Below are 57,062 nucleotides of genomic sequence, written 5' to 3'. Positions count from 1 at the left end.
CCTCACTGCTGGTCGAGTAGCCGCGGAGCGGCGGATCGAGACCCGCCGGAGACGAGGTCGAAGCGGATCGCGGGAGCAGGGCCTTTCGGGCGGGTCAGAGGCCCCGGGCGGAGACGACGGAGACCATGCGCTCGAGGGCGTACACGGGGTCGCGGGTGGCGCCCTTCACGTTCGCGTCGGCATCGGCGATCGTCAGGATCGCGGTGCCGAGGCCCTCGCCGGTCCAGCCCTGAAGGTCGCGCCGGGCCCGGTCCACCTGCCACGGAGCGAGGCCCAGACGCGAGGCGACCTGGCCCGAGCCCTCGCGCGAGCCGGCGACCTTCGCCATGGTCCGCAGCTTGCTCGCGAACGCGGCGACGATCGGTACCGGGTCGGCACCGGAGGCGAGGGCGTGGCGGAGCCCGAGCAGCGCCTCGCCGTGACGGCCCGCGATCGCCGAGTCGGCGACGGTGAAGGCCGTGGTCTCGACGCGGCCGCCGTAGTACTTCGCCACGGTCGCCTCGGTGATCTCTCCGGTGACGTCGGACAGCAGCTGCTGGCACGCCGACGCGAGCTCGTCGAGGTCGTCGGAGAACGCCGACACCAGGGCTCGGACGGCACCGGTGGTCGCCGTGCGGCCGGCGGTGCGGAACTCGGCGATCGCGAAGTCGACCTTGTCGCTCTCGCGCTTGAGCTCGGCGCAGACGATCTCGATGCCGCCGCCCGTACCCGAGCGGATGGCGTCGAGGAGCTTCTTGCCCCGGTTGCCGCCGCCGTGGCGGAGCACCAGGGTCGCCCCGTCCGCGGGCGCCGAGAGGTAGTCGAGGGTCTCGAGGAGGAACGCGTCCGTGCACTTCTCGACGTTCGAGACGCGGATGAGGCGGGGCTCGTCGAAGAGGGACGGGCTCGCGAGCGTCAGCAGCTCCCCCGGCGCGTAGCCGCCGGCGTCGATGTCGCTGACCTCGAGGCTCGGATCCTCGGCCCGGAGGAACTCACGGAGGAAGCGCAGCGCGCGGTCGGCGAGGAACTGCTCCGGGCCGGTGATCAGCACGATCGGCGCCGGCCGGGTCTGGTTCCAGGCGAGCTGCGGGATCGCCGCCTTCGAGGGCGCTGCCTTCGCGCGCGCCGGGGCCCTGCCTGCCATGCCGTGTCCTTCCGTGCCGCGCCCGTCCGAGCGCCCTCCACCCTACGGCCCGCTCACGGCGCCCCGAGGCCGCCGCGGGAGCCGTCGCGCCGCTCACCCAGACCGCGATCCCGTCGCTGCGGGACGCGAGCACGACCGTACCCTCGACATCCGACCTCAGCGCCTCGACCCCGCGCTCGGCCAGCAGAGCGAGGAGCGACGGATTCGGATGTCCGTAGTCGTTCTCCGCCCCGACGGAGATCAGCCCGACGCTCGCGCCGAGCGCGTCGTAGAGGGCGGGCGACTGGTCGGCGGAGCCGTGATGCGCGACCTTGACGACGTCGACCCGGCCGACCGGCAGCCGGGAGACGCGTCCCTGCTCCTGCTCGCCGAGGTCGCCCAGGAGCGCGACGGAGAGCGGGCCGCCGCGGGCGTCCGCGCCGATGTCGACCCGGAGGGTCACGCTCGCCTCGTTGCCCCGCAGCGCGCTCCGCCGCTCCGGCCACTCGACCCGCCAGCGCAGCGAGCCGAGCGCGCCGCTGTCGCCGCGGACCGCCTCCTGCACGGCGACCCCCGCGCCGGTGAGCGCCGCCCGGTCGCGCTCGTCGTCGCGGCCCGCGGCGGGCCCGACGAGCGCGGCGTCGGTCCGTCCGAGGACGGCCTGGAGCCCGCCGACGTGGTCGAGGTCGTAGTGCGTGAGCACCAGCAGCGGGATCCGGTCCACTCCCATCAGGCGGAGGCAGGCCTCGAGCGGTGCGGGCTCGGGCCCCGTGTCGACGAGCAGCACGCCCGCGTCTCCGCGGAGGAGGACCGCGTCGCCCTGCCCGACGTCGCACATCGCGACACGCCAGTCCTCGGGAACCGAGGCGGCGCGGAGGAGCGGCGTGGCGACGGTGGTGCCGCCGGCGGCCGCGATCGCGCACGCCAGCCCGACGGCGGCGATCCGGCGCACCCGCGCGAGCCGCGGCGACTGCGTGACGAGCACGAGGGCGAGCAGGGTCAGCACGGTGAGCGCGAGCGCTCCTCCCACGCCGGGCCACCAGGCGATCCTCGGAGCGGGCCACGAGTCGACGGCGCGGGCGATCGAGGCGATCCACCAGGCGGGAACGGCGGCGAGACGGATCGCCGCGTCGGCGGCTCCGGGCCACCAGGGAGCGAGCAGGCAGCCGACGAGCCCGAGCCCGGTCGCGGCGGGTGCCGCGGGCTCGGCGAGCAGGTTGGCGAGCACCCCGTACACCGGCACCGACGGGTCCACGAGCAGCAGCACGGGCTGGCAGGCGAGCTGCGCCGCGGTCGGCACCGCGAGCAGCAGGGCGAGAGGCCGGGGCAGCACCCGCCCGAGAGCGCCCGCGATCGGCTCGGCGAGAAGCAGGAGTCCGGCGGTGGCGAGGACGGACAGCACGAAGCCGAGCCTCCCCGCGATCGAGGGGTCGGCGGCCACGAGGAGGACGACGGTCGCGAGCAGAGCGGGCACGGCCGCTCCGGAGCGGCGCCCGAGCCGCGCGAGGAGGACCACCGTCGCCATCACGGCGGCCCGCACCACGCTCGGCTCGGGGGTCACCAGCACGACGAAGCCGGCGAGCAGGGCGAGGGCGGCGACGGTCCGGAGGCGGCGCCCTGCGCCGAGGAGCGCCGCGATCGTCCAGCCGGCGACCACCACCACGGCGCAGTTGGCGCCCGAGACGGCGGTCAGGTGGGTGAGCGACGCGGTGCGCATCGCCTCCTCGAGCCCCACGTCGAGCGCGGACGTGTCGCCGGTCGCGAGGCCCGGCAGCAGACCCGCCACATCGCCGCCGACCAGCGCCGCGCGTTCGAGGAAGCGCGAGCGCAGCACCTCCGCGACGGCCGCCGCTCCCCCGGGACCGCGCCGGTCCTCAACGGACGCCGCTCTCAGCATCGTCGCCTCGCCGACGGGCCCCTCCTGCGCCGCAGCACGCGCCTCCAGGTCGAGCTCGGCGCCCACGGGCAGACGACCGCCGGGATCGGCGAGCAGCACGCGGACGGGGGCCGCGGTCGACGCGTCTCCCACCCGCAGCGCCGTCGCGTCGAACCACACTCCCCCGGTCGCGAGCGGTCGGGCACCCGTATCGACGCGCACGGTGACCGGGGTGAGGGCGCGATCCTCCTGCGCCTCCCGCATCGACGCCGGGTGGTCACCGGGCGCCGCGGCGACGACGGAGGTGAGGGCGAGGGCGGCACCCGCGCCCGCGACGAGCACCGCTCCGACCAGCCGCTCGCCGAGGCCGCGCCGGAGCAGGACGCACGCCGCCCCGAGGAGCACCCAGCCCGCGGCGCACCACGAGAGGCCCCCGTCGAGCACCGCCGCGACCGGCAGCATCCCGGCCGCCCACGCCGTGGTCCAGGCGAACACCGCTGCCGGCAGGAGCCGCAGGTCCGCCGCCCGCACGCTCCTCACGGCGCGACCTGGTCGCGGAACGCGGCGAGCGTCTTCTCCCCGATCCCGGGGACCTCGAGCAGCTGGTCGACAGAGGAGAACGGGCCGTTCGCCTCCCGGTGGGCGACGATCTTCTTCGCGGTCGCCGGGCCGATCTCGGGCAGCTCCTCCAGCTGGGCCGCCGTCGCCGTGCTCAGGCTCAGCACGGATCCGGCGGCGGAGGCCCCTCCTGGAGCGGCCCCGCCCGGAGCGGCTCCCGCCGCGGCCGGCGCCGCTCCCACGGCCGGCACGACGATCTGCTCGCCGTCCACGAGCCTCCGGGCCAGGTTGACCGCCGCGCGCTCCGCCGACTCCTGGAACCCTCCGGCGGCGGCGACCGCGTCCGCCACCCGCGCCTCCGGCGACAGGACGTACAGCCCCGGAGAGGCGACCTCCCCGGCCACGTGCACGTACAGCGACTCGACCGCCGCAGCAGCGGGCGCACTCGTCGACACGGCGGGCTCCAGGACCCGCTCATGACCGCTCGACCGCGCTCCCGCGAGCAGCACCGCGACCACCGCGGCGCCGATGACGAGCACGACCGCCGCTCCCACTCCCACGCGCCAGCGCGGGCGGGCGCGGCGGGGCCGCAGCAGCGCCGTCAGCTGCTCGTCGTCCGTCCCGCTGGTCTCTGGCATCCGCCGACGGTAGGACCCGTGTCCCCGCCCGGAGCGGCCGCCGACACCGATCCGGGGAGAGCCCGCCGGATCGCCTCCCTGTGGAGGAGAGGGCAGCACCGGCGCAGGACGCACGACGGGGCCCCTCCCGCGAGAGGAGGAGCCCCGTCGGGACGGATCGGCGGCTAGACCGCCTTCGTCACCAGGTTCACCAGGCGCGGGGCCCGCACGATCGCCTTCACGACCTCGCGGCCGACGAGAGCCCGGGCGACGCCGGCCGTGGCCCGCGCCTTCTCCTCGAGCTCGTCGGAGGAGATCTTCGGCGAGACCTCGAGCCGGTCGCGGACCTTGCCGTCGACCTGCAGGATCGCCGTGACCTTCTCCTCGACCAGCAGCGACGGGTCGGCCTTGCGCCACAGCGCGTGCGCGACGGTGCCCTCGTAGCCCAGACGGTGCCACATGTCCTCGGCCGTGTACGGCGCGAACAGGTTGAGAGCCATCGCGACCACCTCGACCGCCTCGCGAACCGCGGGGTCCCCGGCCCCGGCGCCCGAGTCGACGACCTTGCGGGTCGCGTTGACGAGCTCCATCAGCCGCGCGACCACGACGTTGAACTTGAACGCCTCGATCAGCGACGGGGACTCCGCGAGGAAGCGGTGGGTCTGGCGGCGCAGAGCCGCGTCGCCCGACTTCCACTCGACGTCGGGCCTCGAGGTGACGTCCTTCGCCAGGCGCCAGGCGCGGGCGAGGAACTTCGCGCTGCCGCCGGGCGAGACGTCGGCCCAGTCGATGTCGTCCTCGGGCGGGCCGGCGAACGCCATCGTCAGGCGCACGGCGTCGACGCCGAACTCGTCCAGCTGGTCCGAGAGGCGGACGATGTTGCCCTTCGACTTCGACATCGCCGCGCCGTCCATCTGCACCATGCCCTGGTTGAGCAGCGCCGTGAACGGCTCCGTGAACGACACGTAGCCCAGGTCGAACAGCACCTTGGTGATGAAGCGCGCGTACAGCAGGTGCAGGATCGCGTGCGTCACGCCTCCGACGTACTGGTCGACGGGCGCCCACTTCTCGGCGAGCTTCGGATCGAAGGCCTGCGTGTCGTCCTTCGGCGAGAGGAAGCGGAGGAAGTACCACGAGGAGTCGACGAAGGTGTCCATCGTGTCCGGGTCGCGGCGCGCGGGCGAGCCGTCCACCGGGTGCGGCACGTTCACCCAGTCCTCCGCCGCTCCGAGCGGCGACGAGCCCTTCGGCTGCAGATCGAGGCCGTCGGTGGAGGGCAGGACGACGGGCAGCTGGTCCTCGGGAACCGGCACGAGCTCGCCGTCGGCTCCGTGGATGATCGGGATGGGGGTGCCCCAGTAGCGCTGGCGCGAGATCAGCCAGTCGCGCAGGCGGTAGTTCTTGGCCGAGCGGCCGCGGCCGCGCTCCTCGAGCATCCTGATGACGCGCTCGATGGCGGTGCGCTTGGAGAGCCCGTCGAGCGGCCCGGAGTTGATCAGGCGGCCGTCGCCGGTCAGCGCCTCGCCGGTCGTGGCGGGGTCGAGCGAGTACTCCTTCTCGAGCGCGGCCAGCTCCTCCGGGTCCTCCGGGATGACCGGGATCGCCCCGGTGACGGAGGCGTTGGTGTCGACGACCACGCGCACGGGCAGGTCGAAGGCGCGGGCGAAGTCGAGGTCGCGCTGGTCGTGCGCCGGCACGGCCATGACGGCTCCGTGGCCGTAGTCGGAGAGGACGTAGTCGGCGGCCCAGATCGGCAGCCGCTCGCCGTTCACGGGGTTCACCGCGTAGCGGCCGAGGAACACGCCGGTCTTGGGGCGGTCGGCGGTCAGGCGCTCGATCTCGCTCGACTTCTGCACCGTCTCGAGGTAGCTGCGGAACGCGTCGCGGATCGCGGGCTCGGAGCCCTCGACCAGCTCGGAGGCGAGGTCGGAGTCGGGCGCGACGACCATGAAGGTCGCCCCGTAGAGCGTGTCGGGGCGCGTGGTGAAGACGGTGACGCGCTCGTCGCGGCCCTCGATCTCGAACTCGACGTCGGCGCCGATGGAGCGGCCGATCCAGTTGCGCTGCATGGCGATGACCTTCGACGGCCAGGATCCCTCGAGCTGGTTCAGGTCGTCGAGCAGGCGGTCGGCGTAGTCGGTGATCTTGAAGTACCACTGCGTGAGCTTCTTCTTGACCACGACCGCGCCGGAGCGCTCGGAGGTGCCGTCCGCGAGGACCTGCTCGTTCGCCAGAACCGTCTGGTCCACCGGGTCCCAGTTGACCCAGCTGTCCTTGCGGTAGGCGAGGCCCTTCTCGTACATCTTGAGGAACAGCCACTGGTTCCACTTGTAGTACTCAGGGTCGGAGGTGTGCAGCACGCGGTCCCAGTCGAAGGACGCGGCGTAGCGCTTCATCGAGCGCTTCTGCTGCTCGATGTTGTCGTAGGTCCAGGTGACCGGGTTCAGCCCGCGCTTGATCGCGGCGTTCTCGGCGGGCAGGCCGAAGCTGTCCCAGCCGATCGGGTGGAGGACGTTGAAGCCCTGCTGGCGCCAGTAGCGCGCGATCACGTCTCCGAGCGCGTACGCCTCGGCGTGGCCCATGTGCAGGTCGCCCGAGGGGTACGGGAACATGTCGAGCACGTACTTGCGGGGGCGCTTGTCGTCGGGGTCGTCCGTCGCGAACGGGCGCGTCTCCTCCCAGATCGGGAGCCACTTCTCCTGGAGCGCTCGGAAGTCGTAGCGCTCCTCGTCGCTCGCGCCGGTCTGCCGGGAGGTGTCTTCTGCCACAGGTGCTTCTCACTTCTGAAGGAGGGGGAGAACGCGCACGCGTGGGCGGCTGCGTTCGACCATCAACCCTACTGGCCCTGCGCGCACGGCAGACGAACGCGGCGCCCGCTCACTCCTCGGCGGCGCCCAGCACCGCGAGGAGCGCCCGCGCCTTCAGCCGCGTCTCCTCGACCTCCTCCTCCGGCACCGAGAGCGCGGTGATGCCGCCGCCGGTCCCCAGGCGGGCGCGCTCGCCGTCGAGCACGAGGGTGCGGATGGTCATCGCGAGGTCCAGTGAGCCGTCCGAGCCCAGGCGGCCGAAGGCGCCGGAGTAGACGCCGCGGGGACCGCCCTCCCACTCCCGCAGCAGCTCCACCGCCCGGCGCTTGGGCGCTCCCGTCATCGAGCCGGCCGGGAAGAGGGCCGCGATCAGCTCGGCGATCCCGACGCCCGGCGCGCGGCGGGCCGAGACCTCGCTGACCAGCTGGTGGACGTGCGGGTAGCTCTCCACCTCGAGCAGGCGGTCGACGACGACGGAGCCGGGGGCGGCGATCCGGGCGAGGTCGTTGCGGACGAGGTCCACGATCATCACGTTCTCGGCCCGCTCCTTCACGCTCGACACGAGCTCGTCCCGGAGCGCGCGGTCCTCGTCGGCGTCCCGGCCCCGGGGACGCGTGCCCTTGATGGGATGCGTGGCGACGCGTCCGTCGGCCCCGCCGGTGAGGAACCGCTCGGGCGAGGCGCTGACGAGCGCGAGCGGGCCGAGGCGGATCAGCCCGCCGTGATGGCTCGGGCTGGAGCGGCGGAGGCGACGGTACGCCTCGACCGGATCGAACCGGCCCTCGACGACGATCTCGTCGGTGAGGCAGAGCTGGTAGGCGTCCCCCGCGCGGATGGCCTCCTGGCAGCGGCCGATCAGCGCCGTGTACTCGGCGGCGGAGTGACGGCGGACCGGGACGCCGGCGGGCTCGGGATCCGCGGGGTCCGCGGGTGCGGGCGCCCCGACGAGCTCGAGCAGGCGCGCGGTGAGCTCCTGCACGTCTCCCGTGGCGACCAGGCGGACGGTCCGGGCCCCGTGGTCGAACTCGAGCACGGGGTCGCCCCGGAGCAGGGCGAGAGCGGGCGGATCCGCGGGGCCGGTCGGCGCCGAGGGCAGGGAGACGGAGGCGGCTCCCGCCTCGTAGGAGATCCAGCCGTAGCGGCCGAGCGCGCGGTCGCCCGCGGGGGCCTCGTCGTCGATCGCGGCGAGCGCCGCCGCCACGTCGCCGCCGGCCTCGACGAGGAGCACGTCCTCGCGGGCGCACGCCCCGAGGTAGGAGCGGCCGCTCGTCGCTCCGAGGCCCGAGTCGAGCCAGAACGACGCCTCGGCCGTGGCGAACAGGGCGTGGTGCGCGAGCTCCGGATCGACCCAGGGCAGCTCGACCGAGCGGACGTGCCGATCCTCCGAGACCACTGGGCTAGCGTAGGCGGTCGTGGACGGCGAGCAGGTTCGGGAGTGGGACGGGCGGGCCCTGACGAGCGTTCCCGAGCCACCCGGCACCTCCCTGGACGCGGCCGACTCCTGGCTGGTGGACGAGGGCCGGGTCCGCGGACTCGACCTGCACCGCGAGCGGTTCGCCGCCTCCGTCGCCTCGGCGGGAGGACACCCGGACGTCGAGGCGTTCCTCGACGCAGCGATCGCCGCCCTGCCCCGCGAGGGCCGGTCCTTCCCGCGCGTCGAGCTCTCGGGAGGCGCCCTGCGGCTCCGGCTGCGACCCGCCCCGCCGACGACCCGCTCCGTGGTGCTGTGGACGAGCCCGGTGGATCCGCGCCGGACACCCTCCTGGAAGGGGCCGGACATCGCACGTCTTGCCCTCCTCCGCACGCGCGCGCACGCCGCGGGAGCGGACGAGGCCGTGCTGCTCGACGCCGACGGCGCCGTCATCGACGGAGCGAGCAGCGCGATCCTGTGGTGGCTGGGCGATGCGCTGGTCGTCCCTCCGGCGACGAGTACGCGCGTGCGCAGCGTGACGGCCCGCACGGTCTCAGTGCTCGCCGGCGCGCTCGGCGTGGACGTGATCGAGGCCCCGGCCGAGCCGGAGTCGCTGGAGGGCCGTGAGGTCTGGACGGCCAACGCCCTGCACGGTCTCCGGCTGGTGACCGCCTGGGTGGACGGACCGGCGCTCGCCGCGGAGCCGGGCCGCCTGGACGCCTGGCGGAAGCGGCTGGACGCTCTCAGGCGGCCCCTCCCGGCGCTCTGACCCCGCGGAGGACCTCAGCTCCCGCGCGTCCCCCAGACGGAGGGCCCCCGTTCCGGTCGCACTCGGGCGTCGGCCGTGCGAGCATCGAGTACCCCCTCTCCCGGCCCCCGCCGGCCACTCGAGAAAGTCCTGCGATGACGCGTTCCCCCTCCCCCCGCCCTCTCGCCTCCGGGCTGATCGCGCTCGTCGCGACCGGTGCCCTGCTCTTCGGCGCGACCCCGGCCCTCGCCGCGGAGAACCCGCAGAAGCCCCTGTCCTCCTCCGAGGAGGCGCCGACCGGCCTCGCTCCCGCGAGCGAGTCGCCCGAGGCCGCCCAGCAGACCGCCCGCGCGGCCGTCAGCTACTACAACGCCCTTGTCGGCGGCGAGGAGCTGGCCGCCGGACAGCGGATCGTCTCGGGCACGAACGGCTACTCGTTCCGGATGCAGACCGACGGCAACGCCGTGGTCTACGACCCGCAGGGCCGCCCCACCTTCGCCACGAACACCCAGGGCCGCGGCGACCACCTGGTCATGCAGACCGACGGCAACATGGTCGTCTACTCCGCCAAGGGCGGCCCCGTGTGGAGCACGAACACGATCAACGAGGCGGGAGCCTCGGTGATCATGCAGCCCGACGGCAACCTCGTCGTCTACCGCGAGAACGGCTCGCCCGCCTGGGCGAGCAGCGTCCGCCGCGTCATCGCCGAGCCGGTGACCGACACGCTGTTCACGGAGCAGACCCTCCGCCCCGTCCACCAGCTCACCTCCGCCGACGGCCGCTTCAGCGCCGTCATGCAGAACGACGGCAACTTCGTCGGCTACGGCCCCCAGGGCGCCGTCTGGGGCACCGGCACCGGCGGCTCCGGCAACCGCATCACCATGCAGAAGGACGGCAACGCCGTCATCTACGGCTCCGACGGCTTTGTCAAGTGGTTCTCGGGCACGCGCGGCAAGGACCTCCGCCTGGGCATCAACAACGCCGGCTCGCTGATCATCGTGAACCCGTCCGACGACGTGATCTGGACCAGCCAGGCCGCCTTCCCCTCGACCACCCTCTACGCGGCGAACTCGCTCGAGGCGGGCAGCTTCCTCCGCTCCGCGAACGGCGTCTACCGAGCGGTGATGCAGGCGGACGGCAACTTCGTCGTCTACGGCAAGAACGGCCCGATCTGGGCGTCGAAGACCACCCGCGCCGGCGGCTTCTTCGCCCTCGACACCAGCGGGCAGATCGCCGTGGGCACCGAGACGACGAGCGGATGGTCGGTCGTCCCGCCCGCCGCGTCGGTCGGCCCCTACAAGCTCGTCATGCAGGACGACGGCAACCTCGTCGAGTACGACAGCCGCCGCGCGGTCTGGGCCAGCCGCGGCTGACGCCCCTCCGCCACGACGCCCCCTGGTCCCCGGACCGGGGGGCGTCGTCGTCTCCCCCGCCGTGGGACGATTCCCCCGACCCCGCCGCCCTCCCCGACAGGACCCCTGCGATGACGCACCTCCCCTCCGGCCGCTCCCTGACCGCCTCCCTCGCGGCGCTCGCCGCCACGGGCGCGCTCCTGCTGGGCTCGCTGCCCGCCTCCGCGGTCGAGGCCCCGCCCTCGGCGTCCTCCGCCGTCGCCTCCGCCGCGGTCCTCCGTGCCGGCGAGCAGCTCGCGCGCGGCGAGCGCCTGGTGTCCCCCGACGGCGCCTCCTCCCTCGTGATGCAGACCGACGGCAACGCCGTGGTCTACGCCGCCGGCGGCCGTCCCACCTGGGCCTCGGGCACGCAGGGGCGCGGCGACAGCCTGCGGATGCAGGACGACGGCAACCTCGTCGTGTACGCCGCGGACGGGCGCCCGGTCTGGGCGAGCGGCACGGTGGCCGACCCGGGCGGCGAGCTGCGGATGCAGGACGACGGCAATCTCGTGATCTACCGCCGCAGCGGCTCGGCCGCCTGGGCCAGCAGCATCGGCGGCCGGATCGACGAGCCGCGCACCGACACCCTCCGCCGCGGCAGCACCCTCTACGCGGGGAACCGGCTCGCCACCCAGGGAGGCACCACGGCGGTGATGCAGGCGGACGGCAACCTCGTGGTCTACGGGCAGGGCGGGGCTCTCTGGGCGAGCGGCACCCGCGGCCGGGGCAACGTCCTCCGGATGCAGGACGACGGGAACGCCGTGGTCTACACCGCGGACGGCGCGCCCCTGTGGGCCTCGGACACGTCCGGCGAGCCGGGCGCCACGATGGTCCTCCGCGAGGGCGATCTCCGGATCGCGGACGACTCCGGTGTGCTCTGGAGCAGTGCCGCGCTCGTCGTGCGCGACTCGCTCTCCCCGAGCGGCCTCGTCGTCGCGGGCACGCGGCTGACCTCGGCGAGCGGGCAGTGGCGGGCCGAGATGCAGCGCGACGGCAACTTCGTCGTCTACGGGCCGAACGGCGCGGACTGGGCGACGAACACCTCCTCCGCCTCCGGTGCCGCCTTCTCGATGAGCTCCGAGGGCCGGCTCGACGTGGCCGACTCCCGGATCCTCTGGCTGCGGTTCCCGAGGATCTCCTTCGGCATCGGCCAGAGCGGCGTCGTCGCGCCCTACCGCCTCGTGCTGCAGGACGACGGCCGCCTCGTCGAGTACGACGGCATCGGACGGGCCGTCTGGGCCAGCCGGGGCTGACGCGCGACGCATGATGGAGGGGTGAGCGACCCCGGCGACTTCATCCGCTCGGCCCTGGAGTACGAGGGCGACGTCTGGCGCGCGCAGGACGTGCGCGAGCGCCTGGGAGCAGGGCTCGACTCGACGGGCGCCTCGGTCGGGGCGGTCCGCGGCACCGTCCGCGACGCGCTGAGGAAGTTCCGCTCGCTCGAGCACGACGACGTGACAGCCCTCTCCTCCGAGCTGTGGGAGCCGGCGGTGTTCGAGCCGCGGCTGGCGGCCGTCGTGCTGCTGCAGTCCCGAGCCGAGTGGCTGCGCGGCTCCGACCTCACCCGGCTCGAGGGCTTCGTCCGCGACTCCCGCGTGGACGAGCTGAGCGACCCGCTGGCCCGCGACGTCGTCGCTCCGCTCCTGGCCGGGCTGCTTGGAGCGGCGCGGACCCGGGCGGACGCGGTCCTCGACCGCTGGGAGGCGGAGGGCGGGCGCCTGGCGCGCGCGGCCTCCCTGGCGCGGGCCTCGGTCCCCACAGAGCACGGCTGAACAGCCGCTCGGACCGGCCGCCCCGCGGAGCCGGGCGCCTGCTCAGGCGGCCCGGTGCTCCTGAGCCGCCGTGCCGTCCGCCACCCGGATCCGCGTGTCGAACTCCAGGCCGGGATCGACCCGGTGCGCGATCAGGACCACCGTCCGCCCCTCGGCGGCGCGGAGCAGATCCCCGAGCAGAGCGTCGGCCACGGGAGCGTCCACCGACGCCGTCGGCTCGTCCAGCACCAGGACGCGGAAATCGGCCAGGAGTGCGCGTGCGAGGGCGATCCGCTGAGCCTGGCCGCCCGAGACGAGCGAGCCCCGCTCCCCCACCCGCGCGTCGAGCCCGCCGCGTGCAGCGACCCAGGGCCCGAGCCCGACCCGCTCGAGCACCGCCTCGAGCACGGCGGCATGGGCCTCGGGCCGCGCGAAGAGGAGGTTCTGCCGGATCGTGTCGTCGAAGAGGTACGGCTGCTGCTCCACGAGTCCGACCCGCTTCCGCACCTCCGCCTGCGGCAGCGTCCGCGCCTCGACCCCACCCAGGAGGTAGCTGCCGGAGTGGTCGAGGAAGCGCACCAGGGCGTGCGCGAGCGTCGTCTTCCCGGAGCCGCTGCCGCCGGTGACGAGGACGCGCGCACCCTCCGGCAGGTCGAGCGAGACGCCCCGCAGCGCGGGCGTGTGCGCGCCGGGCCAGCTCACCGACAGGTCGCGCAGGACGATGCCGGCGCCCCGGGGAGCCGGTGCGTCCGGGTCCACGTCCGCGTCGGTCGCGAGCGCCGGCGACGCCGCCTCGGCGTCCAGATCGGCCAGGCGCTGAGCGCTCGAGAGCGCGGTGCGCGCCGCCTGCACGGCGAGCGGCGCGGCGGCGGCGACCTCGAACACCGCGAGCGGCACGAGCGCGACGACTCCCAGCGCCGGACCGCCGAGGTCGCCGATCGCCGGGATCCCGAGCGCGAGGCCCGCCCAGACCGCACCACCCGAGCAGAGGGCGAGGACGGCCGCGGCCAGTCCGGCGGAGGCCGCCCGCCGACGCGCCGCTCGGGCGAGCGACTCCTCCGCGCGTGCCACGTCCGCCAGAGCGTCACCCGCCGCATCGAAGGCGATGAGCACGTCGAGGCGGGTGACCAGCAGGTTGAGGCGCTCGGCGAGCTCCCCGCGCAGCGGCGCCAGCTCGCGATCCGCCTGCGCGGAGAGCCGGCCGGCGCCCAGGGCCCCACCGGCGAAGGCGAGGACCAGCAGCGCCAGCAGCACGGCGCCCATCGCCGGCAGGAGCAGCCAGACGCCGACCACGGAGACCGCAGCGACCAGCGCCGCGACGACCAGCGGCTGCACGACGCGCAGCGGCACGTCCTGCTGGGCGTCGACGTCCGCCACCACCCGGGAGACCAGGTCGCCACGGCGCACGCGGCCCAGCCCGTCCGGCGCGACCGGCACCAGGCGCTCGTAGACGCCCGCCCGGAGCTCCGCGAGCGCGCGGAAGGCGGCGTCGTGGCCGGTCAGCCGCTCGAGGTAGCGGAAGAAGGCCCGCGCCAGCGCGAACGCCCGCACGCCCACGACGGCCATGGAGAGGAAGAGGATCGGCGGCTGCTCGGCCGCGCGGACGATCAGCCAGGCCGAGCAGGCCAGCAGCGCCACGACGGCGGAGGAGGAGAGCAGCCCGAAGGACAGCCCCGGCAGGAAGCGGCGCGGCCCGGGCATCGCGGCGCGGAGGACGTCGGAGCGGTTCACCTCGCGACCGCCCCCGCCGGCGCCAGGGCGACCACGGCGTCGGCCGCCGCGACGGTCGCGGGCCGGTGGCTGGCGACGACGACGATCGTCCCGCTCTCCGCCAGCGACCTGAGTCCGGCGAGCAGCGCCCGCTCGGACTCGTCGTCGAGGGCGGCGGTCGGCTCGTCCAGGGCCAGCACCGCGCACCCGCGCTCGAGCAGGCGGTGCACGGCGCGGGCGACGGCGACACGGGCGCTCTGCCCGCCCGAGAGGCCTGTCCCCTCGGCGTCGAGCCGACGCTCGGGGTCCACGTCGACCGCGGCGATCGCCAGGGCACGCCGCACGCGCTCGGGGTCCGGCGAGAGTGCTCCGAGCCCGACGGCGGAGGCGACGCTCCCCGGGAGCAGGTCGGGCCGCTGGCCCGCCCAGGCGAGCGTCGACCGCAGATCCGCGACCGGCGACCCGCCGAGCAGCAGCGTGCCCGAGAAGGGCACGAAGCCCGCGAGCGCGGCGAGCAGCGTCGACTTCCCGGACCCGCTGGGCCCGGTCACCACGGTGATCGACCCGACGGGGAGCACCGCGTCGACAGGAGCGAGCGTCCGCCCGCGTCCGTCGTCGACCGCGAGACCCCGCAGCTCGAGCGCCCCCGTCGCCGCCGGAGCCTTCCCGCGAGGGGGCAGGGCCGCCGCGCGCTCGAGGACGGCGAAGGCGCGGTCCGCCGCCTGCACCCCGTCGGCCGCCGCATGGAACTCGGCACCGACCTGGCGCACCGGCAGGAACACGTCCGGCGCCAGCACCAGGACGAACAGCCCGACGGCCAGCCCCAGCGAGCCGTCGACGAGCCGCAGCCCGATCGAGACGGCGACCAGCGCGACCGAGAGCGAGCCGGCGAGCTCCAGCACGAAGCCGCTGACGAAGGTCACCCGCAGCACCTTCATCGTGTGCACGCGGTAGTCCTCGGTCAGCGCGCGGATCCGCGTCGCCTGCCGCTCGGCCCGCCCGAAGATCTTGAGCGTCGCGAGGCCGCCGACGGTGTCGACGAAGCCGGACGCGAGGGCCTGCAGCCGCTCCCACTGCCGTGCCTGCACGGCCTGGGTCGCCCAGCCGATCAGCACCATGAACACCGGGATGAGCGGCAGGGTCACCACCAGGAACACCGCGCTGAGCGGATCGGCGAGGAAGACCACGAGTGTCAGGAGCGGCGTCGCGACCGCGGTGGCGATCAGCTGCGGGAGGTAGCGGGCGAAGTAGCCGTCGAGGGAGTCCAGTCCGCCGCCCAGCAGCGCGACGACCCCGCCCGAGCCCCCTTCGGAGCGGCCCGCCGGGCCGAGCTCGACCAGTGCGGCGAGGACCGCCTGCCGCAGCTGCGCCTTCGCTCCTGCTCCTCCGCGCACCGCGTTCACCTCGGTCGCCCAGGCGAGAGCCGCCCGCGCCGCGACGACCGCGAGCAGGGCGGCCAGCAGCGGCGCGAGGTCGTCGGCGCTCCTCCCGTCGACCGCACCGGCCACCAGCTGCGCCACCAGCCACGCGAAAGCGACGATCGCCAGGGTCCTCGCCAGCGCGAGCACCCCGCCGAGCAGGAGGAACACACGGGCCGCCCGGGCGCAGCGGAGCAGGCGCGGATCGAGGGGCTTCACGTCAGTGGGCGTCGACCGGGATGTGCGCGCGGCTGATGCGCTTGCGGAAGATCCAGTAGGTCCAGGCCTGGTAGCCGACGATGAGCGGCACGAACACCAGGGCGGTCCAACTCATGACCGTCAGCGTATAGGGCGTGCTGGAGGCGTTCTCGATCGTCAGCCCGTAGGCGGGGACGTTCGAGGCCGGCATCACCGCGGGGAACAGCGTCGCGAAGAGGGCGAGCACGGCGAGCGCGATGGTGCCGGCCAGCAGCGCGAAGGCGCGTCCCTCCCGGCCCCGCGTGATCGCGAGCCAGCCGCCGACGAGGGTCGCGGCCGCGCCCGCCGAGAGCGCCCAGGAGGCGGTGCTCCCCTGGCCGAGGTTGGTCCAGGCCAGGAAGACCGCGGCGACGACCACGGTGAGCAGCCCCGCGCGGGTCGCCAGGCGGCGCGCACGCTCGCGGATCTCCCCCTCCGTCTTCAGGGCGACGAAGACGACTCCGTGCGTGAAGAAGAGCAGGAGGGTCGTCGCTCCGCCCAGCAGGGCGTAGGGGTTCAGCAGGTCCAGGACGGTGCCGGTGAAGTTGTGGTCGGCGTCCATCGGGACGCCCTGCACGATGTTCGCGAAGGCCACGCCCCAGAGGAAGGCGGGCACCGCGGAGCCGACGACGATCATCGCGTCGAAGCGCCGCTTCCACTGCGCCTCCGGACGCTGGTGCCGGTACTCGAACGAGACGCCGCGGGCGATCAGCGCGAGCAGGATGAGCAGAAGCGGCAGGTAGAACCCGCTGAAGAGCGTGGCGTACCACTCCGGGAACGCGGCGAACAGGGCTGCGCCGGCGACGATCACCCACGTCTCGTTGAGGTCCCACACCGGGCCGATCGTGTTGATCAGCACGCGGCGGTCGGTGTCGTCGCGCCCGAGGAACGGGAGCGACATGCCGACGCCGAAGTCGAACCCGTCGAGGACGAAGTAGCCGATGAAGAAGAAGGCGACGATCCAGAACCAGAGAACGGCGAGATCCATGAGGGGTGCCTCCTAGTAGACGGTGCCGACGAGCTGCGGGCGACCGCTCTCCTCGTCGACCTCGGGAGCGTCGTCGGGGCCGGCCTGCGCGGCCCGCTTGATCAGGCGGAACTCGACCACGGCGAGCGTGCCGTAGATCGCGGTGAAGGCGAGCAGCGAGATCAGGACCTCGAGGCCGCTCACTCCGGGCGAGACTCCGTCGGCGGTCTTCAGCAGTCCGAACACGAGCCACGGCTGGCGGCCCATCTCGGTGAAGACCCAGCCCACGATCATCGCCATCAACGGCAGCGGGGCGGCCCAGATCGCGACCTTCCACATCCACTGCTTCGGCTCGCGGCCCTTCCGGGTGAACCAGAGGCCGGCCGCGGCCACGCCGATGGCCAGGACGCCGAGGGCCATCATCCAGCGGAACGACCAGTAGGTGACCCAGATGATCGGCGTGTAGTCGCCGGGTCCGTAGACCTGGGTGTACTGCGCCTGGAGGTCGTTGATGCCCTCGACCGTGCCGGTGAAGGTGTGCGTCGAGAGGAAGGAGAGCAGGTAGGGGATGCGGATCGAGAACAGCTCGCTCGAACCGTCCGGCGTGCCCCAGGTGAAGACGGAGAAGGAGGCGTCGACGCCCGTGGAGGTCCTGTAGAGCGCCTCCGCGGCCGCCATCTTCATCGGCTGCGTGTCGACCATCGCGAGGCCGAGCGAGTCGCCGGTGAACAGGGTCAGGCCGCCGCTGACGAGCATCATCCAGGCGCCGAACCTCAGCGCGGGGCGCATGGTCTCGAGGTGCTGGTTCCGCGAGAGGTGGTAGGCCGCGACGCTGATGATGACGGCGGCCGAGACCATGAAGCAGGCGAAGATCGTGTGCGGGAACGCGGCGAGCGCGACCTTGTTGGTGAGGAGCGCCCAGATGTCGGTGAGCTCCGCGCGGCCCTTGGTCTCGTTGATGCGGAAGCCGACCGGGTTCTGCATGAACGCGTTCGCGGCGATGATGAAGTAGGCCGAGAGCGTGGTGCCCAGCGTGGTCAGCCAGATGGTGGCCAGGTGCAGCTTCTCGGGCAGCTTGTCCCAGCCGAAGATCCAGAGACCGATGAAGGTCGCCTCGAGGAAGAAGGCGAGCAGGCCCTCGAACGCCAGCGGTGCCCCGAAGACGTCGCCGACGAAGCGGGAGTAGTCGCTCCAGTTCATCCCGAACTGGAACTCCTGGACGATCCCGGTCACGACGCCCATCGCGAAGTTGATCAGGAAGAGCTTCCCGAAGAACTTCGTCAGCTGCAGGTAGTGCACCTTCCCGGTGCGCACCCAGCAGGTCTGGAAGATCGCGACGGTGAGCGCCATGCCGATCGTGAGCGGCACGAACAGGAAGTGGTAGATCGTCGTCAGACCGAACTGCCATCTCGACAGCAGGAGCGGGTCCAGGAGTTCGTTCACAGCTCCGAGAGTAGGTGGACAGGAGGGGTCCGACGGCCCCCGATCCCAGTACTGGGGCGGATGTGCTGCCTTCCGCGAGCTCCTGGCGGCACCCTTTCCGGGGTGGCCCCGGACGCCCCTCCGAGCACTCCCGCCGACCGGTCGCTCGACGTCGAGACAGTCCCTCTCGACGTCGAGGGAGTCCCCCGCGCGGCGACTGCCGAGCGGGGCTCGCCTCCGTCGGACCCGCCGCCGCCGGCCTCTCGACGCCGAGCGATCAGGCCGGAGGCGGAACGCTGAGACTTCCTCCCACGGACCTTCAGTGAATTCCCAGGCGCACATCCGCGAGATCGGCCGTGGGAATCCGTTCACTGCGCGACGCCTCGACGGACTCGCCCGGTGAAGAGACTCCCGGAGCCGATGCCGAGGCGCCGCCGGCGGGCGCCCCGCGGTCAGCCGGCGTCGACGCGAGAGCGGGAGCCGGAGAACCAGGCGGGCGCCTGGAAGCCGTACTTCAGCACGGGCAGGTCGCGGGTGAGGCGCCAGTAGCCCAGTGCCGCCGCGACGCCGATCCCGCAGACCAGGAGCGGCACGACCGGCCCGATGACGTCGAGCCAGCGCTCTCCGTCGAAGAGCAGCAGGGCGCTCGTGGCGAGCGAGACGAAGAGGACGTGCACCACGTACACCGGGAGCGTGTTGCGGCCGATGAAGGTGATCCAGCCCGCGCCGCGCCGGTTCGAGAGGAAGCGGGCGACCACGAGCCCGGCGAGGACCGCCAGCACGCTCACCAGGACCAGCCCGATCGTCAGCAGCGGGAAGCGGGCGCGGACGGCGAGGATCACGCCGGCGAGCGCGAGGAACAGCACGCCGAAGCCGACTCCGCTGAGGATCCCGCGGCGCTCCACGAACGCGATCACCGCGTTCCGCAGGTAGAGGCCGAGCAGGAAGAACATCAAGTAGCGGGCCATGCCGTCCCAGGCGATGTTCCCGGTGCCCTCGGAGGTGCTGGAGCGGACGGCGTACCAGACCACGGCGATCGCGGTCGCGATGCCGATCTGCACCCGCCAGTCGATCCGGCCCTGCGCGAGCTTGGCGGCCACGAAGAAGATCGTGAGCGCGTAGAGGAACCAGAGCCCGTTGTGCGGCATCACCGGCTGGAGGAGCAGCGCGAGCGGGTCCGACTCGTCGGTGCCGCCCGGGTTGGGCACCACCAGGAAGAAGAGGAACCGCACCACGGACCAGAGCAGGAAGGCCCAGACCAGCAGGCTCAGCCGCGAACGCCAGAGCTCCGGCCACGACCGGGTGAGCACGGAGCCGGCGAACAGCCCCGAGGCGAGGAAGAACAGCGGCATCCGGAAGGTGATGAGGAGGAGGTTGATCTCGTTCCACGAGTCGGGGGCGATCCCGGCCGTCGTGGTCCACTGCACGGAGTGGGCCAGGGCGACCAGGATGATCGCGATGCCCTTCGCCGTGTCCACCCAGGTGATGCGTGCGCGTGCCATGAGTCCTCGTCGTGATCGTCCATCGGAAGTCGGCCGGCGGCGACGATGACGATGGCGATGTGCAAGTGTCGCACGGCTGTGCATCCTCTGTGATGTTCTGCGCGGATCCGATCACGGCGATCCGGTGACGGAGAGACGGCCACCGGGTGCGCGGGTCCTCGGACGGCCTCCTCGTGGACGACGCGCCCCCGCCGATGCCCGAGGATCGAGCCATGACTCGAGCGACGCCCTCCGGCTCCGCCCCCGGCCCCCGCCGCATCCGCCTCCGCCTCCTGGTCGCGCTGCTGGTGCTCGCGCTGGTCCTCGCCGGCGCGGGCATCGCCCTCTCGCTCGCCTCTCGGAGCGGAGGCGCGGGCGCTCCGGCCGCGAGCTCCCCCGACCCCGGCCCGACCTCCTCCGTCGACATGGCCGAGCGCGTCGCCGGTCTCGAGAAGCGCTTCGCCGCCGGGTTCCCGCAGCACAGCATCGTCCTCACGGGCAGCTCCACGATCGGCCGCTGGACGACCTCCAAGGAGGACCTGCGTCCGCTCGAGACCTACAACATCGGGATCGGCGGCACGACCGTCGCCGATCACCTCGCGTGGCTGGACCGCATGGTCGCCCCCTTCGATCCCCGCGCCGTGATCGTGTACGTGGGAGCGAACGACATCAGCGGCGAGGAGGGCTCGCGCACCGGCGCCCAGACCGCCGGCGCCGTCGTCGAGTACCTCCAGCGCGTGGAGGAGGTCGCCCCCGACGCCGAGCTGTTCTACGTCGAGATCGCGGAGACGCCCGCCCGCGCCTCCGTCGGCGCCGAGGTCCGCGCCGCCAACACCGCGGTCAGCGCCTACGCCGAGACGGACGACCGCGTCACCTTCGTCCCCACCGCCGACGCGCTCGTCACCTCCGACGGCTCTGTCGACCCCTCCCTCTTCGTCGACGACGGCCTGCACTTCGACGAGGCCGGCTACGCCCGGTTCTCGGAGGCGGTCCGCGCGGTGGTCCTGCCCGCTCTGGAGTGAACCGGCGGGCCGGCGCACTGCAGCCCCGCTCGACGTGAGCGGCCCGGGGACACCGCGCCCGGAGCCCCCAGTGTTGACCCTGAAGGGGGACACGGCCCCTCCATCGCGCGCGCCTATCCTGGCCCCGCGTCATCGCCGACAGCGCCCTCTGCACCGCCGCAGACCGCCGCTCGCTCAGCAGCGCCGACCGTCTCGGAGTCACCGATGCCCCGCTCGAGGATCCGCCCCCGCGGTCTCGCCCTGCTCACCGTCCTGGCGATCACGGCCGCCGCGCTCGTCGCCGGGCCCGCGGGTCCGGCGTCCGCCGCTCCCGTCGTGCCCGCCGGCTTCACCGACTCGCGGGTGGCGGCCGTCCCCGCGCCGACCGCCCTCGCCTTCACGACCGACGGGCGCACCCTCGTCTCCTCGCAGACCGGAGCGATCCGGGTGATCCGCGGAGGCAGCCTTGTCGCCACCCCGGCCCTCGACCTGCGCTCGAAGGTCTGCGCCAACGGCGAGCGCGGTGTGCTCGGCCTCGCGGTCGACCCGGCACCGGGCTCGCGCACCGTCGTCGTCTACTACACCGCGAAGGGCTCCGACTCCTCCTGCCCGACCAACGCCGGCGGCACGGTGAACCCCGCGGGAGCCCCGCGCAACCGCGTCTCCTCGTTCCAGCTCGGCACCGACGACCGCATCGACCCGGCCTCCGAGCGCGTCCTCCTCGACGGCATCTACTCCCCCGCGAGCAACCACAACGGCGGCGACCTCGCCATCGGGAAGGACGGCCTGCTCTACGTCAGCGTCGGCGACGGCGGCTGCGACTACCGCGGCGGAGTCGGCTCGCCGGGCGGCAGCGGCTGCGGTGGCCGGAACGACGCCGCCCGCGACCCGAACATCCTGAACGGCAAGATCCTCCGGATCACCCTCACCGGGGGCGTCCCGGCCGGCAACCCCTACCTGGGCACCGGGACCGCCTCCTGCCGGCTCGCCCCGGCCGCCGCGGGCGTGCGCTGCCGCGAGACGTTCGCGAGCGGCCTGCGCAATCCGTTCCGGATGGCCTTCGACCCGAACGCGACCGGCACCGTCTTCCGCATCAACGACGTGGGCCAGGACGCCTGGGAGGAGATCGACCAGGGCGTCGCCGGCGCCGACTACGGCTGGAACACCCGTGAGGGCCACTGCGCGAAGACCGGCTCGGCCTCGAACTGCGGAGCCGCGGCGCCCGCCGGGCTCACCGACCCGGTCCACGACTACGCGCACAGCAGCGGCTGCGCCTCGATCACGGGCGGCGCCTACGTCCCCCGCGGCGTCTGGCCGGCCGCCTACGACGGCGCGTACCTCTTCGGCGACTACGTGTGCGGGAAGATCCGGACCCTCGGCCGCACCGGCGCAGCCGGCGACCTCGTGACCGGCCTCGGCGGCAGCAGCGCCGTCGCCATGGCCTTCGGTCCCTCGCGCGGGACCCAGGACCTCTTCTACACCAGCTACGCGAACGGCGGCGAGGTCCGGCGCCTCGCCTACACCGCCGCGGCGAACCGCGCTCCGACCGCGGCCCTCACCGCCGCCCCCTCCTCCGGCGCGGCTCCTCTCGCCGCGCGGCTGAACGGCTCGGGCAGCAGCGACCCGGAGGGCGGTGCCCTGACCTACCTGTGGTCGTTCGGCGACGGCACCCCCGACCGCATCACGACCGGCCCGACCTTCACCCACAGTTACGCCGCCGGCAGCTGGACCGCGTCCCTCCGCGTCCGCGATCCGAAGGGAGCCGTCTCCGCCCCCGCGACGACGAGGATCACCTCGGGCGACAGTGCCCCGACGGTGAGCATCACCGCACCCGCCGACGGAGGGATGTTCGTCACGGGCCGGAGCTACGGCCTCCGCGCCACGGCGACCGACGCCGAGGACGGCGTCCTGCCCGCCTCGGCGCTCACCTGGACCGTCCAGCGCCGCCACGCTCAGCACACGCATCCCTTCCTCGGGCCGCTGACGGGGAACGACCTCTCCTTCGTCGCCCCCGGCCCGGAGGACCTCGCCGCCGCCGCGGACAGCGACCTCCTGATCAGCGTCACCGCGACTGACTCGAGCGGAGTGTCGACGACGGCGACGCGGACGTTCTCCCCGCAGAAGGTCTCCGTCACCCTGGCCACCGCTCCCGCCGGCCGGACGGTCGTCGTCAACGGCACCGAGGTCGCCGGAGGCACGACCGTCGTCTCGTGGGCGGGCTCGGCCCTCCAGCTGGAGGTCCCGGACCAGACCGACGCGTCGGGCACGGCCTACCGGTTCTCGTCCTGGTCGGACGGCGGCGCCGCCTCGCACAGCGTCGTCACTCCCGGGAGCAGCACCACGCTGACCGCGACCCTCGTCTCCGCCGGGCTCCCCGGCGCTCCGACCGCCGTCACCGCCACGGCGGGCTCGGACGGCACGGCGACGCTCGCGTGGTCGCCCCCCGCGGGGACCGGTGGCTCGGCGGTCACCGGCTACCGGGTGTCGCGCGACGGGTCCGACACGAGCGGAGCCGGAGCCTGGAGCGCCGTGGTCGCCGCGACCAAGCGCTCGCAGACCTTCACGAAGCTGGTCCCGGGCCGCAGCTACACCCTCTCGGTGCAGGCGGTCACGGCGAACGGCACCGGCCCGGCGGCCTCCGCGCTCGTCGCCGTCCCCTGACCGCCCGGCGTCCACCGGCCTTCCGGGCGCAGCCCTGCCGCCGCCCAGCCGTGCGCCCCTACGATCGAGCCATGCCGAGCATCCGGAGCCGCCGTCGGCCCCAGCCCCCGATCGAGTCCCCGGCGGGCGGGGGCGCCCGGTGAACGACACCCTCACCGGGATCCTGGACTTCGTCGTCAGCGTCCCCCCGGTCTGGCGGACGCTCCTCGCCGGACTCGCGATCTTCTTCGAGACCACGATCCTGGCGGGCCTCGTCGTCCCCGGCGACACGATCGTGATCGTCAGCGCGACCGGCGTGACCAGCCCGCTGCAGTTCGCGGCGCTGGCCGTCACGGTCGTCATCGGCGCCCTCTGCGGCGAGTCCGTCGGCTTCTACCTCGGCCGCTGGTTCGGGCCGCGGATCCGCGCGTCGCGCCTGGGACGCCGGCTCGGCGAGAAGAACTGGCTGAAGGCCGAGCGCTACCTCGCGCGGCGCGGCGGGTTCGCCGTGTTCCTCTCGCGCTTCCTGCCGGTGCTGCACTCGCTGATCCCGCTGACGGTGGGGATGAGCGGGATGCGCTATCGGACCTTCATGGCCTGGACGATCCCGGCGTGCGTGCTCTGGTCGTCCGCCTACGTCGGCGTCGGCGCAGCCGCGGCGGGCAGCTACCGGGAACTCTCGGAGAGCCTGCACGGCGCCGGCTACGTCTTCGTGGGCGTCATCGTCGTCTTCGCCCTGCTCGTGCTCCTCGGGAAGAAGCTCCTGAACAGAGCGGAGGCGCGTCACCTCGACGAGTGACGCGCCTCCGGGCGTGGATCCGGGGAGGATCAGTCGACGAGACCCGCCGACTTCAGCCACTCGCCCGCGATCGCGGACGCGGACTTCTGCTCGTTGACGCTCTCGGAGTTGAGGGCGACGAGGTCGTCCGCCGTGAGCTTCGCGCTGACCGCGTTCAGCACCTCGGCCGCGTCGTCCGTGATCTTGCTCGAGACGATCGGCACGACGTTGTCGGCCACGAACAGTCCGTCCGGGTCCTCGAGAGCGACGAGGTCGTTCTTCTGGATGTTCGGGTCGGCCGTGTAGACGTTCGCCAGCTGGATCTGGTCGCTGGTGAGCGCGTCGACGGTGGTCGATCCGCCGCTGTCCTCGATCGCCTGGAAGGTGGTCGTGATGCCGTACTTCGACTGCAGGGTGTCGGGCCCGTAGGGGCGCGTCTGCAGCTCGGAGTTGCCGCCGACCACGATCGGGTCGGTGACGTTCTTGAGCGACGCGATGTCGGTCAGGTCCCACTTGTCGGCGAAGGCCTGGGTGACGGTGTACGAGTTCTGGTCGCTGGCCTCGGCGGCGTCGAGGGCGCGGAGGCCGTCGGGCAGCGCGTCGCCGAGCGCGGAGTACACGTCGTCGGCGGTGGTGGCCGTCGCGTCGGGCTCGAGCGCCTGCAGGAGGCTGCCGTCGTACTCCGGGAAGACGTCGATGGATCCGCTCTCGATCTCGGGCAGGTAGATCTCGCGCTGGCCGATGCGCAGCTGGCGGTCGACGGTGAAGCCGTCGTTCTCCAGCGCCTGCGCGTAGATCTCGGCGAGGATCTCGTTCGAGTAGTAGTCCTGCGAGCCGACCACGATGGTCTCGCTGCCCGCAGTCGCACCCGATCCCTCATCGAGCGGATCGCTCGAGGAACACCCTGCCAGTGCCACGACGGCACCGACCGCGAGTGCGCTGAGCGCGACACGGCCCTTCGTGAAATGTGCTGTGAACATTGCTATTTCCCTTCTTCGATGGGGATTCCCATCACCGCGCGTCGTCGGGGCGACGAGGCGCGGGAACCTGTGCGGCCGGCGGTGCCGGCCAGGCCGAGCACGACTCCGCGCGGCACGGCGAGCCGCTGGAGGAGGGCGAAGAGGATCTCGCTGAGGAGCGTCAGCACGATCACCAGGATCGAGCCGGCGAGCATCTGCGGGTAGTCCCCCGACTTCACTCCGCGGAAGATGTACTGCCCGAGGCCGCCGGCGCCGATGTAGTCCGCGAGCGTGGCGGTCGCGATGATCTGCAGCGCCGCCGAGCGGAGCCCGCCGATCAGCAGCGGCAGCCCCAGCGGGATCTCGACCTTCGTCAGGATCTGCCACTCGGTCATGCCCATCGAGCGCGCCGCGTCGACAGTGCGGCGGTCGACCGCCTCGAGCCCGGAGTACGCGCCGGCGAGCACCGACGGGATCGCGAGCACGACGAGGGCGATCACCGGAGCGCCGAGGCCGAGCCCCAGGCTCATCGCCGCGAGGACGAGCACGCCCAGCGTCGGCAGGGCGCGCAGGCCGCCTGCGACCGGCACGGCTATGCCCTTGCCGCGCCCGGTGTGCCCGATCAGGTAGCCGATCGGGATCGCGATCGCGGCCGCGATCACGAGCACCAGCAGGCTAATGCCGACGTGCTGGGCGACACGGGTCGGGATCGCGTAGACCCCGGTCCAGTGCGCGGGGTCGGCGATCCAGGCGAAGGCCTCGGCGATGAGGTTCACGACGTCACCGCCCTCTCGACCGCGACCGGTCTGCGCGAGCGGCGCGTGCGGTCCAGAGCCGTCCAGGGCATGAGGAGACGGCCGATCAGCACCAGCAGTCCGTCGAGCACCAGCGCGAGGACGATCGTGAGGACGATGCCCGTGACGATCTCACCGGTGATGCCGCGCTGGAAGCCGTCGGTGAAGAGCAGGCCGAGGCTCTGGATCCCGAGCACCGCGCCGACCGTCACCAGGCTGACCGTGCTGACCGTGACCACGCGCAGGCCCGAGAGCAGGACCGGGCCGGCCAGCGGGAACTCGACCCGCCAGAAGCGCGCCCAGCCGGAGTAGCCCATCGCGGTCGCCGACTGGCGGACGTCGTCCGACACCGCGCCCAGTGCGTCCGAGGTGGTGCGGACCATCAGCGCGACGCCGTAGAGGGTGAGGCCCGTGATCACGTTGGCGGTCGAGCGGAGCGGGATGCCCAGCAGGACCGGCAGCAGGATGAACATGGCCAGCGAGGGGATGGCGTAGAGCACGCCGAGCCCTGTCAGCAGGGTGCCGCGGCTCCAGCGGTAGCGGTTCGCGAACCAGCCGAACGGCAGCGAGACGAGGAAGCTGAGCAGGATCGGCGGGACCGACAGGGCCAGGTGCGCCAGCAGGTTCGCGACGATCGCGTCCGTGTTGTTGACGACCCAGTTCACGCGGCGGGGCCGTCCTGCGCGCGCAGCACTCCGGTCGGACGCCCGTCGCCGTCGACCACGATGCGGGCGCCGTCGCGCTCCTCGATCCGGAGCGAGCGCTTGCCGCGGTCCGCACCGACGAAGCCGGCGACGAACTCGCTCGCGGGGTTCGCCAGGATCTCGGCGGGCGAGCCCTTCTGCGCGATCCGGCCGCCCTTCTCGAGGATGACGACCTGGTCGCCGAGCAGGAACGCCTCGTCGATGTCGTGGGTGACGAAGACCACGGTCTTGTCGAGCTCGTCCTGGAGTCGCAGGGTCTCGCGCTGCAGGTCGGCGCGCACGAGAGGGTCGACCGCGCCGAACGGCTCGTCCATCAGCAGGATGTTCGGGTCGACCGCGAGGCCGCGCGCCACGCCGACGCGCTGCTGCTGGCCGCCGGAGAGCTGGCTGGGGTACCGGGCGGCGAGCGCACGGTCCAGTCCGACCGTGTCCATCAGCTCGAGCGCGCGGGCGTGCGCCTGCTTCTTGGCGACCCCGTTCAGCCGCGGCACGGTCGCGATGTTGTCGATGACCTTGCGGTGCGGCAGGAGGCCGGAGTTCTGCATCACGTAGCCGATGCGGCGGCGGAGCGCGACGGCGGGCAGGGACGAGATGTCCTCGCCGTCGATCTCGATGGTGCCGGAGGTCGGCTCGATCATCCGGTTGATCATGCGGAGGATCGTGGTCTTCCCGCAGCCCGAGGAGCCGACGAAGACGGTCGTCTGCCGGGAGGGCAGCACGAGCGAGAAGTCGTCGACCGCCCGCGTGCCGTCCGGGTACTGCTTGCTGACGTTGCGGAACTCGATCACGAGGCCGCCCGCCGTCCGGCGGTGTGCTCGCCGATCTGTCCCTGGTCCACGACTGTGCCCGCTCTCGCTCCGCGCGTCCGGCCGTTGCACGGCCCGCGGCCCCGAACGGGGCCAGGCGGCAAGGAAAACACCAATAGCAGCCGCCTGCCAACCCGGACCGCGAAGTGTTGCGGGATGTTCCGGGAGCGACTAGGGCCTTGACAGTCCTAGCCGGTCAGGACTCCTCGACGGCTCCGTAGTGCGAGGTCATGTAGTGGCGCAGCAGCGAGCGGCTCTCGTCGATGAAGCGCTGGTCGCCGTTGGGGTCGATGAGGAACGCCCTTGTGAGCAGCGCGTCCGCGACCTCGATGGTCACCTCGAGGCGGAAGGACAGCTGCGCGCCGCCCGGGAGGCCGTACTCGGACGCGAGGATCTCGGCGAAGCGGCGGGCGAAGAAGCCGGCCTCGAACGCCTCGCCCGCGACCTCGGGGGCGTGGATCGTGTCGACGAAGCGGATGGAGCGGAAGCCCGGCTCGTTGCGGTGCATCTCGCAGAAGGCGTCGATGGCGCAGTCGACCGCGCCCCACCAGTTGCCCGGGTGGGTGTCGCGGATCTCGGTGATGACGCGGCGGCGGAAGCGCTCGAGGGCCCGCTCGCGCAGCGCCTGGAGGACGGCGATGCGGTCCGGGAAGTAGCGGTAGACCGTGCCGATCGCGGCTCCCGCGCGCTCGGCGACCATCGCCGTGGTCAGGCGGTCGAAGCCGACCTCGTCGACGACGGCGGCCGCCGCGTCGAGCAGCGAGGCGAGACGGGCGGCGCTGCGCACCTGCACCGGCTCGTTGCGGACCTGGGACGATTCACCGAACGGTCGATCGACGAGGTTTCCAAGAGGCACGGCGGGCTCCTTCGGTCGTGGTTCCTACAATCGTACGCACGGCGGCCGCCGGTCGGGGTCGTCTCATCGAAAGTCCCTCGTGTTTCGCGCCCCCGGAAGGGCGACGGCTCCGCGGGTCCGATCCACCCGGGAGAAACCATGTGCGGACGCTTCGTCCTCTCGCAGACCACCGCCGACCTGGTGGCGCTCTTCGACATCGACGAGCCGGGCGCAGACCTTCCGGAGCCGTCCTGGAACATCGCGCCGACCCAGCGGATCGCCGTCGTCGCGGAGTCGATGAAGGGGGTCGAGGAGGGCAGCCCGCCGCGGCGCCGGCTCGCCGGAGCCCGCTGGGGCCTGGTGCCCCGCTCCGCCGCCGACCCGTCCGCGGGGCCGCCGCTGTTCAACGCGCGGATCGAGTCCGTCGCCGAGAAGCCGTCGTTCCGCGAGTCCTACGCCTCCCGGCGCGCGATCGTGCCCGCCTCGGGCTGGTACGAGTGGCGGGTCGGCGCGGACGGGGCGAAGGCACCCGTCTACGTCTCGCCGGGCGAGGGCTCGCTCCTCCTGTTCGCCGGTCTCTACGAGTGGTGGCGCTCGGCCCAGCCGGGCTCTCCGTGGCTGCTCTCGGCGACGGTCCTCACCCGCCCCTCCGCCGGGCCGCTCGCCGAGGTGCACGAGCGGATGCCCGTGCTGCTGCAGCCGGAGCTGATCGAGGACTGGCTGGACCCGGCGCCCCCCGGGGACGGCGAGCTGCTGCGCGCGGCCGCCGAGGGTGCGGCCGAGCTGGCCGAGGAGCTCGAGGTGCACGGCGTCGGTGCAGCCGTGGGCTCCGTCTCGGCGAACGGCCCCGAGCTGATCGAGCCCACCGGAGCCTGACGATCGCGTGAGAGCGCGATCCGCGGTCCGGCATCCGGTCTGACAGACTGGGCGGATGCCGCTGACGCCCGAGAGCAAGCCCCTGAGCGCAGGCAAGGCGGAGGTCATGCACCGCGCCGCCCGCCTCGAGGACCGACTCCACTCCTTCCGGATGAGGCGCGTGAAGCGCAAGGGCTACGTCCCGAGGGTCATCCCCTACACCGGCTACGGCTCGACGACGCAGCTGCGCGTCCTGGCCCGCGTCCTCTACACGCGGCCGACCCCTCCCGGGGTCGAGGAGGTCCGCCCCGTCGAGGGCGTGCGCGGCTGGCGGAGCTTCACCAGCGTCTTCGTGAGCGGGGCCGTCGTGACCGTCGAGGCCGACGGGCAGACCCACCGGGTGACGGCCGACCGCGGCGGAGTCGTCGACGCGGACCTCCCGATCACGCTCGAGCCCGGCTGGCACACCATCACCTTCTCGACCGCGGGCTCGAAGCCCGTCGAGGCGCCCGTCTTCATCGTGCGTCCGGAGTCGCGGCTCGGCGTCGTGTCGGACGTGGACGACACGGTGATGGTCACCGCGCTCCCGCGCCCCTTCGTCGCCGCCTGGAACACCTTCGTGCTCGACGAGCACGCCCGGATGCCCACGCCCGGCATGGCGGTCTTCCTCGACCGCTTCGCCCGGCAGTACGAGGGCTCCCCGGTCATCTACCTCTCCACCGGCGCGTGGAACGTCGCCCCGGCGCTCACCCGCTTCCTCTCGCGGCACCTGTACCCGGCCGGAGCGCTCCTCCTGACCGACTGGGGCCCGACGCACGACCGCTGGTTCCGCAGCGGCAAGCAGCACAAGGAGATGAACCTCCGCCGACTCGCGGCCGAGTTCCCGGACGTGCGCTGGCTGCTGGTCGGCGACGACGGGCAGCACGACGAGGAGATCTACTCCGACTTCGCGGACGAGCACCCCGACAAGGTCGCGGCGATCGCGATCCGCCAGCTCTCCACCGGCGAGGCGGTGCTCGCGGGAGGCCGCTCCAAGGCCGAGGACCGCTCCCTGACCAGCGGCACGACCTGGGTCTTCGCGCCTGACGGCGCGGGCATCTCCGAGCAGCTGACGGAGCTCGGCATCCTCTGATCCCGCACCGGCTCCGGGAACGACGGAGCCGTCCGCTCCCCGGGGGGAGGGACGGCTCCGGTCGATCGGCTCGGACTACGCCTGGTGGGCGGCCTGCAGGTCGAGGGTGATGGTGACCTTCTCGCCGATGAGCACGCCACCGGTCTCGAGGGCCGCGTTGTAGGTCAGACCGAAGTCGGTGCGGTCGATGGTGGCCTTGGCGGTGAGGCCGGCCTTGTAGTTGCCGTAGGGGTCGGTGCCGAAGCCGCCGAACTCCACCTCGAAGGTGACGGGCTTGGTGGTGCCCTTGATGGTGAGCTCGCCGTCGACGAGGAAGTCGTCGCCGTTCGGGCGGACGGCGGTCGAGACGAAGTGGATCTCCGGGTACTGCTCGGCCTCGAAGAAGTCGCCGGTGCGGAGGTGGCCGTCGCGGTTGGGCTCGTTGGTGTTGACGGAGGCGACCTCGGCGGTGGCCTCGACCTTGGAGTCGAGCGGGTTCTCGCCGGTGGTGAACGTGGCGGTGAAGCGCTCGAACTTGCCCTTGACCTTGCTGATCATCAGGTGGCGGACGCTGAACGCGACCTCGCTGTGGGTGGGGTCGATGACCCAGGTGCCGGCCTTGTAGCCGGGGATGGTGACGGTGTCGGTCATGGTTTCTCCTCGAGTGTGACGGTCGTCGCGGGGAGAGCGTCCCCGTCCGATGTATGCAAGCGCATCGACGTCGCTCAGTATTCCATGTAGCGACAACTATTTCATCCACGTTCCGTCGAAGGATCGGCGGACACCGTGTGAACACGGGGCGCCGCACCCCGGACGGGGGTCGGTGCCGCTCCCCGGAGCGGTCGTCAGCGGTCGGCGGGAGCCGGGTTGCGGATGCCGAGGAGGGAGACGACGCCGCCGGCGATCAGGAGGGCAGCGGTCGCGACGGCGGCACGGGAGAAGCCCTCGACGTCGAGCGAGTCTCCGACCACGAGCGAGGTCGCGGCGATGGCGACCAGCCCGGCGATGCGCGAGACCGCGTTGTTCACGGCGGAGCCGACTCCGCTGTGCCCGTCCTCGACCGCGCCGAGGATCGTCGAGGTCAGCGGGGCGACCGTCACCGCGAGGCCGAAGCCGAAGAGGAGGATCCCCGGCAGCAGCTGCGTGGCGTAGTCGGCGCCCTCGTCGACGAAGGAGAGCAGGAGGAACCCGGCCGCGGCGATCAGCGGTCCGACGCCCATGAAGAGCCGCGGGCCGAACCGCGCCGACAGCGACCCGGAGACCTGCGAGAGCAGGAGCAGCAGGATCGTCGGCGGGAGCGTCGCGAGCCCGGCCAGGGTCGCCGAGAAGCCCAGGGTCTGCTGCAGGAACAGGCCCAGCGCGAAGAAGCCGAAGGAGAGCGCGCCGTAGACGAACGCCGTCGAGACGTTGCCGACGGTGAAGTTCCGCGACGCGAAGAGCGACAGCGGCAGCATCGGATGCGCCGCGCGCCGCTCCCACACGACGAATGCGACGAGGGCGGCGACTCCCCCGATCAGGGCGGTCAGCACGAGCGGATGCTGGATCCCGAGCCGCTCCTGCTCGATCAGCGCGAACACCGGCCCTCCCAGGCCGATCACCCCGAGCACCGCGCCGACGCCGTCGATCGGCACCCGGGTCCCCGAGTCGACCGCGCCGAGCCTGCGCAGCAGGACCAGGGTCACCGCGATCGGCAGCAGGTTGAGCGCGAAGACGTACCGCCACGAGCCCGCGTCCACCAGCAGGCCGCCGAGCACGGGGCCGGCGATCGTCGCCGTGCCGGTCCAGGCCGTCCACGCGCCGATGGTCCGGGCCTGCGCGGCGCCGTGGACGGTCGCGATGATGAGGGCGAGCGAGCTGGGCACGAGGATCGCGCCGGCGGCTCCCTGGAGCATCCGCGCCACGATGAGGACCTCGGCGGTCGGGGCCAGCGCGCACAGCAGCGAGGTGACGCCGAAGCCGATCAGGCCGATGGTCATGCTGCGGGCCCGGCCGATGCGGTCGGCGAGCGAGCCGGCCACGAGGATCAGCGCGCCGAGCGTGATCAGGTACCCGTCGACCACCCACTGCTGCACCGCGAGCCCGCCGCCGAGCTCCCGGGTGATCGCGGGCAGGGCGACGTTGACGACGGTGCCGTCGAGGAAGGCGACGAAGGAGGCGAGGACGGCCACCACGAGCACCGCGCGGCGGCGCGTCTCGGCGGGGTCGGCGGAGGCGGTCATGCTCGGGCTCTGGTCACCCGCTCACCGTACCGGCGGCCGCCGCTCCCGGGGCCGGGAGGGCGGGCATCCGGGCCCCGAGCGCGGCCGCACGACGGATCCAGACTCGTCGCCTACTCTCGTAGCCATGTCTGCGCAAGGAACCGCCCGCGGCGGCGTGCTCGCCCGGGTCCTCGGGATCGTCGGAGCCAGCCTCGCCGGGGGCCTGCTGATCACGGTCGGGGTCACTCCCGCCCTCGCCGTCACCGGTCTCGCCGAGAACAACCCGATCGGGCTGTTCGAGACGGTGCCCGAGTACCTCGAGCTCGGCCAGCTGGCCCAGAAGACCGAGATCTACGCGAAGCGCACCGACGGCTCGGACGAGCTGCTCGCCTCCTTCTACGCGCAGAACCGCGAGGAGGTGGCCTTCGACCAGGTCAGCCAGGCCGTGAAGGACGCGGCGGTCTCGACCGAGGACCCGCGCTTCTACGACCACGGCGGCGTCGACCTGCAGGGCACGATCCGCGCGGTGCTCAGCAACATCGTCGGCGGGGACCTCCAGGGCGGATCCTCCATCACCCAGCAGTACGTCAAGAACGTCCTCGTGCAGAAGGCGGAGTCGCTGAGCGCGACCGACGAGGCGGCCTCCGAGGCCGCCTACGAGGAGGCGACCGCGACCACTCCGAGCCGCAAGCTCAAGGAGATGAAGCTCGCCGTCGACCTCGAGAAGAAGTACAGCAAGGACGACATCCTCCTCGGCTACCTCAACATCGCGGGCTTCGGCGGGCAGGTCTACGGCATCCAGGCGGCGGCCGAGTACTACTTCTCGACCACCGCGGCCGACCTGAGCCTGGCGCAGGCCGCGAGCCTGATCGCCACGGTCAACAACCCCAACGGCCTCAGGATCGACCAGCCCGAGAACATCCCGGACAACAAGATCCGCCGCGACTACGTCCTCGACCAGATGCTGCAGGAGGGGAAGATCTCGCAGGCCGACCACGACGCCGCCGTCGCCGAGGAGGTCGTCCCCGCGATCACGCAGACGCCCACCGGATGCCAGACCGCCGGCAACGCGGCCTTCTTCTGCGACTACATCACCCGCGTCGTCCAGAACGACCCGGCGTTCGGCGACGACGCGGACACCCGCCTCGCGAACTTCCAGCGCGGCGGCTACAAGATCTACACGACGCTCGACCGCGACCTGCAGGACACCGCGGCGAACGCGACGAACAACGCCGTCCCCAAGGTCCCCACCCTCGACACCAACATCGGCAGCGCGACCGTCTCGATGGAGGTCGGCACCGGCCGGATCCTGGCGATGGTGCAGAACAAGGACTACGACGCGGCCGGCGCCGTCAACGGCGCGAACTTCTCCGCCGTCAACTTCAACACCGACACGGCCTACGGCGGCTCCGCCGGGTTCCAGGTCGGATCGACCTACAAGGTGTTCACGCTCGCGCAGTGGCTCGCGAGCGGACGCACCCTGAACGAGACGATCAACGGCCGCGAGCGCACCTTCTCGGGCTTCCCCGCCAGCTGCGCGCCCGGCGGCGAGCTCGACACCTCCTACGAGGTCAACAACGACGACAGCGAGAACGGCAGCTACAGCGTGCTGACCGGCACGATGCAGTCGATCAACACCGTCTACGTCTCGATGGCGCAGCAGCTCGACCTCTGCGCGATCCGCGACCGCGCGGTCGGCTTCGGCGTGAAGGCGGCCGACGGCGGCGAGGTCGACTACAAGCCGTCCGCCGTCCTCGGCTCGGACACGCTCATCTCCCCCCTCTCGATGGTCACCGCCTTCGCCGGCTTCGCCAACAACGGCACCGCCTGCTCCGCGATCGCCATCGACGCGATCACCGACGCGACCGGCGCCGCCGTCCAGCCGCCGACCTCCACCTGCAACCAGGCCCTCAGCCCCGAGCTGACGGCGGTCGCGAACTACGCCCTGCAGCGCGTCGTCACCGGCGGCACGGCCGCCCAGTCCGACCCGGACGACGGCATCGAGCACATCGGCAAGACGGGCACCACCGACAACGCGGAGTCGACCTGGATGGACGGGGCGAGCTCGCGCGTCGCGACCGTGGTCTGGGTGGGCAACATCGACGGCCACACCTCGATGCGCGAGGTCCGCTTCCCGAACTCGGAGCTCGAGAGCCGCCCGTACGCCTCCAACATCCGCCACTACATCTGGAACTCGGTGATGACCCGCGCCGACCAGAAGTACGGCGGAGACGACTTCGAGGAGCCCAGCAGCGCCCTGCTGAACGGCCGCCAGATCGCCGTGCCGACCGTCTCCGGCCGCTCGGTCGACGACGCCACGGAGGCGCTGGAGGACCTCGGCTTCGACGTCGAGGAGGGGGCGACCATCGACTCGTCGCTCCCGGCCGGCGTGGTGGCGGGAACCGACCCGGCCGCGGGCACGACCGTCGCGCGCTACTCCGACATCGCCCTGCTGATCAGCAACGGCTCGCAGGTCCCGGCTCCCGCCACCCAGGCACCGGCTCCGGCTCCGACCGGCACGGGAGTCCCCGCGACCGAGGCTCCCCCGGCGACGCCCACGGCGACCCCGACAGCGACAGCCACGGCGACTCCGACGGCGGAGGTCGAGGAGTGAGCTTCGACGCGGACTTCCTCGGCGTCCCCGCGGCGGCGCCGCGCCTGAGGGTCGACCGCCCGGTGCGGCTCCTGCCGTACACGCACTTCGAGGTGCTGCTGGATCCGGAGCGGCGCCTGGCCGTCTCGACGGCCGTGAACATCGACGGCGCGCGCCTGGTCGAGCTCGGCCGAGGCGACGACTGGCACCTCGACGACCGCATCCCCGCCTCCGAGCAGACCGGGCCGGAGGTGTACGCCCGCAACGACCTCGACCGCGGCCACCTGGTCCGCCGCCGCGACCCCGTGTGGGGCGACCGGGACGAGGCCGCCGCGGCCAACCGCGACAGCTTCTGCTACACGAACGCCGCGCCCCAGGCGAGCGGCTTCAATCAGTCGCAGGAGCTGTGGCTCGGGCTCGAGACGCTGGTGCTCGAGTACGCGCAGACCTGGCGCACGCGCCTGAGCGTCTTCACCGGGCCCGTGCTCGCGGACGACGACCCGGTCTACCGCGGTACGGGCATCCCCCGCCGCTTCTGGAAGATCGCGGCCTGGAGCCCGGACGGATCGACGCTCGCGACGAGCGCGTACCTGCTCGACCAGAGCGAGCTCGTGGAGCGGGTGCGCGAGGGCCTGGTGCCGCTCGGCGGCTTCAGGACGTTCCAGCTGCCGGTCGCCGCGATCGGCGAGCTGACAGGCCTCGACGTGGACCTCCTCGCCGGGGCCGACGTGCTCGGCTCGGCAGGACTCCGGCCGGAGCCGTGGCGCGAGATCGTCGAGCCGTCCGACGTGGCGAGCGGCCTCCTCCCCCGCTGAGGCTCCGCCGGGGGCAGGATGGGCGGATGAGCACCCCCGTCCTGGTCGAGATCACCTCCGGCGCCGTCGTCCTCCGCGACCCGGAGGGTCCGCTCGTCCGCGTCGACGAGGCGGGCTACCTCCGCGGCGACGGGGTCTTTGAGACCGTCGCGGTCCTCGACGGACGTCCCCGCGCGCTCGGCGAGCACCTCGCGCGGCTGGCCGGATCGGCCCGGGCCGTCGGGCTGACGATCCCGGAGGCGCCCCTCTGGTCCCGAGCGGTCGACCTCGCCGTGGCGGAGCACGATCGGGTCGACGACCTGACGATCCGCTTCATCGCCGCCCACGGGTCGGGCGACTCCGCCCGGTGCACCGTGCGCGCGGCTCCGACTCCCGACTCGAGCGCGCTCCGGGAGAAGGGCGCGGCAGTCGTCGTGCTGGACCGCGGGTACGCGAGCGGTCCGCTCGCGCCGTGGCTGCTCCCGGGTGTCAAGACCACCTCGGGCGCCGTCACCCGGGCGGCGCTGCGCGAGGCGGCGTCCCGGGGCGCGGACGACGTGGTCTGGCGCACGAGCGACGGGCTGCTCCTCGAGGGGGCGACGTCGAGCCTGGTGCTCCTCGGCGACGGGGTGCTCGCGACGCCGCTCTCGGGCAGCGTGCTCGCCGGCACGACGGTCGAGCGGGTCCTCGCGCTGGGCGAGCGCCGAGGGCTCGCGTCGTCGCGCCGCGAGCTGCCGGTCACGGCGCTCACCGGTGCCGATGCGGCGTGGCTGGTGTCGAGCACCCGGCGGGCGATCCCCGTCCGCTCGGTCGATGGCGCACCGCTCGCGATCGACGCGGGCCTGACGGCGGCGTTCGAGGCGGGGCTGCTCGCCGGCTGACCGCGTCCGCGGCTCGGACTCCCTGCGCCTCAGGCCGCTGCGGCCAGCGCGCGGGAGGTGTGCGGGCCGACGCCGGCCTCCTCCGCGTCGCCGAGATCGGCGAGCGTGTCGACGTCCAGCCTCAGCGTCGACGAGCCGGGCAGCACGACGACGGCGCAGCCCGCGTCGCGGTGCCGGGCCAGCGAGCCCGGGCCGAACGCCGGAGCGACGAGGGCTCCGGCCGCCAGCAGGAGCGCCGTGGTGCCGCTCCCCTCGCGGTCCGGGACGACGGCCGGGAGCGACCGCGTCGCGAGCGCCTCGGAGAGGTCCGACGGCAGCAGGGCGGGCAGGTCCCCGGTCAGCACGATCACCGGGGCGTCCGGCCGGCGGTGCAGGGCGGCCTCGGCTCCCCCGGACACGGCGGCGTCGAGGGTCCCCGGGTCGGGCACCACCACCAGCTGCGGGTGCTCCGCCCGTGCGCGGTCGGCCGCACCGGCGTCGGAGGTGACCAGGAGAAGGCTCACCACCGGCTCCGCGGCGGCCACGGCGGCGAGCGTGTCCAGGAGGAACGCCTCGGCCAGCGCCGCGCGGCCCGGCACGTCGAGGCGCGTCTTCGAGCCGCCGCGGCCCTTGAACACGACGACCGCGCTCCAGCCGGTCACGCGCGCTCCTCGCGCGAGGCGGCTCCGGCCGCGAAGCCCTCGGCGAAGGCCTCGTCGGCGCCGAGGCGGAACATGTCGTCGGGGCCCGTGCGGGTCAGCGTGCGGGCGCCCGGGCTCTCGACCCCCGTCACCAGGCGGGCGAGCCCGCGGACGACGGCGACGGGGCGACCGCTCGCCTTGCCCTTCACCAGGTCGCCGAGCGCGGCGATCTCGTCCGCCACGGCCGGCATGGTCACTCCGAGCGTGCGCCCCAGGGCGTCGACCCCGCCGCGGAGGTCGTCGATCACGAGGACGCCCGCAGCTCCGATGGCCGCGTCGGTCTGTCCGACCCGCCACGCGCGGCCCAGGGTGTCGCTGACGAGCACACCCACCTCCACGCCGAGCCGCTCCCGGAGACCCGCGCAGAGGGCCCGCGCCGAGGCGTCCGGGTCGACGGGGAGGAGGAGGACCGTCCCCTCCGCGACGTTGCTGGCGTCGACTCCGGCCGCCGCCTGCACGATCCCGAGGCGGTTCTCCACGATGCGGGTGACGCCGGACCCGTGCGCCCGGGTGGCGACGACGCGGACGGTCTCGGCCGTGATCGCGTCCTCGCGGTCGGTCGCGGCGACGACGCGCCCCTCCGCCTTCGAGACGATCTTGCTCGTGACCACGAGGATGTCGCCGTCCGCGGGCCGGTCCTCCTCGGCGGCGGCGGCGACGGCCGCGAGGATCAGCTCGAGCAGGTCGTCACCGGGAGTCACCTCCGGGATGCCGTCGAGGGCCCAGGCCTGCACGCGCGTCTCGCTCACCGGTCCATTCTCCCGGCTGCCGCGGGCGCACGGGTCCACGGCCCGAGATCGCCCGGGCAGGCGATCGGCGGCGCCTCAGCCGGCGGCGAGGTACGCGGCGACCGCGGGCGGCACGTAGGGGGCGACGTCGCCGCCGAGGGAGGAGACCTGCCGCACCAGCGAGCTCGACACGTGGGCGTGCGCGGGGTCGGGCAGCAGGAACACCGTCTCGACGTGCGCGAGGTTGCGGTTCACGATCGCCATGGGGGTCTCGTACGCCACGTCGACCTGCGAGCGGATGCCCTTCACCAGGATGCTCGCGCCGACGTCGGTGCAGTAGTCGACGAGCAGGCCCATGCTCCACGAGTCGACGACGATCCGCCCCTCGACCCCCGCCTCCGCGATCGACTGCTCGATGAGCGAGACGCGCTGGGCGATCGGCAGCAGCGCCGTCTTGGCGGGGTTGTGCACCACCACGACGTGCAGCTCGTCGACCAGGCGCGCGGCCCGCTCGATCACGTCGAGATGACCGAGGGTCACGGGGTCGAAGGAGCCGGGGACGACGGCGATGCGGGCCATGCCGACAGAGTAGCGGGCGGGCACCGCCTAGCTCTTGGCGAGGAACTCCCGGTCGCGGTCCTGCACGCGGCGCTCGAGCGCGGCACGGAGCCGGTCGTGCGCGGCGAGCGACGGGTCCTCCGCGAGGAGCCGCTCGGCCAGCGCCCGCGCCTCCACGATGACGTCGGCGTCCTGCACCACCCGCAGCAGGCGGAGCGACGATCGCCCGCCGGACTGCGAGTCGCCCAGCACGTCGCCCTCGCGGCGCAGCTCCAGGTCGACCTCGGCGAGCGCGAAGCCGTCGAGCGTCGCGGCGACCGCCTCCACCCGCTCGCGCGCGACCGTCCCCGCCTCCGTCGCCGTCACGAACAGGCACACCCCCGCGACGCCGCCGCGCCCGATGCGCCCGCGGAGCTGGTGCAGCTGCGAGACCCCGAACCGCTCCGCGTCGAGCACGACCATCATCGAGGCGTTCGGCACGTCCACGCCGACCTCGATGACCGTCGTCGACACCAGGACGTCGATCTCCCCCGCGGCGAAGGAGCGCATCACGGCGTCCTTCTCCTCCGTCGTCATCCGCCCGTGCAGCGCGGCCGACCGCCGCTTCCCGAGCAGCGGATGCGCGCGCACGCCCTCCAGCGTCGCCGCGACGGTCGTGAGCGGCGCGGCGGCGTCCTCCTCGGGCGGCTGCGCGCCCTCGGCGGGCTCCCCCGGCTCGATCGCCGGGCAGACGAGGTAGACCTGGTGGCCCGAGCGGATCTCCTCCTCGGCGCGCTCCCACGCCCGCGCGATCCACCCGGGATGGTCGGCGAGCGGGACCACGTGGCTCGTGATGCCGGGGCGCCCGGCGGGCAGCTCTCGGATGGTCGACGTGTCGAGATCGCCGAAGACCGTCATGGCGACGGTCCGCGGGATGGGCGTGGCCGTCAGCACCAGCACGTGCGGCGGGGTGGCGCCCTTCCGGCGCAGAGCGTCCCGCTGGTCCACGCCGAAGCGGTGCTGCTCGTCGATCACGACGAGGCCCAGGTCGTAGAAGGAGACCGCGTCGCCGAGGAGGGCGTGCGTGCCGACGACGATCTTCGCCGTGCCCGAGACGATCCGGAGGAGGGCCGCACGGCGCTGCGCCGCCCCCAGCCCGCCGGTGAGGAGGGTCGGCACCAGCTCGGCCGCGAGCTCCGGGCCGAGGGTCCTCGCGATCGAGCGGAGGTGCTGCCCCGCGAGCACCTCTGTGGGAGCGAGCAGAGCCGCCTGCCCACCGCTCTCGGCCGTGGCGAGCATCGCCCGGAGCGCGACGAGGGTCTTGCCGGAGCCGACCTCGCCCTGCACCAGCCGGGTCATCGGGCTCTCAGCGGCCAGGTCGGCGGCGATCTCGTGCCCCACCGCGGTCTGGTCGCCGGTGAGGGCGAAGGGCAGCGCGGCGTCGAAGCGCTCGAGCAGCCCGCCGGGGCCGGGCACGCGGGCGGTCGCGGGGCTGCTGCGCGCCGAGGCCCGGCGCTCGAGCAGGGCGAGCTGCAGGAGGAACGCCTCGTGGAAGCGCAGCGTCTCGCGCGCCTGCGCCTCCTCGCCCTCCCGCTGCGGGCGGTGGATCAGCTCCAGCGCCTCGCCGAGGCCCAGCAGCGAGCGGCCGGCGCGCACCTGCTCGGGCATCGGGTCGGGCACGTCGCGCAAGCCGTCCAGCAGCACGCCGATCGCGGCCTGGAGCTGCCAGCTCGAGAGCGCGCTGGTCGCCGGGTAGATCGGGATCGGCCGCTCGGCCCAGTCCTTCGCGAGCTCACCGCCTCCCGTCTCCGTCGCGGCGGCCTCCTCGTCGAACAGGCGGTAGTCGGGATGCGTGAGCTGCGGGGTGTCGCGGAACATCGAGACCGTGCCCGCGAAGATCCCGCGCACGCCGCGGTGGAGCTTCGCCGCGCGCCAGGGCTGTCCGAAGAACGTCAGAGAGAGCGTGCCCGAGCCGTCCGAGATGACGACCTCGAGCAGGGTGCCGCGCCGGTTGCGCATCGGCCGCTCGCGCACCTCGCGCACCTCCGCCACGATCGTCACGCTCTCTCCCACGGGGAGACGCGAGAGCGCCGTCAGCTCGCCCCGCTTCGCGTAGCGGCGCGGGTAGTGGCCCAGGAGCTCGCCGACCGTGCGGTACCCGAAGGCCTTCTCGACCGCGGTCGCCGTGCGCGGCCCGATCAGCGGCGCGAGCGAGGCGTCGAGGGGGTCCGGGATCACCTAGCGATCATAGGTCGGACCTCGGACGCGCGAGCCGGGCGACCGGGTCCAGCGCCGAGCGGGGCACGACCGACGCGAGCACCCGACGACCGGCACTCGCGGAGCCGCGGAGCGCGGCGGCCACGGCGGTCGCGTCGTCCCACGCCTCCGACTCGCTCGCGGACGGCGAGTAGCGCCGGCGCTCGACGCGCTCCCGGAGCCCCTGCAGACGTGCCGCCGCTCCGGGGTCGAGGGCAGGAGCCATGCGGGCCTCCTGCGCGCGCGGCGACTCCGTGTCCTCCACGGGGACGCCCAGGTCGCGGGCGGTCGCCAGAAGCTCGGCCCACGCGGCCTCGACGGAGCCGGAGCGCGCGGACCGGCGCCGCAGCGCGCGCTGGACGGCGCGCATCAGCCAGGGGACGAGCACGAGCAGCAGGAGCAGCACCCAGAGCGTCGCCGCGGGAGCCGCCGTGGTGCTCGAGGCGCCGACGGCACCGGGGGTCGGCGTCGCCGACGGGGCCGTCGGAGTGGGTGTCGCGGCGGGAGCGCTGGTCGCACCGGGCGCGGTGGTCGCGGTCGAGCCCGGGGCGGTGGGGCCCGAGGACGCCGTCGCGCTCGGCAGGGTGTACGAGGCCGGAGCGCCGCGGCTGGGCGTCGGCTCGAAGGGCAGCCAGCCGACCCCCTCGAAGTACAGCTCGGGCCAGGCGTGCAGGTCGGAGGAGAGGACGCGGTAGGTGGTCAGGTCGCTGCCGCCGGAGGGCACGACGGAGCCGGGCTGGTAGCCGATGGCGAGCCGCGACGGGATCCCGAGCTCGCGCGCCATCACCGCCATCGCCGAGGCGAAGTGGACGCAGTAGCCCTCCTTCGTCGTCAGGAACGCCGAGAGCACGCCGACTCCGTCGCCGTCGTAGCCCTCCTCCGCGGGGGTGTCCTCGGAGTAGCGGAACTCGGACGAGCGGAAGTACGTCTGCAGCGCGCGCGCCCGGTCGTAGGCGGTCGGAGCCTCCGCCGTGACCTCCTCGGCGGTGGTGCGGACGATCTCGGGCACGTCGTCGGGGAGCGAGAGGTACCGGTCGACGCCGGACGGCGCGGGAGCGGCGAGCAGCTGCTGCGGGTCGGGCTCGAGCCGCAGCGCCTGCACCTGGTAGTCGTCTCCGGAGCGGGTCGTCGCGTCGCCGCGGATCGAGCCGTCCTGCACGTCCTGGAGCCAGCCGTCGCCGACGCCCGTCAGCGACGAGACCGGATACGGCACGGGGAGCCACTGACTCCGCAGCGTCTCCACCGAGACGTCCACCTCCTCCGCCTCGCGCGGCACGCTCTCGGAGAGCCCCTCGGGCGCGATCGGCGCGTCGATCGGAGCGGTCTGCTCCGTCTCGCTCGGCGCCCAGTCGTCACCGTCGAAGTCCGAGACGGTCAGCACGCGGAGGTAGACGGGCAGGTCGGAGTCGGTGGCGTAGCGCAGCACGGTCACGGGGTTCGGGCGGCGCAGGTCCGCGCCGAGGGCGACCACCGGGTCGATCGCGCCGTTGAAGAGGCTCCCGGAGACGCCCGAGGGGGCGGTGGTGCGCGCGTAGCCGGCCGCCGAGCCGGCGACGACTCCCGCGCCCAGGACGACGACGGTCACGGCCGCGAAGGCGGGCAGCACGGCCGAGGCCGCGCTCGGGCCGCTCGGGCGGCGGGGGGCGGCCGTGGCGGCGAGCACGCCCGCGTAGGCGAGCGCGGTGACGACGAGGCTCGCCCAGGACACCTCGGAGGGGTCCACGATCGCCGGCACCGCGAGCGGCGCCGCGGGGAACAGACCGGCCAGGGCGGGGAGGCGGACGGAGAAGGCGAACAGGTCGGCCGCCCAGGCGAGCACGACCACCCCGCCGATCAGGAGGAACGAGATGCCGTCGTCGGCGACCGCCGGGAGCCCCTGCTGCGCGATGGACTGGAAGCCGCCCTGCGCGAGCGCCTCCGCCTGCGCGACGGCGCCGGGCGTGGGGATCACGAACAGCAGGGCCCGACCGGGCACGAACATCGCGGTCAGCACGCCGACCATCGTCAGCGTGCCGAGGATCGGCGGGACGACGGGGTGCACGCGCAGAGCCCGGGCGGCGGCCGGGACGCCGAGCACCACGGCGACCGCGCTCGCGAGGAGCACCAGCCAGTCGACGCCGACGAGGAGCCGGCCGATCCCGGCGGCGGCGGCCGTGATCGCGAGGAAGAGCAGACCGCTCAGAGGAGCCGACCCGGCGCGCGGATCGCTCTCGACGCGGCGGCTCACGCCACCACCCGCAGAGCGAGGGCCTGCGCCCACGCCTCCTCGACGGAGGCGCTCGGGTCGACGGACACCGCGTACCAGCCGAGCGAGGCGAGAGCCGCCTCCTCCTCAGCGGTCCCGGCGACGACGAAGGCGATCGCGGGGCGCGACTGCGCGGCCAGGGAGCCGAGGGCGTCGAGGTCCGACTCGAGGAGCCGGGTGAGCACGGCGAAGACCGGTCGTACTCCCCCGGTGTCGCGCATGTCGGCCGAGATCCGGGTCACCGCGTCGACCGACTCGCGCGAGGGCGCCAGCTCGGCCAGGCGCAGCAGCACGTCGTGCGCCACCTCGCGCTCGTCCTCCGAGTGCTCCGGCTCGCCGTCCGCACCCGTCTCGACGAGGTGGGTCTCGAAGCCGCGGTCGAGCAGGTGCACGGCGAGGGAGGCCGTCATCGACACCGCCCACTCGAGCCGGTCGTCGCCGCGCCGCTCGAGCACGCGCTCCGCCCGCGTCTCGAGGAGGATCCACGCGTGCGGATCGGTGTTCTGCTCGTCCTGGCGGACCATGAGCTCACCGGAGCGGGCGCTCGCCCGCCAGTGCACCCGGCGCATGGCGTCCCCCGGGCGGTAGTCGCGCGGGATCACGTCGTCCGTGCCGGCGCCGGCCGTCGCGTGCGCGACCGGGCTCGATCCGCCTGCTCCGTGCGCGTCCAGGACGTCGCTCTGGAGCGGCACGACCCGCGGAGTCACGACGAACGGCTGCGCAGCCCCCACGACGCTCTCGCGGAGCGCGAGCCCGAGGCCGTCGCCGCGCACCAGGCGCAGCGGGCCGATGCGGTGGATGCCGCGCCGCTCGGCGGGCAGACGGTAGCGGGCGCGCACGCGGCCTCCCGACGGGACGCCCGGCAGCCCGAAGACGCCCTCGGCGACCGGCCGGCCGACGACGACCCCGCGCTCCACGCGCTCGAGCCGGTCGTGGGCGCGCGCCCCGCTGCGGACGGCGCGGCCGCGGTTCTCGAGCAGCACGTCGACCTCCACCACGTCGCCGGCCGCGACGGTCTGGGGAGCGAAGCGGCGCTGCACCCGGAACGACGCCGGCGCCAGGAGCAGGGAGACGAGCGCGCCCAGGGGCAGGCCCAGCAGCACCAGGCCGACGAACAGCAGCTCGCGGAACTCTGTCAGCGGCGCTATCACCACTCCCGCGACGCCCAGCAGAACGAGCGCCCAGCCGCGCAGCGTCAGCGCGACCCCGCGGAGCGCGGGCAGACCGCCGAGACGGGACGACGGCGTCTCGGCGGGGCGGGCCTCAGTCGCCACGGTTGCCGAAGGGGACGGGGGTGGCCGCGACGATGCGCTGCACGATCTCCGTGACCGAGTGCGAGGATCCGGCGCCGGAGCGGCCGGGGAGGCGGGTGGCGGGCAGGAGGCGGTGGCCGAGCACGGGGACGGCGAGCGCGTCCACGTCGTCCGGCACCACGAAGTCGCGGTCGCTGAGGGCGGCGAGCGCCTTCGCGGCGGCGATCAGCTGGAGTGTCGCGCGCGGGCTCCCCCCGAGCCGCAGCTCGGGGTCCACCCGCGTGGCCTGCATGATCGCCACCACGTACTCCTGCACGGGCGGTGCGACGTACACGGAGCGCACGTAGGCCATCATCCGCTCGAGCTCGGCGAGGCCCACGACGGGCCGCAGCTCCTCGAGCGGGCTGGCCGAGTCGCGGGTGCGGATCATCTCGAGCTCGGCGCGCTCATCGGGGTAGCCGAGCGAGAGGCGGGCCATGAAGCGGTCGCGCTGGGCCTCCGGCAGCGAGTAGGTGCCCTCCATCTCGACCGGGTTCTGCGTCGCGATCACGGCGAAGGGGCGCGGGAGGAGGTGGGTGGTGCCGTCGACCGAGACCTGGCGCTCCTCCATGCACTCCAGCAGCGCCGACTGCGTCTTGGGCGAGGCCCGGTTGATCTCGTCGCCGATCAGGATGTTCGCGAAGACCGGGCCGGGCTTGAACTCGAAGTCGCGGGTCGCCTGGTTGTAGACCGAGACCCCCGTGACGTCGGAGGGGAGCAGGTCGGGCGTGAACTGGATGCGCGCGACGCTGCCGCCGACCGAGGCCGCCAGCGACTTCGCCAGGACCGTCTTGCCGGTGCCGGGGACGTCCTCCATCAGGAGGTGCCCACCGGCGAGGAACACCGTCAGCGCCATCGAGACCTCGGCCGACTTGCCGTCGATCACGCTGGTGAGGTTCCCGAGGACGGCGCCGCAGTGCGCCGTGAACTCCTCGCGGGTCAGGGGCGTCTCGGGTGCCGCTCGGCGGCCGACAGCGGAGCGGGTGTCTTCGAGCGACGTCATAGCTACGGATTCTCGCAGTCCTGACGGGAAAAGGGTCCAGGTTCCGCGAGTTCGCAGTGTGCCGCCAGGCGGGAGCGCGCGGCGGCCGCCGGACGCCGTGGGCAGGGGTGCCGCCCTATGCTCGATCCGGTGACCAGGATCATCGCCGGATTCGCCGGCTCGCTCACCCTCCGGGTCCCGCGCGCGGGCACCCGCCCCACCAGCGACCGCGTGCGCGAGGCCGTCTTCTCGGCCCTCGAGGCCCGGGACGCCCTCGACGGCGCGACGGTGGTCGACCTCTACGCGGGCTCCGGCGCCCTCGGGCTCGAGTCGGCCAGCCGCGGAGCGAGCGCGGTCGTCCTGGTCGAGCGCGACCCGAAGGCCGCCCGGACCGCGGGCGAGAACGCACGAGCGATCGCGACCGCGGCGGCCAAGAACAAGCGGCCGGCCCCGCGGATCGAGGTGGTGACCGGCTCGGTCCGCTCCTTCCTCGACGGGTCCCCGGCCCTCAACACGGACACGGTGTTCCTCGACCCGCCCTACGACCTCGGCGAGGACGACCTGGCCGCCGATCTCGCCGGTGTGCTGCCGCTGCTGCGCGAGGACGCGGTGGTCGTCGTGGAGCGGAGCTCCCGCAGCCCGGAGCCGCGCTGGCCCGCGGGTCTGGAGCGGGAGCGGAGGAAGGACTACGGCGAGACCACGATCTGGTGGGCTTCACCGGCGTCGCCCGTCTCGCCCGCTTCCTCCGCGGCCGGCTGACCGGCCTCAGCCCGCCGCGCCGTCCCAGCCGAGGTACGGGTCCCAGCCCCCGCGCCCCTCGAGCGCGACCCCGCCCAGGCGCACCTCCGGGCCCCCCTCGCGGACGGCCCCGAGCGGGACGAAGCCCTCCGGCAGCGCCGCGGCGGGCGGGAAGCACGCGAGCATCGCGTGGTCCTCGCCGCCTCCCAGCACCAGCGCCCTCGCCAGGTCGAGGTCCACGCCCTCCACTCCCGTGAGCCCGCGCGCGTGCACGTCGACCGCCGCGGCATCGAGGTCGATCGCCACTCCGCTCGCACGCGCCATCCGACGGGCGTCGAGCACCACGCCGTCCGAGACGTCCATCATCGCGGTGGCGGTCCCGCCCGCGGCCTCGCCCTCGGAGATCGGCGCGGTCGGGCGCAGCTGCGCCTCGAGGAGGGACGGATGCCGCTCGCGGAGCCGGGCGGCGAGGTCGGCCGACGGCTCCCCGTCCTGCCGCGCCTGCTCGAACAGCAGGCGCAGCCCGAGCCCCGCTCGTCCCAGCGGGCCGGCCACGGCGAGCACGTCCCCCGGCCTCGCACCGCTGCGGAGCACCGGCGGTCGTCCGTCGAGCGAGCCGAACGCCGTGATCGAGAGCGTCAGTGTCGCGGAGGCGGACAGGTCTCCCCCGACGACTCCGCATCCCGGCGCCATCGCGGCGCAGCCGGCGGCGAGTCCGCCCGCGATCCCCTCCAGCACGTCGACGCCCAGCGACTGGGGCGCCGCGAGCGCGACGACGAGACCGGTGGGACGGGCCCCCATCGCCGCGACGTCGGCGAGGTTCGAGGCCGCCGCCTTCCAGCCCAGGTCCGCCGGGCTCGACCAGGCCAGCCGGAAGTCGGGGCCGTGCACCATCATGTCCGTGGTCACCACGAAGCGGCCGTCGGGAGCGCGCAGCACCGCGCAGTCGTCGCCGGGCCCGACCAGGGTCTCCGCGCCCGGGCCGCCGAGCCGGGCCAGCACCCTCGCGAGCACCTCGCCCTCGCTGAGCTCGGCCAGGGTGGGACTCCGATCCTCTGCCATGGTTCACACGCTAGCGTTGACGGCGATGTCCCCCCGCCGACTCCGCTCCCCCCTTCTCGCCGCCGCCGCCGTCCTGCTGCTCTCGGGCTGCTCGGCCAGCGTCGCCCTCGAGCCCGCCGCCGATGCGACGAGCACCGGCTGCGCCGAGGTCTCGGTGCGCCTGCCCGACGTGGTCGCGGAGCAGCCCGAGCGCGAGACGAACGCTCAGGGCACCGCCGCCTGGGGCACCCCGGCCGCCGTCATCCTCCACTGCGGAGTCGAGGTGCCCGGTCCGACGACGGACCTCTGCGTGAACGTCAGCGGAGTCGACTGGATCATCGACGAGACGCAGAAGGACGAGGACATCTACACGCTGACCACCTACGGGCGCGATCCCGCGGTGGAGATCACCGTCGACCAGAGCCGCGCGTCCGGATCCTCCGCGGCGCTCGACCTGGCGAACGCCGTCTCCTACGTCCCGCAGACGCGCGAGTGCACCGACGTCTCGGACGCCGACACCCTCGATCCGACGGACACGCCCACCGGCTGAGTCTCAGCGGTCAGACGCCGAGGGCTCGACTCGCTGCGGTGAGCGCACCATCGGAGGTCGCCCCCAGCTCACGCGCGCGCGACGCGAACACGGCGGCCGCGGCCTGCAGCTCGCGCTCCAGCGCGTCCACGCCTCCCGCGACGACCGTGCCCGCCCGGCCGCGCGTCTCGACCAGGCCCGCCGACTCCAGCTCCCGGTAGGAGCGGGCGACCGTCCCCGCGGCGACGCCCAGCGTCTCGGCCAGCGCGCGCACCGGCGGCAGCCGCATCCCGACCGGCAGCTCGCCCGCGGCGATCAGAGCGGTGATCTGCTCGCGGATCTGCTCGAAGGGCGCCGCGGCCGCGCCCGCCTCGACGCGGAGCGCGAGCGCCGGCGTCATCGGGCGGCGACCGGGACGCGGTCGAGCGCCGAGTCGAGCAGCTCGCTGATCAGGTCCGGGTAGTCCACGCCGCTCGCGCCCCACATGCGCGGGAACATCGAGACCGGCGTGAAGCCGGGCAAGGTGTTGATCTCGTTGACGACGAAGCCGTCGGCGGTGAGGAAGAAGTCGACCCGGGCGAGGCCCTCGGCTCCGATCGCGTCGAAGGCGCGGATCGCGAGTGACCGCATCTCGGAGAGCTCGCCGTCGGTGAGATCGGCCGGGCAGACCAGCTCGATGCCGGACGCCCCGAGGTACTTCGCCTCGAAGTCGTAGAAGCCGCGGCCGGAGACGACCACCTCGCCGGCGACGGAGGCGCGGGCCGGAGCACCGCGGCGGCCGCCGAGCACGCCGATCTCGACCTCGCGGCCGACGATGCCCGACTCGATCAGCACCCGCGAGTCGTGCGCGAACGCCTCCTCCAGCGCGGCCTCGAGCTGCTCGCGCTCGTCGATCCGGCTGACGCCCACGCTCGAGCCGGCCCGCGCCGGCTTCACGAACGCGGGCAGGCCCAGCTCGTCGAGGGCCGAGGAGGCGTCGCCCGGGTCGGCGCGCCACTCCGCCTCGGTCACGAGGTACCAGGGCGCCACCGCGAGGCCCGCGGCCCGCAGCACCGTCTTGGTGAAGTGCTTGTCCATGCCGAGAGCCGACGCGAGCACGCCCGAGCCGACGTAGGGCAGCCCGACGAGCTCGAGCATCCCCTGGACGGTGCCGTCCTCGCCCCACGGGCCGTGCAGGATCGGCAGCACCACGTCGACCTCGCCGAGCGAGCGCGTCGCGCCGTCCTCGGTCGTCACGGTGAGCTCTCGCGAGAGGGCCGACTCCGGCCAGCGCACACGGGAGCCGTCGTCCTCGACCCGGGGCAGCGACGCGGCGTCGAGAGCGAACTTCTCGGGACGGTCCTCCTCGAGCACGAAGGCGCCGTCGGAGGTGATCCCGACGGGGATCACCTCGAAGCGGTCACGGTCGATCGCCCGCAGCACCCCGGCCGCCGTTGCGCAGCTGATCGAGTGCTCGCTGGAGCGCCCCCCGAACAGAACGGCCACGCGGAGCTTGCTGGTCATCGAGGTTCCTCTCACCCTGTGGCTCGTCCGAATCCGTGGTCAGGTGCGGCGCGATGTCCTTCGGATCGAGCGTACCGGCGAGCACCTGCGACACCTGCTCGACGATGGGCATGTCGACTCCCCTGGCGCGCGCCAGCTCGAGGACCGGCGCGACGGAGGCGAGCCCCTCCGCCGTCTGCTGCATCGACTTCACCACGTCGGTGAAGCTGTAGCCCTGGCCGAGCAGGCGCCCGGCCGTGTTGTTGCGCGAGAGGGACGAGCTCGACGTCGCGATGAGGTCGCCGAGCCCCGCGAGTCCGGCCATCGTCTCGGCCCGTCCGCCGTAAGCGACCGCGAAGTCCGTCATCTCGGCGAGACCGCGCGTGATGATCGACGCCTTCGTGTTCTCGCCGTAGCCGACGCCGTCGACGATGCCGATCGCCACGGCGATGAGGTTCTTCAGCACGCCGCCGAACTCGGTGCCGATCACGTCGGTGTTGACGTAGGAGCGGAAGTAGCGGTTGGTCGCCGCGAGGGCCACCTCCTGCGCGGTGACGAGGCTCTCGGAGGCGATGACCGCCGCGGTCGGCTGCTCCTTGGCGATCTCGAGGGCGAGGTTGGGCCCGGAGGCGACGGCGATCCGGTCGGGAGAGACCGGCAGCATCTGCGCGATCACCTCGCTCATCCGCTGGCCGGTGCCCTTCTCGACGCCCTTCATCAGGCTCACCAGCACCGTGCGCTCGGTGAGGAACGGCGTGATCGCCTCGAGGTTGCTCCGCAGCGACTGCGACGGGATGGAGAGGTAGACGTGGTCCGCGCCCTCCAGCGCCTCCTCGATGCGCGGCGTGGCCCGGATGTTGCGCGGGAGGTTGATGCCGGGGAGGTAGTCGCTGTTGCGCTTGGCCTCGGTGATCTCGCGGGCCAGCTCGGCGCGGCGCGCCCACATCACGACGTCGGAGCCGCCGTCGGCGAGGATCTTCGCGAACGTGGTGCCCCAGCTGCCGGCGCCGAGGACGGCGACGCGGCGGGGCACGGGGATGGGCGCCTTCCTACTGCTCGGACTCAAAGCGACCCGTGCCCTTCTGGTTGTGCTCGGAGGGGTTCCAGCGCTTCTCGGGCGCCGCCTCGCCGCGCAGCTCCTCGAGCAGGGCGGTGATCGCCGCCATCACGACCGCGGAGGCCTCGTTGAGTGTGGCGGAGTCGAGGCTGCGTCCGCGGAAGGCGGACAGGTCGACGGGGTCGCCGACGATCACGTCGACGCGCTTGCGGCGGAAGAGGGTGATCCGCTTGGAGTAGCGGCCCATCAGCTGCTGCGCACCCCAGTGCGCGACCGGGACGACCGGCAGCCCGTACTGCAGCGCCATCCGCACCGCTCCCGTCTTGCCGCGCATCGGCCAGAGCTCGGGGTCGCGGGTGAGGGTGCCCTCGGGGTAGATGATGACCGAGCGGCCCTCGTCCACGAGAGCCTTGGCGGTCTTCAGCGGCTCGCTGCCGCGGACCGAGCCCGAGCGCTCGACGGGGATCTGCCCGGAGCCGCGCAGGATCGAGCCGAGCACGGGCACCGAGAACAGCGAGGCCTTGGCGAGGAAGCGCGGTGCGCGGCCGGCGCGCCACAGGGTCCAGCCCGTGATGATCGGGTCGATCTCGCTGTAGTGGTTCGGCGCGAACACGAAGGCCCCGGTGCTCGGGATCCTGTCGCCGTTCCGGATCCGCAGGTCGACCGAGGCGGTCATCACGGGGATCACCGCCGCCGCGAGGAACCAGAAGATGGACGGACGGCTTCGCTCAGACACCCGCCCATCCTCGCATCCCGCATCGGAGGGGCCGCGTCCCCACGCCCGGGAGCAGCGGGGCCCCGCGGTGGGAGGAGCGGCCCGGCCGCCGGGTACGGTACCGGCATGCCCCGTCCGCGTCGCCGCCCGTCGCCGTGGGACGCCGTCGGCAGGGCCCTCGGCCGCCTCGCCGACTCGCCGATCGCGCTGTCCGGCCTGGTGCTCCTGATCGTGTGGGGAGTCGTGCTGCTCGCCACGCGGGCCGAACGCGATGCGGCCGCGCTCGGCGACGGCCTCCTGCTGACGCTCGCGGTCCTCGTCGGCGGCTCGGCGTCAGTCGCCCTCGTGATCGGCGGGGTCGACGCCCTCTGGCGCGTCGCGGTGGCACCGCTCGCCCACGTCGAGGCGGAGGCGACCGGCGGCGTCGCGGTCCTCGGACGCGGCCGGCTCGGAGCGGGCCTCCGTCGTGTCGAGCCGCGGTTCCCGCTGCCGACGCTGCGGCCCTACGCGGTGGTCGTGCCGCGCCGCCGGGGACTGACCGTCTCCTTCGGCGACTGGGGCGTCGTCGTGCCCTGGGCGCGGATCGCGCGGCTGGAGCGGCGGTGGGTGCTGGTGGGCCTGCGTCCGCGCGAGGCCCTCGAGGTCGTCCTGGCCGGCACGCGGCGCGGACGCCTGACGCTGGTCCTGGTCGAGTCGCCCGGACCGCTGGGCCTCCGGCCCGCGCCGGACACGACGCTCGCGCTCCTCGAGAAGCGGATCCGGGGACGCCTGGAGGAGGCCGCGGAACCGCCCGCGTGGGGCGCGCCCGGACGCGACAGGACCCCGGGCCGCTGAGGACGGTCGTCCTCCTCGGCACCGGGGTCCCGGTGGGCGGCTACGCGTCGAGCGAGAAGTCGGCGCCCAGCAGCTCGAGCTTGGTGAGGAAGTTCTCGTAGCCGCGGCTGATGATGCCGACGTTCGAGACCGTCGAGGTGCCCTCGGCCGAGAGCGCCGCGATCAGGTGCGAGAAGCCGCCGCGCAGATCCGGCACGACGATGTCGGCGCCGTGCAGCTTCGAGGGTCCCGAGATCACGGCCGAGTGCATGAAGTTGCGCTGCCCGAAGCGGCAGGCCTGCCCGCCGAGGCACTCGCGGTGGATCTGGATGGTCGCGCCCATCTCGACGAGCGCGTCGACGAAGCCGAAGCGCTGCTCGTAGACGGTCTCGTGCACGATCGAGACGCCCTTGGCCTTCGTGAGCGCCACGACCAGCGGCTGCTGCCAGTCGGTCATGAAGCCGGGGTGCACGTCGGTCTCGATGATGACCGGCTTGAGCTCGCCGCCCGGGTGGTAGAAGCGGATGCCGTCCTCGGCGATCTCGAACGCGCCGCCGACCTTGCGGAAGACGTTGAGGAAGGTGGTCATCTCCTGCTGGCGGGCGCCGCCGACGAAGATGTCGCCGTCGGTCGCGAGGGCCGCGGCCGCCCAGGAGGCCGCCTCGTTGCGGTCGAAGAGCGCGCGGTGGGAGTAGCCGGTGAGCCGGTCCACGCCCTCGATGCGGATCACGCGGTCGGTGTCGACCGAGATGATGGCGCCCATCTTCTGCAGGATGTTGATCAGGTCCATGATCTCGGGCTCGATCGCCGCGCCCGAGAGCTCGGTGATGCCGGAGGCGCGCACCGCGGTCAGGAGGACCTGCTCGGTCGCTCCGACGCTCGGGTAGGGCAGCGACACCTTGGCGCCGTGCAGGCCCTCGGGGGCCGACATCCGGATGCCGGAGGGCAGCTTCTCGATCACCGCGCCGAAGTTGCGGAGGACCTCGAGGTGGTAGTCGATCGGGCGGTCGCCGATGCGGCAGCCGCCGAGGTCGGGGATGAAGGCCTCGCCCAGGCGGTGCAGGAGCGGGCCGCAGAAGAGGATCGGGATGCGGCTGGAGCCGGCGTGCGCGTCGATGTCGGCGAAGTGCGCGGACTCGACGTTCGAGGGGTCGAGGATCAGCTCGCCGACCTCGGCGCCCTGCTTCACCTTGACGCCGTGCACCTCGAGGAGGCCCTTCACGACGCGGACGTCGCTGATGTCGGGCACGTCGCGGAGGGTGGACGCGGTCTCGCCGAGGAGCGCCGCGACCATCGCCTTGGTGACGAGGTTCTTCGCTCCCTTGAGCTCGATGCGCCCCACCAGCGGCCGACCGCCCTTGATGGTGATCCGCTCCGTCGTCATCCCCACGCGGGCTCCCGAGGCCTTGGCGTCCTGGAGGGCCTTGGCGTCCTGAAGAAGTGTGTTCACGCTATTTCACCGGCAATGTCTTGGGCCGCCAGCTCTCGCGGCGGGTCTCGAATTCGGAAATGAGCGCTTCGTCGCGCAGGGTCAGGCCGATGTCGTCCAGGCCCTCGATCAGGCGCCATCGAGTGTAGTCGTCGATCTCGAAGTCGAAGGTCTCGCCACCGGCGGTGACCGTACGCGCAACCAGATCCACCGTCGGTTCTATTCCCGGGGTGCCCTCGATGATCTCCCACAGCCGCTCGACGTCGGGCTCCGAGACGACGGCCGCGAGCAGTCCCTGCTTGCCGGCGTTGCCCCGGAAGATGTCGCCGAAGCGGGGGGAGATGACGACCCGGAAGCCGAAGTCGCGCAGCGCCCAGACGGCGTGCTCGCGGCTGGAGCCGATGGCGAAGTCGGGGCCGGCGACGAGGATGCCGGCGCCGCGGTAGCGCTCCTGGTTGAGGACGAAGTCCGCGTCCTGCCGCCAGCCGTGGAAGAGCGCGTCCTCGAAGCCGGTCTTCGTGATGCGGCGGAGGTAGATGCCGGGGAGGATCTGGTCGGTGTCGACGTTGGCGCGCTTCAGGGGCGCGGCGATCGCGGTGACGGTCTCGAACTTCTGCACGGTCAGACTCCTGCTCTCTCGCGGACCGGCTCCAGATCGGAGGGACTGGAGAGGGTGCCGCGCACGGCCGTGGCCGCGGCGACGAGGGGCGAGACGAGGTGGGTCTTCGCCCCCTTGCCCTGACGACCCTCGAAGTTGCGGTTGGACGTGGAGGCCACGCGCTCCCCCAGGACGAGCTGGTCGGTGTTCATCCCGAGGCACATCGAGCAGCCGGCGAAGCGCCACTCCGCGCCGAACGCGGTGACGATCCGGTCGATCCCCTCGGCCTCGGCCTCGAGCCGCACCCGGGCGGAGCCGGGGACGACCATCACGCGGACGCCGGGGGCCTTGGTGCGCCCCTCGACGACGGCAGCGAAGGCCCGCAGGTCCTCGATCCGCGAGTTGGTGCAGGAGCCCATGAAGACCACGTCGACCGGGATCTCCTTCATCGGCGTGCCGGGCTCCAGCGCCATGTACTCCAGCGCTCGCAGAGCGCTGGCGCGCTCGTTCGGATCGTCGAGGACGTCAGGGTCCGGTACCGCCTGCGAGAGCGAGACGCCCTGGCCGGGGTTCGTGCCCCAGGTGACGAACGGCTCGAGCGCGTCGGCGTCGATCACGACCTCGGCGTCGAACACGGCGCCCTCGTCGCTCGGCAGCGTCCGCCAGTAGGCGACCGCGGCGTCCCAGTCCTCGCCCGCCGGAGCGTGCGGGCGGCCGTGCAGGTAGGCGAAGGTCGTCTCGTCCGGCGCGACCATGCCGGCCCGCGCACCCGCCTCGATCGACATATTGCAGATCGTCATCCGGCCCTCCATCGAGAGCGCGCGGATCGCGGAGCCGCGGTACTCGAGGATGTAGCCCTGGCCGCCGCCGGTGCCGATGCGGGCGATGACCGCGAGGATGATGTCCTTGGCCGTCACCCCCTCCTTCAGCGTGCCCTCGACCGTGATCGCCATCGTCTTGAAGGGTTGCAGCGGCAGCGTCTGCGTCGCCATCACGTGCTCGACCTCGCTCGTGCCGATGCCGAAGGCGATCGCGCCGAACGCGCCGTGCGTGGAGGTGTGCGAGTCGCCGCAGACCACCGTGACGCCGGGCATCGTCAGGCCCAACTGGGGGCCGACGACATGCACGATGCCCTGCTCGACGTCGCCCAGGGAGTGCAGGCGGACGCCGAACTCGCCGGCGTTGCGGCGCAGCGCGTCGATCTGGGTGCGGCTGATCGGATCCTCGATGGGGCGTCCGATCTCGAGGGTCGGCGTGTTGTGGTCCTCGGTGGCGATGGTGAGGTCCGGCCGGCGCAGCGGGCGCCCCGCGGCACGCAGGCCGTCGAACGGCTGCGGGCTGGTCACCTCGTGCAGCAGGTGCAGGTCGATGTAGAGCAGGTCGGGAGCGCCGTTCTCACCCGCGACGACGACGTGGTCGTCCCAGACCTTCTCGGCGAGGGTGCGCGGCTTCTCGGCTCTCCTGCCGGTCCCTGCTCCACTCGACGCGGGCGCGGCTGTGCCGGGTGTGGTCTCGATCATGACGGTTCCTTCTCCTCCTGGAGTCGCTGCTCGGCCGGACGAGGCACCGCGACGAGGGAGGCCGTCAGTTCGAGGTCTCGTCGCGGCACGGAAGGAGGTGCGGGCCACTCAGCATGGACCGAGAATAGCACCGCGCTCCCCCGCCTCCCGGGCGGGCGCGGCACGGAGTCGCCGGCTCAGGCGCGGGCGTCGAGCACGGCGTCGACGACGACGACGGTGACGTTGTCCCGTCCGCCGGCCTCGACCGCCGCACGCACGAGCGCCTGAGCGAGGTCGGCAGGGTCGCCGGAGTCGCGGCGGGCGAACAGGGCGGCGATCCGCTGGTCGGAGAGCTCCTTCGTCAGCCCGTCGGAGCAGAGCAGGTAGCTGGCGCGCGGCACGACGGGCAGCGTCCAGACGTCCGTCTCGACCTCCTCGTCGGCGCCGAGGGCGCGGGTGACGATGTTGCGGTCCGGGTGCGACTCGGCGGACTCCCGCGTGAGCAGGCCCGCCGAGACGAGCTCCTGCACGGCCGAGTGGTCGACGGTCAGCTGCTCGAGCTCCGTCCCGTCCCAGCGGTAGACGCGGGAGTCGCCGACGTTGAAGAGAGCCCAGCGGGCGGGCCCGGAGGGCTCGGGCAGGACGAGCATCAGCCCCGTGAGCGTCGTGCCGCAGAGCGCACCGCCCACGTCCAGCGCGCGCACCGCCGTGTTGGCGCCCTCGACCAGGTCGAACACCGCGTCGACAGGTCCGAGGGCCGTCGGCCGGTTCTCGTGCAGAGCCCCGACCGCCGCGGCGCTCGCGAGGTCGCCGCGGGCGTGCCCGCCCATCCCGTCGGCGACCGCGAGCAGCAGCTCGTCGGCGAGGAGGGAGTCCTCGTTGACCCGGCGGACGGCTCCGACGTCGGTGCTGCTGCTGACGGCGAGCCGCAGCGCCCCCTGGGGCAGGTCGACGGTGGTGGTCGTCATCGCGGGGTCACTTCTCCTCGGCGGCCGAGCGGGCGTCGTCCGAGACGACCTCGGGGTGCCCGTCGTGCATCTCGATGTGGCGGTGCTCGCGGCGCATCTTCGCCAGGCTCGCGAGCGTCGCGACGGTCATGCTCAGGACGATGACCACCAGCGAGGTGATCGTGTCGATGTCCCACACCGGCACGGGATCGCCGCCGTTGATGAAGGGCAGGTCGTTCTCGTGCAGGGCGTGCAGGACGAGCTTCACACCGATGAAGGCGAGGATGAACGCGATGCCGTACTTGAGGTACTCGAGCTTGTCGATGAGGCCGCCGAGCAGGAAGTAGAGCTGGCGGAGCCCCATCAGGGCGAAGATGTTCGCGGTGAAGACGATGAACGGGCTCTCCGTGATGCCGAAGATCGCGGGGATCGAGTCGAGCGCGAAGAGCAGGTCGGTCGAGCCGATCGCCAGGAAGACGATCAGCATCGGGGTGAAGAACGTCGTGCCGTTCTTGACCGTGCGGATCTTCGAGCCGTCGAACTCGTCCGAGATCCTCACGCGCTTGCGCAGGAGGCGGATGAGCAGGTTGTCCGTGCCCTCGTCCTCGTCCTCCTTGCCGAACGCCTGGTTCCACGCCGTGTAGACCAGGAACGCGCCGAACAGGTAGAAGATCCAGCTGAAGCTCTCGATGAGCTGCGCGCCGAGGAGGATGAAGATCCCGCGGAAGACCAGCGCGATGATGATGCCCACCATCAGCACCTCCTGCTGCAGCTTCGCCGGCACCGCGAAGCGGCCCATGATGATGACGAAGACGAACAGGTTGTCGATCGAGAGGCTGTACTCGGTCAGCCAGCCCGCGACGAACTGGCCCGCGAGCTCGCCGCCGCCGAGGATCAGCATCGCCAGCGCGAAGATCAGCGCGAGCGTGACGTAGAAGCCGACCCAGAGGCCGGACTCCTTCAGGCTCGGCACGTGCGGGCGTTTGTAGACCAGCAGCAGGTCGGCGGCGAGGATCAGGCTCAGGACGACGAACGAGCCGATCACGAAC

The 57,062-nt window shown here is 73.2% G+C and carries 49 protein-coding genes (1 of these 49 running past the window's edge); 15 read left to right on the top strand and 34 right to left on the bottom strand.

Going from position 1 to position 57,062, the window contains the following annotated elements; all coding sequences use genetic code 11:
• Positions 1-94: 94 nt before the first annotated feature.
• The 5 genes from holA to pabB form a co-directional block, all read right to left on the bottom strand.
• The gene (holA, locus tag C5D66_RS17420; protein WP_219814245.1) at positions 95-1,072 is read right to left on the bottom strand and encodes a DNA polymerase III subunit delta; all 978 of its coding nucleotides are present in this window, start codon (positions 1,070-1,072) and stop codon (positions 95-97) included.
• On the bottom strand, positions 972-3,518 hold the full coding sequence (locus C5D66_RS02220; RefSeq protein ID WP_146084799.1) for a ComEC/Rec2 family competence protein: 2,547 nt from the start codon (positions 3,516-3,518) through the stop codon (positions 972-974). The genes holA and C5D66_RS02220 overlap by 101 nt, the downstream gene beginning before the upstream one ends.
• Positions 3,515-4,174: a ComEA family DNA-binding protein gene (locus tag C5D66_RS02215; protein ID WP_104255142.1), complete on the bottom strand. Its 660-nt coding sequence runs from the start codon at positions 4,172-4,174 to the stop codon at positions 3,515-3,517. Before C5D66_RS02215 ends, C5D66_RS02220 begins: the two co-directional genes overlap by 4 nt.
• Positions 4,175-4,338: 164 nt before the next feature.
• Positions 4,339-6,921, bottom strand: coding sequence for a leucine--tRNA ligase (gene leuS, locus C5D66_RS02210; RefSeq protein ID WP_104225642.1), 2,583 nt, complete (start codon positions 6,919-6,921; stop codon positions 4,339-4,341).
• A gap of 109 nt (positions 6,922-7,030) precedes the next feature.
• Positions 7,031-8,353, bottom strand: a complete 1,323-nt coding sequence (gene pabB, locus C5D66_RS02205) for an aminodeoxychorismate synthase component I (RefSeq protein ID WP_104255141.1) — start codon at positions 8,351-8,353, stop codon at positions 7,031-7,033.
• A 19-nt stretch (positions 8,354-8,372) separates the two neighbouring features.
• Here pabB and C5D66_RS02200 point away from each other — a divergent pair, with 19 nt between their 5' ends.
• From C5D66_RS02200 to C5D66_RS02185, 4 genes are all read left to right on the top strand, one after another.
• Positions 8,373-9,140 carry an aminotransferase class IV gene (locus C5D66_RS02200; protein ID WP_258061191.1) on the top strand — a complete coding sequence of 256 codons (768 nt, stop codon included), beginning with the start codon at positions 8,373-8,375 and terminating at the stop codon, positions 9,138-9,140.
• A 134-nt stretch (positions 9,141-9,274) separates the two neighbouring features.
• Positions 9,275-10,492, top strand: coding sequence for a hypothetical protein (locus C5D66_RS02195; protein WP_104255140.1), 1,218 nt, complete (start codon positions 9,275-9,277; stop codon positions 10,490-10,492).
• A 110-nt stretch (positions 10,493-10,602) separates the two neighbouring features.
• Complete coding sequence (locus C5D66_RS02190) at positions 10,603-11,763, top strand: hypothetical protein (protein WP_181028700.1); 1,161 nt, start codon at positions 10,603-10,605, stop codon at positions 11,761-11,763.
• Between the two features lie 21 nt (positions 11,764-11,784).
• A complete protein-coding gene (locus tag C5D66_RS02185; protein ID WP_104233754.1) occupies positions 11,785-12,282 on the top strand; it encodes a DNA alkylation repair protein in 498 nt (165 codons plus the stop codon).
• Between the two features lie 42 nt (positions 12,283-12,324).
• Here C5D66_RS02185 and cydC read toward each other — a convergent pair whose 3' ends face one another.
• The 5 genes from cydC to C5D66_RS02160 all read right to left on the bottom strand — a co-directional run bounded on the left by cydC (position 12,325) and on the right by C5D66_RS02160 (position 19,517).
• Positions 12,325-13,992, bottom strand: coding sequence for a thiol reductant ABC exporter subunit CydC (gene cydC / locus C5D66_RS02180; protein ID WP_104255139.1), 1,668 nt, complete (start codon positions 13,990-13,992; stop codon positions 12,325-12,327).
• Complete coding sequence (cydD, locus tag C5D66_RS02175; protein WP_104255138.1) at positions 13,989-15,608, bottom strand: thiol reductant ABC exporter subunit CydD; 1,620 nt, start codon at positions 15,606-15,608, stop codon at positions 13,989-13,991. Before cydD ends, cydC begins: the two co-directional genes overlap by 4 nt.
• A gap of 1 nt (position 15,609) precedes the next feature.
• Positions 15,610-16,614, bottom strand: a complete 1,005-nt coding sequence (gene cydB, locus C5D66_RS02170; protein WP_104255137.1) for a cytochrome d ubiquinol oxidase subunit II — start codon at positions 16,612-16,614, stop codon at positions 15,610-15,612.
• A 12-nt stretch (positions 16,615-16,626) separates the two neighbouring features.
• Positions 16,627-18,036: a cytochrome ubiquinol oxidase subunit I gene (locus C5D66_RS02165; RefSeq protein ID WP_104233758.1), complete on the bottom strand. Its 1,410-nt coding sequence runs from the start codon at positions 18,034-18,036 to the stop codon at positions 16,627-16,629.
• A 431-nt stretch (positions 18,037-18,467) separates the two neighbouring features.
• Positions 18,468-19,517, bottom strand: coding sequence for an acyltransferase family protein (locus tag C5D66_RS02160; RefSeq protein WP_181028701.1), 1,050 nt, complete (start codon positions 19,515-19,517; stop codon positions 18,468-18,470).
• 212 nt (positions 19,518-19,729) lie between these two features.
• Between C5D66_RS02160 and C5D66_RS02155 the strand changes: the two genes are divergently transcribed.
• From C5D66_RS02155 to C5D66_RS02145, 3 genes are all read left to right on the top strand, one after another.
• Positions 19,730-20,518, top strand: coding sequence for a GDSL-type esterase/lipase family protein (locus C5D66_RS02155; protein WP_146083679.1), 789 nt, complete (start codon positions 19,730-19,732; stop codon positions 20,516-20,518).
• A gap of 204 nt (positions 20,519-20,722) precedes the next feature.
• Complete coding sequence (locus C5D66_RS02150) at positions 20,723-23,158, top strand: PQQ-dependent sugar dehydrogenase (RefSeq protein WP_104255135.1); 2,436 nt, start codon at positions 20,723-20,725, stop codon at positions 23,156-23,158.
• 139 nt (positions 23,159-23,297) lie between these two features.
• Entirely contained in the window at positions 23,298-23,936 is a 639-nt protein-coding gene (locus C5D66_RS02145) for a DedA family protein (protein ID WP_104223112.1), read from the top strand.
• A 29-nt stretch (positions 23,937-23,965) separates the two neighbouring features.
• On the opposite strand, the gene C5D66_RS02140 is transcribed toward C5D66_RS02145, so the two are convergent.
• The 5 genes from C5D66_RS02140 to C5D66_RS02120 form a co-directional block, all read right to left on the bottom strand.
• Positions 23,966-24,895, bottom strand: a complete 930-nt coding sequence (locus C5D66_RS02140; protein WP_104223111.1) for an ABC transporter substrate-binding protein — start codon at positions 24,893-24,895, stop codon at positions 23,966-23,968.
• Between the two features lie 2 nt (positions 24,896-24,897).
• Positions 24,898-25,650 (bottom strand): ABC transporter permease, encoded by a 753-nt coding sequence (locus C5D66_RS02135; RefSeq protein ID WP_104223110.1) that lies wholly within the window; start codon positions 25,648-25,650, stop codon positions 24,898-24,900.
• On the bottom strand, positions 25,647-26,333 hold the full coding sequence (locus C5D66_RS02130; RefSeq protein ID WP_104223109.1) for an ABC transporter permease: 687 nt from the start codon (positions 26,331-26,333) through the stop codon (positions 25,647-25,649). Before C5D66_RS02130 ends, C5D66_RS02135 begins: the two co-directional genes overlap by 4 nt.
• The gene (locus C5D66_RS02125; protein WP_104225631.1) at positions 26,330-27,160 is read right to left on the bottom strand and encodes an ABC transporter ATP-binding protein; all 831 of its coding nucleotides are present in this window, start codon (positions 27,158-27,160) and stop codon (positions 26,330-26,332) included. The genes C5D66_RS02130 and C5D66_RS02125 overlap by 4 nt, the downstream gene beginning before the upstream one ends.
• Positions 27,161-27,374: 214 nt before the next feature.
• Entirely contained in the window at positions 27,375-28,034 is a 660-nt protein-coding gene (locus C5D66_RS02120; RefSeq protein WP_104223107.1) for a TetR/AcrR family transcriptional regulator, read from the bottom strand.
• 138 nt (positions 28,035-28,172) lie between these two features.
• Between C5D66_RS02120 and C5D66_RS02115 the strand changes: the two genes are divergently transcribed.
• A complete protein-coding gene (locus C5D66_RS02115) occupies positions 28,173-28,889 on the top strand; it encodes an SOS response-associated peptidase (RefSeq protein ID WP_104255134.1) in 717 nt (238 codons plus the stop codon).
• Positions 28,890-28,944: 55 nt separating this feature from the next.
• A complete protein-coding gene (locus tag C5D66_RS02110) occupies positions 28,945-30,000 on the top strand; it encodes an App1 family protein (protein ID WP_244230626.1) in 1,056 nt (351 codons plus the stop codon).
• A gap of 75 nt (positions 30,001-30,075) precedes the next feature.
• On the opposite strand, the gene C5D66_RS02105 is transcribed toward C5D66_RS02110, so the two are convergent.
• Positions 30,076-30,630 (bottom strand): YceI family protein, encoded by a 555-nt coding sequence (locus C5D66_RS02105; protein WP_104237910.1) that lies wholly within the window; start codon positions 30,628-30,630, stop codon positions 30,076-30,078.
• A 194-nt stretch (positions 30,631-30,824) separates the two neighbouring features.
• Positions 30,825-32,198: a DHA2 family efflux MFS transporter permease subunit gene (locus C5D66_RS02100; protein ID WP_104326777.1), complete on the bottom strand. Its 1,374-nt coding sequence runs from the start codon at positions 32,196-32,198 to the stop codon at positions 30,825-30,827.
• Between the two features lie 124 nt (positions 32,199-32,322).
• Here C5D66_RS02100 and C5D66_RS02095 point away from each other — a divergent pair, with 124 nt between their 5' ends.
• The 3 genes from C5D66_RS02095 to C5D66_RS02085 are packed head-to-tail and all read left to right on the top strand — an operon-like array spanning position 32,323 to position 36,445.
• Positions 32,323-34,791, top strand: coding sequence for a transglycosylase domain-containing protein (locus C5D66_RS02095; protein WP_181067943.1), 2,469 nt, complete (start codon positions 32,323-32,325; stop codon positions 34,789-34,791).
• A complete protein-coding gene (locus C5D66_RS02090; RefSeq protein WP_258063947.1) occupies positions 34,788-35,585 on the top strand; it encodes a DNA/RNA non-specific endonuclease in 798 nt (265 codons plus the stop codon). Before C5D66_RS02095 ends, C5D66_RS02090 begins: the two co-directional genes overlap by 4 nt.
• A 26-nt stretch (positions 35,586-35,611) precedes the next feature.
• Positions 35,612-36,445: an aminotransferase class IV gene (locus tag C5D66_RS02085; protein WP_104233763.1), complete on the top strand. Its 834-nt coding sequence runs from the start codon at positions 35,612-35,614 to the stop codon at positions 36,443-36,445.
• 29 nt (positions 36,446-36,474) lie between these two features.
• On the opposite strand, the gene cofC is transcribed toward C5D66_RS02085, so the two are convergent.
• From cofC to C5D66_RS02050, 7 genes are all read right to left on the bottom strand, one after another.
• Positions 36,475-37,086: a 2-phospho-L-lactate guanylyltransferase gene (gene cofC, locus C5D66_RS02080; protein WP_104274210.1), complete on the bottom strand. Its 612-nt coding sequence runs from the start codon at positions 37,084-37,086 to the stop codon at positions 36,475-36,477.
• The gene (locus C5D66_RS02075) at positions 37,083-37,874 is read right to left on the bottom strand and encodes a coenzyme F420-0:L-glutamate ligase (RefSeq protein ID WP_258062672.1); all 792 of its coding nucleotides are present in this window, start codon (positions 37,872-37,874) and stop codon (positions 37,083-37,085) included. Before C5D66_RS02075 ends, cofC begins: the two co-directional genes overlap by 4 nt.
• A gap of 75 nt (positions 37,875-37,949) precedes the next feature.
• Positions 37,950-38,432, bottom strand: coding sequence for a pantetheine-phosphate adenylyltransferase (gene coaD, locus C5D66_RS02070; RefSeq protein WP_104274215.1), 483 nt, complete (start codon positions 38,430-38,432; stop codon positions 37,950-37,952).
• A 27-nt stretch (positions 38,433-38,459) separates the two neighbouring features.
• Entirely contained in the window at positions 38,460-40,628 is a 2,169-nt protein-coding gene (locus tag C5D66_RS02065; protein ID WP_374954409.1) for an ATP-dependent DNA helicase RecG, read from the bottom strand.
• Between the two features lie 7 nt (positions 40,629-40,635).
• Complete coding sequence (locus C5D66_RS02060; RefSeq protein WP_104326776.1) at positions 40,636-42,873, bottom strand: DUF3488 and transglutaminase-like domain-containing protein; 2,238 nt, start codon at positions 42,871-42,873, stop codon at positions 40,636-40,638.
• Complete coding sequence (locus tag C5D66_RS02055) at positions 42,870-44,165, bottom strand: DUF58 domain-containing protein (protein WP_104255128.1); 1,296 nt, start codon at positions 44,163-44,165, stop codon at positions 42,870-42,872. Before C5D66_RS02055 ends, C5D66_RS02060 begins: the two co-directional genes overlap by 4 nt.
• Entirely contained in the window at positions 44,155-45,186 is a 1,032-nt protein-coding gene (locus tag C5D66_RS02050) for a MoxR family ATPase (RefSeq protein ID WP_104237904.1), read from the bottom strand. The genes C5D66_RS02055 and C5D66_RS02050 overlap by 11 nt, the downstream gene beginning before the upstream one ends.
• A 129-nt stretch (positions 45,187-45,315) precedes the next feature.
• On the opposite strand from C5D66_RS02050, the gene C5D66_RS02045 reads away from it, so the two are divergent.
• Complete coding sequence (locus tag C5D66_RS02045; protein WP_104255155.1) at positions 45,316-45,924, top strand: RsmD family RNA methyltransferase; 609 nt, start codon at positions 45,316-45,318, stop codon at positions 45,922-45,924.
• Positions 45,925-45,930: 6 nt separating this feature from the next.
• Here C5D66_RS02045 and thiL read toward each other — a convergent pair whose 3' ends face one another.
• Complete coding sequence (gene thiL / locus C5D66_RS02040; RefSeq protein WP_104255127.1) at positions 45,931-46,965, bottom strand: thiamine-phosphate kinase; 1,035 nt, start codon at positions 46,963-46,965, stop codon at positions 45,931-45,933.
• A 25-nt stretch (positions 46,966-46,990) separates the two neighbouring features.
• Here thiL and C5D66_RS02035 point away from each other — a divergent pair, with 25 nt between their 5' ends.
• Positions 46,991-47,494 (top strand): DUF3515 family protein, encoded by a 504-nt coding sequence (locus C5D66_RS02035; RefSeq protein WP_104223096.1) that lies wholly within the window; start codon positions 46,991-46,993, stop codon positions 47,492-47,494.
• Positions 47,495-47,504: 10 nt separating this feature from the next.
• Here C5D66_RS02035 and C5D66_RS02030 read toward each other — a convergent pair whose 3' ends face one another.
• From C5D66_RS02030 to C5D66_RS02015, 4 genes are read right to left on the bottom strand one after another with little or no spacing between them, the layout of a single operon-like run.
• A complete protein-coding gene (locus C5D66_RS02030; RefSeq protein WP_104255126.1) occupies positions 47,505-47,873 on the bottom strand; it encodes a GntR family transcriptional regulator in 369 nt (122 codons plus the stop codon).
• Positions 47,870-48,976, bottom strand: coding sequence for a D-alanine--D-alanine ligase family protein (locus C5D66_RS02025; protein WP_104255125.1), 1,107 nt, complete (start codon positions 48,974-48,976; stop codon positions 47,870-47,872). The genes C5D66_RS02030 and C5D66_RS02025 overlap by 4 nt, the downstream gene beginning before the upstream one ends.
• Positions 48,873-49,988 carry an NAD(P)H-dependent glycerol-3-phosphate dehydrogenase gene (locus C5D66_RS02020; RefSeq protein ID WP_181067828.1) on the bottom strand — a complete coding sequence of 372 codons (1,116 nt, stop codon included), beginning with the start codon at positions 49,986-49,988 and terminating at the stop codon, positions 48,873-48,875. Before C5D66_RS02020 ends, C5D66_RS02025 begins: the two co-directional genes overlap by 104 nt.
• Before the next feature lie 16 nt (positions 49,989-50,004).
• A complete protein-coding gene (locus C5D66_RS02015; protein WP_104237925.1) occupies positions 50,005-50,688 on the bottom strand; it encodes a 1-acyl-sn-glycerol-3-phosphate acyltransferase in 684 nt (227 codons plus the stop codon).
• A 165-nt stretch (positions 50,689-50,853) separates the two neighbouring features.
• Between C5D66_RS02015 and C5D66_RS02010 the strand changes: the two genes are divergently transcribed.
• Entirely contained in the window at positions 50,854-51,561 is a 708-nt protein-coding gene (locus C5D66_RS02010; RefSeq protein WP_104255124.1) for a hypothetical protein, read from the top strand.
• A 40-nt stretch (positions 51,562-51,601) separates the two neighbouring features.
• On the opposite strand, the gene murA is transcribed toward C5D66_RS02010, so the two are convergent.
• The 5 genes from murA to C5D66_RS01985 form a co-directional block, all read right to left on the bottom strand.
• Complete coding sequence (murA, locus tag C5D66_RS02005) at positions 51,602-52,924, bottom strand: UDP-N-acetylglucosamine 1-carboxyvinyltransferase (RefSeq protein ID WP_167299052.1); 1,323 nt, start codon at positions 52,922-52,924, stop codon at positions 51,602-51,604.
• Positions 52,925-52,991: 67 nt separating this feature from the next.
• Positions 52,992-53,588, bottom strand: a complete 597-nt coding sequence (gene leuD, locus C5D66_RS02000; RefSeq protein ID WP_104223089.1) for a 3-isopropylmalate dehydratase small subunit — start codon at positions 53,586-53,588, stop codon at positions 52,992-52,994.
• A 2-nt stretch (positions 53,589-53,590) separates the two neighbouring features.
• The gene (leuC, locus tag C5D66_RS01995) at positions 53,591-55,087 is read right to left on the bottom strand and encodes a 3-isopropylmalate dehydratase large subunit (RefSeq protein ID WP_104223088.1); all 1,497 of its coding nucleotides are present in this window, start codon (positions 55,085-55,087) and stop codon (positions 53,591-53,593) included.
• Positions 55,088-55,263: 176 nt separating this feature from the next.
• Entirely contained in the window at positions 55,264-56,034 is a 771-nt protein-coding gene (locus C5D66_RS01990; RefSeq protein WP_104255123.1) for a PP2C family serine/threonine-protein phosphatase, read from the bottom strand.
• Between the two features lie 7 nt (positions 56,035-56,041).
• A protein-coding gene (locus C5D66_RS01985; protein WP_104255122.1) for a TerC family protein crosses the window boundary here: on the bottom strand, positions 56,042-57,062 show its 3' portion. The gene runs 20 nt beyond the window's last position; only the last 1,021 of its 1,041 coding nucleotides appear in the window; the start codon falls outside the window, past its right edge; the stop codon is at positions 56,042-56,044.

The organism is Rathayibacter sp. AY1B4 (assembly GCF_002932815.1).
GTDB lineage: Bacteria > Actinomycetota > Actinomycetes > Actinomycetales > Microbacteriaceae > Rathayibacter.
Note: the sequence above shows the minus strand (reverse complement) of the source record. Positions and strands in the feature narration are given on the sequence as shown.

What these genes read in the sequence shown, in the direction of transcription:
- coaD (WP_104274215.1), bottom strand. Translation starts at nt 38,432, where the DNA reads ATGGCCCGCATCGCCGTCGTCCCCGGCTCCTTCGACCCCGTGACCCTC.
- leuC (WP_104223088.1), bottom strand. Translation starts at nt 55,087, where the DNA reads ATGATCGAGACCACACCCGGCACAGCCGCGCCCGCGTCGAGTGGAGCA.
- C5D66_RS02190 (WP_181028700.1), top strand. Translation starts at nt 10,603, where the DNA reads ATGACGCACCTCCCCTCCGGCCGCTCCCTGACCGCCTCCCTCGCGGCG.
- C5D66_RS02010 (WP_104255124.1), top strand. Translation starts at nt 50,854, where the DNA reads ATGCCCCGTCCGCGTCGCCGCCCGTCGCCGTGGGACGCCGTCGGCAGG.
- C5D66_RS02215 (WP_104255142.1), bottom strand. Translation starts at nt 4,174, where the DNA reads ATGCCAGAGACCAGCGGGACGGACGACGAGCAGCTGACGGCGCTGCTG.
- C5D66_RS02160 (WP_181028701.1), bottom strand. Translation starts at nt 19,517, where the DNA reads ATGGCACGCGCACGCATCACCTGGGTGGACACGGCGAAGGGCATCGCG.
- C5D66_RS02095 (WP_181067943.1), top strand. Translation starts at nt 32,323, where the DNA reads ATGTCTGCGCAAGGAACCGCCCGCGGCGGCGTGCTCGCCCGGGTCCTC.
- C5D66_RS02100 (WP_104326777.1), bottom strand. Translation starts at nt 32,198, where the DNA reads ATGACCGCCTCCGCCGACCCCGCCGAGACGCGCCGCCGCGCGGTGCTC.
- cydB (WP_104255137.1), bottom strand. Translation starts at nt 16,614, where the DNA reads ATGGATCTCGCCGTTCTCTGGTTCTGGATCGTCGCCTTCTTCTTCATC.
- C5D66_RS02015 (WP_104237925.1), bottom strand. Translation starts at nt 50,688, where the DNA reads ATGACCGCCTCGGTCGACCTGCGGATCCGGAACGGCGACAGGATCCCG.
- C5D66_RS02035 (WP_104223096.1), top strand. Translation starts at nt 46,991, where the DNA reads ATGTCCCCCCGCCGACTCCGCTCCCCCCTTCTCGCCGCCGCCGCCGTC.
- C5D66_RS01990 (WP_104255123.1), bottom strand. Translation starts at nt 56,034, where the DNA reads ATGACGACCACCACCGTCGACCTGCCCCAGGGGGCGCTGCGGCTCGCC.
- C5D66_RS02140 (WP_104223111.1), bottom strand. Translation starts at nt 24,895, where the DNA reads ATGTTCACAGCACATTTCACGAAGGGCCGTGTCGCGCTCAGCGCACTC.
- C5D66_RS02050 (WP_104237904.1), bottom strand. Translation starts at nt 45,186, where the DNA reads ATGACGTCGCTCGAAGACACCCGCTCCGCTGTCGGCCGCCGAGCGGCA.
- C5D66_RS02150 (WP_104255135.1), top strand. Translation starts at nt 20,723, where the DNA reads ATGCCCCGCTCGAGGATCCGCCCCCGCGGTCTCGCCCTGCTCACCGTC.
- C5D66_RS02085 (WP_104233763.1), top strand. Translation starts at nt 35,612, where the DNA reads ATGAGCACCCCCGTCCTGGTCGAGATCACCTCCGGCGCCGTCGTCCTC.
- thiL (WP_104255127.1), bottom strand. Translation starts at nt 46,965, where the DNA reads ATGGCAGAGGATCGGAGTCCCACCCTGGCCGAGCTCAGCGAGGGCGAG.
- C5D66_RS02155 (WP_146083679.1), top strand. Translation starts at nt 19,730, where the DNA reads ATGACTCGAGCGACGCCCTCCGGCTCCGCCCCCGGCCCCCGCCGCATC.
- C5D66_RS02105 (WP_104237910.1), bottom strand. Translation starts at nt 30,630, where the DNA reads ATGACCGACACCGTCACCATCCCCGGCTACAAGGCCGGCACCTGGGTC.
- C5D66_RS02030 (WP_104255126.1), bottom strand. Translation starts at nt 47,873, where the DNA reads ATGACGCCGGCGCTCGCGCTCCGCGTCGAGGCGGGCGCGGCCGCGGCG.
- C5D66_RS02110 (WP_244230626.1), top strand. Translation starts at nt 28,945, where the DNA reads ATGCCGCTGACGCCCGAGAGCAAGCCCCTGAGCGCAGGCAAGGCGGAG.
- C5D66_RS02195 (WP_104255140.1), top strand. Translation starts at nt 9,275, where the DNA reads ATGACGCGTTCCCCCTCCCCCCGCCCTCTCGCCTCCGGGCTGATCGCG.
- C5D66_RS02115 (WP_104255134.1), top strand. Translation starts at nt 28,173, where the DNA reads ATGTGCGGACGCTTCGTCCTCTCGCAGACCACCGCCGACCTGGTGGCG.
- murA (WP_167299052.1), bottom strand. Translation starts at nt 52,924, where the DNA reads ATGACGACGGAGCGGATCACCATCAAGGGCGGTCGGCCGCTGGTGGGG.
- C5D66_RS02025 (WP_104255125.1), bottom strand. Translation starts at nt 48,976, where the DNA reads ATGACCAGCAAGCTCCGCGTGGCCGTTCTGTTCGGGGGGCGCTCCAGC.